This window comes from Limnobacter sp. UBA3528, assembly GCF_002377005.1.
GTDB lineage: Bacteria > Pseudomonadota > Gammaproteobacteria > Burkholderiales > Burkholderiaceae_B > Limnobacter.
Window position 1 is genome coordinate 1 of sequence record NZ_DFOZ01000022.1, and the last position, 57,671, is coordinate 57,671.

A 57,671-nucleotide genomic window follows, 5' to 3' on the forward strand; every position below is an offset into this window, starting at 1 on the left:
GACGATTTGGACCAGAATACGCAATCATGCGACAACTCCTTTTAAAACGAGGAGCTTGAAGTTTATTCGGAGGAGGTTTGGGTTTTCTTGTACAAAACGGACATTTTCAGAAAGCTGGCCGGTGTGGCCCCCGCGAAGTTCTTGAACTCTCGAATGAAATGCGATTGATCGTAATAAAACTGCGGCCATACCGGCCATGGAGAGCAAGTGCTCAACTGTTGAAGCGTGGCCTGAAACCGGGTAACCCGAGCAAACTCTTTGGGCGACAAGCCCAGATGAAGTTGACTGATTCGTCGCAATTGGCGTGGAGAAACACCAAGATCACCGAAATTCGGATCCAACGCGGAGTGAATGAAACGAAGCAAGCGGGGATCTAGTTTGGGGTGCTTCAAATAAACAAGCAATGCTGCAGCAACACCTTCAGTTCGCGCCAGAAAATTGTTTCCTTGACTCAGGGTCTTTTGAAGATGCTCAATCACCAAGGGTTGAAGCATTTCATGGGCGTTGACATGGCAATCTGGATTCAACCATTCACCCAGGGGTGCCTTGATCAAGCCCTGATAACCCAGGGCCGAAAATCGAATTCCAAAATATTTTACGGGTCCAGAAATCGGGAATTCAATCGGCGAAAGAAAGGGTGTCACGATAAAAGCATCTGACAACTCATCGAGATTGAAAATCAGATCGACACAGTTGTCGGGCACGCTTCGATACACATATTCACCCCAACCCACTGTCAGTTGCCAAAAGCTGTCGACCCAACAATTGACTGGTGAACTTGCCGGGCAAACCTGATACTTTCCATTTTCCGTGACTTGCCCCTGCAAGGCCGGGTGAGTGTGATCAATCGACACCGCGACTCCAGTTCGAAATAACTTTCCACGCCCACTATAGCGCGAAAGAACTGCATGTAAAAACGGTCAATCCTGTACCTTGCCACGCAGCGCCTTGACCTGCCCTCGAATGTTTTTACTTGCCAGTCTGCGACGCTTTGAGCCCAAAGTTGGGCGGGTCTCACGGCGGACCTTGACGGGCTTGGCCACCTCGGCAATCAATTCGTTCAAGCGCGCAAGGGCGTCTACGCGATTTTGCTCCTGGCTACGCGTGGTTTGCGCTTTGATGACAATAACGCCTTCTTTGGTCAAACGCTGGTCCTGCAGAGCAAGCAATTTTTCTTTGATAAATTCAGGCAAAGACGATGAACGAATGTCAAAACGCAAATGAATGGCACTGGACACTTTGTTGACGTTTTGGCCACCCGCACCTTGGGCACGAATGGCTGTGAATTCAACATCGGATTCGGTCAGGATGGGTGGTGAATATGACATGGTACTAAACGCTTTTACCCAAGCGCCAAACAGTTGATCTGCTAATTCCCAAACCTTCAGCCACTTTATTGACTTCGCCACCAACCACCTTGAGTGCCTCACGGACAATCTCAGCCCGCCCATGCTTGGGCGCCCTGCTGTATGCCAAGGCCAATGCATTCATCGAGTCTATTGGGCCAGGCAAATCTTTCAACTGCCCGGGTGACAGGGCTGAATTTTGTGAGTCAACCATTAAATCTGGAAACCAGGTAGGCCAGCTCGACAGATCACTTTCTTGCAACATCATGACTGCCGCCCTGCGGCACACATTTTTTAATTGACGAATATTGCCCGGCCAAGGCAATGACTGAAGAATAGGCAGGGCCAGATGAAGAAACTCGTCGAATCTGGATTTGCTGACTCGCACTGGCGTGGTTCTCAAAAAGTATCCCGCCAATTCGGCAATGTCTTCGGTGCGTTCTCGCAAGGGCGGTATATGGATCAACATTTCATTCAGGCGGAAATACAGGTCTTCGCGAAAACGCCCTTCTTCTACCGCTTGCTGCAAGTTCACATTGCTGGCTGCAAGCAGTCGAAAATCAACTTTGCGTGGTGAAGCAGACCCAATGCGGCGCACGGTGCTGTCCTCGAGAATACGCAATAAACGCGTTTGAAAAGCCAAAGGCATGTCGCCAATTTCGTCGAGAAACACGGTGCCGCCTTGCGCGCTCTCAAACATGCCGGCTCGCCCTCCTTTTACGGCCCCTGAAAACGCACCCTCTTCATAGCCAAACAACTCGCTTTCCAAAAGGCTTTCAGTCAAAGATGCGCAATTAATGGCCACAAACGGTTTACCTGCACGTGGACTGGACGTGTGAATGGATTGGGCCACCAGTTCTTTGCCCACGCCAGTTTTACCTTGAATAAGCACTGAAAAATCGATGCTGCCACACAGGCGAATCGTGTTGCGCAGCTTTTCTACGGCCTTGCTGTTGCCGATCAAATCTTGCTCGTTGTGATACGTGTAGGCCTGGCTGTTTCGACGCACTCCGCCCAAGGCCTTGGCACTGGCCAGACGTATGGCTTCCTCAAAGGCCTTGACAACGCCTTGGCGGGAGTAAATCAAAATGGCTTCCAGCCCCATTTCCTGTGCAATTTCAGTGACCAAACCTGAACCAACCACCACCTTGACACCCAACTGGGCTAATTCCCGTACCGCGCGGCGCGCGTCTTCAGGTGTGCGATAAGTTCGGGTGTTCAAAGGCACATCGAACGCCCGTGCAAATTGTTCAAGCTCCTCGAAGGAATGCTCGTAACTGACCAATCCCACCGCTGCGGACGCTTTTCTGGCAGAGGCCAATGCTTGCATCACATCAAAACCATCGGTGCGGATGATCACCAAGGGGGCCTCAAGCTGATTTTGCAAGAATGCGCCATTGGAACCTGCGGCGATGAAGACATCGGCCGTGTCGGTGTAATAGCGGTTGCGTGCGTAAGCCAAGGCATCTTCATAGGCCTTGGGAACCAGCTCAATATTGGCTGAACCGGCATAGTCACGGGCAATTTCCCTTAGGGTACCCGCCAGTGCACTGATGCTGAACACTACGATTCTAGGTTTCATTTAAAACAAGACTTGTTCTTTTAAAACATTGAGAGGTTTTATTTTAAACAACAATGTTTCAATTGAACACAATAATATTATATACATTACCTTAATTATTCTTATAAAAATATTGATTTAAAAAGATTTTATAAACAATTTAATCAACTGGCATGAACCCTGCACTACCAAAAACATACAACAAGGAGAACACCATGACCCAAAATTCCGCAGGCGCCCGTTTCCGCCAGGCAGTGAAAGACGAACAACCTTTGCAAGTAATCGGCGCAATCAACGCCAACCACGCATTGCTGGCCAAGCGCGCTGGATTTAAAGCCATTTACCTGAGCGGCGGCGGTGTAGCGGCTGGTTCGCTGGGCCTGCCCGACTTGGGTATTTCTGGCCTGGACGACGTGTTGACCGATGTGCGTCGCATTACCGATGTGTGCGACACCCCCTTGCTGGTCGACGTTGACACAGGCTTCGGTTCATCAGCGTTCAACATTGCCCGCACCACCAAAGCCATGATGAAAGCCGGTGCTGCTGCCATGCACATTGAAGATCAAGTGGGTGCCAAGCGCTGCGGCCACCGCCCCGGCAAGGCGATTGTGACCCAAGCAGAAATGGTCGACCGCATCAAGGCAGCAGTTGACGCACGCGGTTCAGACGATTTCGTAATCATGGCCCGTACCGACGCGCTGGCCGTGGAAGGTTTGCAATCGGCCATTGACCGGGCTTGCGCCTGCGTGGAAGCTGGTGCTGACATGATTTTCCCGGAAGCCATGACCGAACTGAGCATGTATCAGCAGTTTGTAGATGCGGTGAAGGTGCCTATATTGGCCAACATCACCGAGTTTGGCTCAACGCCCCTGTTCACCACCGAAGAATTGAAAGGCGCAGGCGTGGGTCTGGTGTTGTACCCACTAAGCGCATTCCGTGCCATGAACAAGGCAGCACAGAATGTGTATGAAGCAGTTCGCCGCGACGGTACCCAGAAAAATGTACTGGACACCATGCAAACCCGCATGGAGCTGTATGACAGCATTGGCTACCACGATTTTGAGCAGAAGCTGGATGCCTTGTTTCAGCAGAAATGACTTCAATAAAACAACATAAACAATTGTTATAAAACATTATTTTGACAGGAGACAGAAATGTCTGAGCAACAAACAACAACCCCTGGCTTCAAACCCAAAAAATCAGTCGCCCTTTCAGGTACAGCCGCTGGCAACACTGCCCTGTGTACCGTAGGCCGCACAGGCAACGACTTGGCTTACCGTGGTTACGACATTCTGGACTTGGCAACCACCACCGAGTTTGAAGAAATTGCTTACCTGCTGGTGCACGGCAAGCTGCCCACAGTGGCTGAACTGGCTGGCTACAAACTAAAACTGAAGGCATTGCGCGGTATTCCCGCAGGCGTGAAGCAGGCGCTGGAAGCACTGCCCCCTTCAGCCCACCCCATGGATGTGATGCGCACCGGTGTTTCGGTACTGGGTTGCCTGCAACCTGAAAAAGACGACCACAACCACCCCGGCGCACGCGACATTGCCGACAAGCTGATGGCCAGCCTGGGCAGCATGCTGCTGTACTGGTACCACTACAGCCACAACGGCAAGCGCATTGAAGTGGAAACCGACGATGATTCAATTGGCGGCCACTTCCTGCACTTGCTGCATGGTGAAAAGCCTCGTGACAGCTGGGTTAGCGCCATGCACACCTCGCTGATTCTTTACGCAGAACACGAATTCAATGCATCAACATTCACCAGCCGCGTGGTGGCTGGCACGGGTTCTGACATGTATTCCGCCATTTGTGGCGGTATTGGTGCCCTGCGTGGCCCCAAGCATGGCGGCGCCAATGAAGTGGCCTTCGAAATTCAAAAGCGTTACGACAACCCCGATGAAGCGGAAGCCGATATTCGCGCCCGTGTTGAACGCAAGGAAGTAGTAATCGGCTTTGGCCACCCCGTGTACACCGTGAGCGACCCCCGTAACGTGGTGATCAAGAAAGTGGCGGAAGACTTGTCCAAAGAACAGAACAACATGAAGATGTACAACATTGCTGAACGTCTTGAGAGCACCATGTGGGAAATCAAGAAAATGTTCCCGAACCTGGACTGGTTCAGCGCAGTGAGCTACCACATGATGGGTGTACCCACCGCCATGTTCACCCCCCTGTTCGTGATTGCCCGTACTTCCGGCTGGAGCGCCCACGTGATCGAGCAGCGCATCGACGGCAAGATTATTCGCCCAAGCGCCAACTACACAGGCCCGGAAGATCAGAAATTTGTCCCCATCAAGGATCGCAAATAATCTATGAACACTCAATTTCGTAAAAATCTGCCCGGTACCCAGCTTGATTTCTTCGACGCCCAATCGGCTGTAGATGCAATCGAGCCTGGCGCCTGGGACAAGCTGCCCTACACCAGCAAGGTGTTGGCCGAGCAATTGGTACGCCGCTGCGAACCTGCTGCGCTGACTGACAGCCTGAAGCAATTGGTGTACCGCAAGCGCGACCTGGACTTTCCCTGGTACCCAGCGCGCGTGGTGTGCCACGACATTCTGGGTCAAACCGCTTTGGTGGATTTGGCTGGCCTGCGCAATGCAATCGCAGACGAAGGCGGAGACCCGTCGCTGGTGAACCCGGTGGTGCCAACTCAATTGATCGTAGACCATTCACTGGCGGTGGAATGTGGCGGTTTTGATCCCGACGCATTTCAGAAAAACCGCGACATTGAAGAACGTCGCAATGAAGACCGTTTTCACTTCATCAACTGGACCAAAACCGCATTCAAGAATGTGGATGTAATTCCGGCCGGCAACGGCATCATGCACCAAATCAATTTGGAGAAAATGTCTCCAGTGGTGCAGGTGCGCGATGGTGTAGCTTTTCCCGACACTTGCGTGGGCACAGACAGCCACACACCTCATGTGGATGCGCTGGGCGTGATTTCAATTGGCGTGGGCGGTCTGGAAGCTGAAACCGTGATGCTGGGCCGTGCATCCATGATGCGCCTGCCCGATATTGTGGGCGTGGAGCTGACTGGCAAGCGTCAGCCTGGCATTACTGCAACGGACATCGTGCTGGAATTGACTGCGTTTTTGCGCAAGGAACGCGTGGTGGGTGCCTACATTGAATTTTTCGGTGAAGGTGCCAACAGCCTGACGATTGGTGATCGGGCGACCATCTCGAACATGACCCCGGAATACGGTGCCACCGCCGCGATGTTCTACATCGACGAGCAAACCATCGACTACCTGAAGTTAACTGGCCGTGAAGACGAGCAAGTGAAGCTGGTGGAACACTACGCCAAACACACTGGCTTGTGGGCCGGCAAAATGACAGGTGCTGAATACGAGCGTGTGTTGACATTTGATTTAAGCAAAGTGGTACGCAGCATGGCTGGCCCGTCAAACCCGCATGCCCGAGTGGCCACAAGCGATTTGGCAGCCAAAGGCATTGCAGGCAACCTGGACGCCGCGCGCGCTCAAGAAGCTGAAGGTTTGATGCCCGACGGCGCCGTGATTATTGCTGCCATTACCAGTTGCACCAACACCAGCAACCCACGCAACGTAGTGGCTGCGGCGCTGTTGGCCCGCAAAGCCAATGAACTGGGCCTGGTGCGAAAGCCCTGGGTAAAGTCATCGTTTGCACCAGGCTCGAAAGTGGCCGAGCTGTATTTGAAAGACTCAGGCCTGTTGCCTGAACTGGAAAAGCTGGGCTTTGGCATTGTGGCTTTTGCATGCACCACTTGCAATGGCATGAGTGGCGCGCTTGATCCTAAAATTCAGCAAGAAATTATCGACCGCGATTTGTACGCCACCGCTGTATTGAGCGGCAACCGCAACTTCGATGGCCGCATTCACCCCTATGCGAAGCAGGCGTTCCTCGCCAGCCCGCCGCTGGTGGTGGCCTACGCCATTGCGGGCACCATTCGCTTTGATATTGAGCGCGATGTACTGGGTGTAGTGAACGGCAAAGAAATTCGCCTGAAAGACCTGTGGCCTTCAGATGAAGAAATCGATGCGATCGTGAATGAATTCGTGAAACCTTCACAGTTCCGCGAAATTTATATCCCCATGTTTGACCTGGGTGCCATTGAAGAAGCGAAAAGCCCGCTGTACGACTGGCGCCCTCAGAGCACCTACATTCGTCGCCCACCCTATTGGGACACCGAAGGTCAAGGTGCTTTGGCCGCACGACCACGCACGCTGAAAAATATGCGCCCGCTGGCAGTGCTCGGTGACAACATCACGACTGATCACCTGAGCCCGTCCAACGCAATCATGATGAACAGCGCAGCTGGTGAATACCTGCACAAAATGGGCCTGCCGGAAGAAGACTTCAACAGCTACGCCACGCACCGCGGTGATCATTTGACTGCGCAACGCGCCACCTTTGCCAACCCCACCTTGCTGAATGAAATGGTTCGCGATGCAGATGGCAAGGTGAAAAAAGGTTCGCTGGCTCGCATTGAACCAGAGGGCCAGGTAACACGCATGTGGGAAGCCATTGAAACCTACATGGACCGTGGCCAGCCGCTGATTATTATTGCAGGCGCGGACTACGGGCAGGGCTCTTCACGCGACTGGGCCGCCAAAGGCGTTCGCCTGGCTGGTGTGGAAGCGATTATCGCCGAAGGCTTTGAGCGTATTCACCGCACCAACCTGATTGGCATGGGCACCCTGCCCCTGGAATTCAAGGCTGGCGACGCACGCCACACCTACAACATTGACGGCACAGAGGTGTTCGAAGTGTTGGGTGAACGCAGCCCGCGCGCAACCCTGACTGTGGTCATGACCCGCAAGAATGGCGAGCGTGTCGAGTTTCCAGTGACCTGCCGTTTGGACACGGCTGAGGAAGTGTCAATTTACGAAGCTGGCGGCGTGTTGCAGCGTTTTGCACAAGACTTTCTGGAAGGAAAGGCAGCATGAGCGTTAAACCCAGCCAGCAAATAAAAGTACCCGCCACCTACATGCGTGGCGGCACCAGCAAGGGTGTTTTTTTCAGGCTGCAAGACCTGCCAGAGGCATGCCAAAAGCCTGGCGAGGCACGCGACAAGTTGTTGTTACGTGTAATCGGCAGCCCCGACCCCTATGGCAAGCAAATTGACGGCATGGGTGGTGCAACTTCCAGCACCAGCAAAACCGTGATTTTGAGCAAAAGCAGCAAAGCCGATCACGATGTGGACTACCTGTTTGGGCAGGTTTCCATCGACAAGGCTTTTGTGGACTGGAGCGGCAACTGCGGCAATTTGTCCTCCGCTGTGGGTTCATTCGCAGTGGCCAGTGGTTTGGTCGACCCAGCCCGCGTGCCGCAGAACGGCACTTGTGTGGTGCGTATTTGGCAAGCCAATATTGGCAAAACCATCATCGCTCATGTTCCTATTACCGACGGACTTGTGCAGGAAACCGGCGACTTCGAACTCGACGGTGTTACCTTCCCTGCCGCGGAAGTTCAGCTGGAGTTTCTTGACCCCGCAGATGAAGGCGAAGGCGATGGTGGTGGAAGCATGTTCCCCACCGGCAATTTGATCGACGACCTGGAAGTACCCGGTGTGGGCACACTGAAAGCGACCTTGATCAATGCGGGTATTCCGACCATTTTTGTGAATGCCGACAGCATTGGCTACACGGGCTGCGAGTTGCAAGACGACATCAACAGCGACCCCAAGGTACTTGCGATGTTTGAAACCATCCGCGCTCACGGTGCGGTCAAGATGGGCTTGATCAAACACGTGGACGAAGCAGCCAAACGCCAACACACACCCAAAGTTGCCTTTGTGGCCCCGCCAAAAACCTACAGCAGCTCTAGCGGCAAAGTAGTTGAAGCTGCAGGCATCGACTTGCTGGTGCGGGCCATGAGCATGGGCAAATTGCACCATGCCATGATGGGTACTGCAGCGGTGGCAATTGGTACCGCAGCTGCTGTACCAGGCACTTTGGTGAATCTTGCAGCAGGAGGAACTGAACGTGAAGCCGTTCGTTTTGGTCACCCCAGCGGCACACTGCGTGTGGGTGCGCAGGCTGTACTTGAAAACGGTCAGTGGGCCGTGAAAAAAGCCATCATGAGCCGCAGTGCGCGCGTATTGATGGAAGGCTGGGTTCGCGTACCCAGCGATACTTTTTAAATAATGGAACCAAGCTGATCAAGCTTGCCACTACATGCACTTCAGTTTTTTTCGGTGCAATGCCGAGAACTGAAGTGCAGCTCCAGAATTTCAAAAACAATATCGACTAGCAACAGAGTGAGCAAATACTCACATCCCCCTACCCCTCTTTCTGATTACGTCACTCCTCCCTAATTATCCTCATGGCTCCAAAAATTAAAATGGGAGTCCTCACCATGTTTCGCGCAATTACAAGCCACAGTAGCGCCCAAGTCGCCATGTCTGCAGCCAACAATGCCTTGCGAAGAAGCGGCTCAGGCTCCGCATCGCCCAAGATTGTTGGTCCATTGGCCAGTAAGCTCAAAGACATTCGACAAAATACACATACGAACTTAAAACTACAGTTACAGAAAAGCTTGCCCCCGATGAAGTTTGAGCAGGCTGGTGAACTGGCTGAGCAGATTGAAGCGGATGAACCAGATTTCGAGCACCTTCACGCACGTGTAGAGGAATTTGTTCAGAGCAATAAGAATGATCCGGAAATAATTGTTAGTGCTCTGAAATATTTGAACAGCCAATTGATGATATTGAGTGCAGCAGAGAGGCATTTAAAAGCCAACGATTCACCTGCCAACCAATCGTTGATGCACGGGCTAAAAACATTGATCGATCACGCGACTAGCGGTGGAGAATCCATCATTCAAAAACTGTCGAACACCACAATTTCCCCTGTGTTTACTGCTCACCCTACAAACTTCAACAAACCTCAGGCCAGTGCGGTTGTGCTATCTCAACTTGACGACATTGCAACTCCCCATGGCAATGCGAAAGTGTGTCAGGAACTTTGGCAAACTCAAGGTGTACGAGAACTAAAACCCAGTGTGCAAGACGAGGCGAATCAGTTCTCGTCCAATATCAGACATCTGCACAGCTCGGGTCGCAACATTCACAAACAGATCAACCAACAACTTTCTGGTTTACCCAACAATTTGAAATTGTCGAAACCTTTGGTTGAAGCGGGCAACTGGGTGGGCGGTGATCGGGACGGTAATCCAAATATTGATGCAGCCGTATTGAAGGACGTGGTCAAAACCCTGAGCACAGCTGCATTTGATTACTTCGAACAAAAAATAGGCAAAGAGAAAACAACTCAACCAGGCAGCCTAGGTAACCTGCTTAGTAAGGCTGGGCATTCGGAATCTCTTGGTTTAATTCGGGAGAAACTTGCACGAACCCGAGCGCATTTGGTGGGCGAAGGCCCTCTACCTATTCAAGGCGATTTATACCTGAATGCGAACGAATTGCTGCACGATCTGGAATCATTGAATATTGGCAATTTGGATACTGACGACAAAAGAATTGTTCAAGAGAAACTGGATTTGCTGAAACTGGACGCGGACAGCATTGGCTTTCACGGCGCCAGCACCGACATACGCCAAAACAGCGCCATGAATGAGAAAACCGTCGGTGAGTTGTTGAGAAGATCGGGTGGCCCCCGCAATTATGAAAGCCTGGGAGAACTTGAAAAACAAACACTGCTAACCCACTTGCTGCTTGATACCAGCAAAACTGTGCTGAACGATGCGCCAATCGATGGTCAAATCGACAATCCTGAATTTGATCGTGAAATCGCATTGATCAAAAGTTACAAAACCATTCATGACAGCTACGGGCCACAGGCACTGAAAAACTGCATCACAGCCAACACTGAAACCTTGAGTGACATGCTTGAGGTGATGTTACTACTCAAGCATGCGGGCCTGGCCGATGGTGATGGGGTCAAGATGAATGTAGTGCCCCTGATAGAAACAGTGGATGATTTACACAATGGCCCAACCATTCTGAACAGCATGCTGAATCACCCTTGGTACCTACAAGCACTTCAAGCCAGCGGGAATCAACAACAAATCATGGTGGGCTATTCCGACAGCAACCGCTTGGACGGACCGCTCGCCTCCAGTTGGGCGGTGTACGAAGGTACAGCCAAAATGCTTGAAGTAGCAAAACAGAATGGTGTGAAATTGCATGTATTTCATGGTCGAGGCGGCACTGAGGCCAGGGGATCGGGCGATTCATATGCACAGGAAATTAAATCAGGCAACGGCGCCAGCTTGCTGACTGGCATGCGGCAAACCGAGCAAGGTGAAGAAGTACCTGCCAAATTCGGCACCAAAATAATCTCACAATCCAACCTTGCAGACATGGTGGGATCCACGCTTGAAACCATGGCAACAGGCTCAGACCAACAGCTTGCAAAATATGCCAACACCATGGAATTACTAGCCCAACACGCTCGCGACAGCTATCAAAGCCTTTACACCAATCCCGAGCTTCCTCAATTTTTTCAACGCAGCACACCCATTGAATTTGTGGGCAAATCCAATGCAGGCAGCCGCCCGGCCTCACGTGCAAATTCAGCAGAAGGCAGCCTTGTTCTTGACAAGCTTCGAGCCATTCCGTGGGTGGGCGCCTGGTATCAATCAGGAAGCGCTATGCCTGCATTCTTTGGTACTGGCAGTGCACTAAAAAACTTTGTCGATCAATCAACAGATACAAACACCACACCCGCACAACGAACCGAGCAACTTCAAACCATGTACAGGGAATGGCCTTTCTTCAAAAGCTTTGTCGACAGAACCGCCACGGCCCTGCAAAAAGCTGACATGCAAATTGCGCAACAATATGCCAAATTGGCACCTGCTAAATCGCAAGGCGTATTTGAGAAAATCAAGAATGAGTACGAACTGACCAAAGAAATGATCTTGAACATCAAACAAACCAACGATTTGATGGATCACAATCCCGTCGATGCGGAAATACTGACTGTAAAGAAACCATTGACCCAAGCTGCACATGCCATGCAAATTGGATTACTCAAGGCCCACCAGCAGGCGGGCCCCGAGATTCAAAACAAGCTGGTTGAACCCATTGTCATGTCCATGCAGGCAATCTCCAGTTCCAACCGATTTGGTTAACTGGCATTACCGGCATGAATGGGTGGGCGTTTGCCTGCCCAAGGCTTGGCTTGTTCTAACTGAGCTGCCAGGTTGAATAAAACATGCTCTTCACCAAAACGCCCAGTGAACATCATACCCACTGGAAGGCCTTGCGCATTCCAGTGCAAAGGCACACTCATGGACGGTTGTCCCGTGACGTTTGCAGGCATGGTTTGAGAACAATATTGATACACGCGCCGCCCTGCCTTCAGTACGAAATCCTTCTGCTTGGCGATGAAACCAATGGGCAAGTAGCTAAGTGCCTTCAATTCAATCATTTCTTGCGAAGTCGGGCGAAGTCCGCCCACTGCGATCGGCAACTCACCCAACGTACTGGTCAGTAGTGCATCGTAGGGCTCAAAAAATGTCATCCACTGGCGAGAGAACTGGGCCATGGTCCATACTGCATTGGCTACATCGCCTCCGTTAAAACTACGGCCCAATTTCATCAAGGCCCAAGTGCGCGCTTCAAAATCCGACGCCTTGCCTTTTCTTCCCAATATGCGCTCCCCTTCTTTCAGCGTGGCGGCCATTTCTGAACACACCAATACGGTGTAAGCGTATATAAATTCTTCCTTGTTGATGGGCAAACGTACTTCCTCACAGGTGTGGCCCAAACTTTCAAGCAACTTCACTGTTTCAAGCACGCCTTCCTGACAATCCGCATGCAGGGAATCGCCCAAAGCGGGGTCGAGTGAATATGCAATTTTCAGCTTTTTTGGTTTTGCCTCAACAGCCGCCGCGTAAGTTTTTGCAGGCGGCGCAATGCGCAGTAACTGACCTGGGTAATTGCCATGCAAACAATCCAGCATGTGTGCGGAATCCCGCACAGTGCGAGACACCACATGCTCAGCAATGAATCCGAACCAGCCGTCAGCCTGATCCGGACCCGATGGTACGCGCCCACGAGTGGGCTTCAAGCCAAACAAACCTGTACACGACGCAGGCACCCGAATTGAACCACCACCATCGCTTGCACTCGCCATGGGCACAATACCCGCAGCCACGGCTGATGAGGCACCGCCACTGGAACCGCCAGGGCTGCGCAGAGGATCCCACGGGTTGCGGCATGGTCCGGTCAATTCCGGTTCGGTGGATGGCGTAATGCCAAACTCTGGTGTGGCGGTTTTGCCAAAAATGTTCAGCCCCGCCCGCTTGAAACGCTTTACATATTCAGAGTCTTCGGAGGGCACAAAGCCTTTGTAAAAACGACTCCCGCAACTCATCTCAACTCCGGCATAACTGGCAATCAAGTCTTTCAACAAGAATGGCACACCTGCAAAGGGTCCCTCTACTGACTCTTTGGCGCGAGCACGGGCAATGTCGTACATGGGACGAATCACCGCATTAATTCGCGGGTTGACCTTTTCCGTGCGTGAGATGCTCTCCTCAAGCAATTCGGCTGCACTCACCTCGCCTTTGTTGATCAACTCGGCAAGACCAAGGGCGTCGAACTGGTCATATTCTTTGAAACCTGCCATTTTTATTGTGTCTCCGAAAAACTGGGGGGTCATGAATGTAAGTGAATATCTTACCCCACTCAGGTAATACCCACCCTGATTAGAAACAGGAAGAATAAGGCATCCGAAACTTTAATTGCTTTGGCTGCACGACATGAAACCTCCGCTTATCGCTTGTGTAGTATTTAGCGACTACCCTATAAAAACAATGGCTTACCAACGTTTTCTCAGTGGCTTGGGTGAGAAATCTGTTCATTCATTTCGCAGCATCGATCTGGATTTCACAGAACTTTCACGCGCCAAGCTCGTGATTTGTGACATGAACATCATGGAAGACTTTGAAGAAGGCGCATTGAGCAAGCTGGAGAAAAACTTTCCCGCTGCCAATATTCTGTTTCTTGAAGAAGACCACAGCGACATGCGTGTGAAATTTTCAAATCACAGGGACATTTGCCGCTTGGGCAAACTGGCTGAAATCAACGTGATCCACTCAACCTTGAAAGAACTGCTTTTGCAAGTCAGCCGAAAACCGAAGAAAAACCAGCGTCCTCGAAAAGAACGGATCGAGCAAACATAAAAAAGCCACCCGAAGGTGGCTTTTTTTATGACACTGTTGTGACAATCTGGCAACTTAGACTGTCAATTCAGCCTTGTTTGCAATGTCCACAAACTCCTGAATTTGGTCGAAGTTCATGTAGCGGTAAACTTCCGCGGACACATTGCCCAGCATTTTTACCTGCTCCATGTACTCTTCCACTGTCGGGATCTTGCCCATCAGCGCGCACACTGCTGACAATTCCGCTGAGGCCAAATAGACACGGGTGTCTATACCCAAGCGGTTCGGAAAGTTACGCGTGGATGTGGACACACCCGTTGAGCCCTTACGGATTTGTGCCTGGTTACCCATGCACAAGGAACAGCCTGGCAATTCCATGCGTGCGCCAGTGCGGCCCAAAATACCGTAGTAACCTTCCTCGGTCAAAATGTGCTGATCCATTTTGGTGGGTGGTGCAATCCACAAGCGGGTTGGAATATCGCTTTTACCTTCCAGCACTTTGCCAGCTGCACGGAAATGGCCGATGTTGGTCATGCAAGAACCGATGAACACTTCGTCGATCTTGTCGCCAGCTACTTCGCTCAGGAATTTGGCATCATCGGGATCGTTCGGGCAGCAAAGAATCGGCTCTTTGATGTCAGTCAGGTCGATTTCAATCACGGCTGCGTATTCTGCATCGGCGTCGGCCTTCAGCAGTTCAGGCTTGGCAATCCATTCTTCCATGGCTTTGATTCGGCGGGTCAGCGTGCGCACGTCTTGGTAACCCTGCGCAATCATCCACTTCATCAAAGTGATGTTGGAAGTCATGTATTCAATGATGGGTTCTTTGTCCAGATGAATTGTGCAACCTGCGGCTGAACGCTCTGCCGAGGCGTCAGACAATTCAAAGGCCTGCTCCACTTTCAGTTTGGGCAAGCCTTCAATTTCCAGAATACGGCCGGAGAAGATATTCTTCTTGCCTTTCTTTTCAACGGTCAGCAAACCTGCCTTGATGGCGTACAACGGAATGGCATGCACCAGGTCGCGCAGCGTTACACCCGGTTGCATTTCGCCTTTGAAGCGCACCAACACGGATTCAGGCATGTCCAAAGGCATCACGCCCGTGGCCGCGGCAAACGCAACCAAACCTGAACCTGCGGGGAATGAAATACCGATTGGGAAACGAGTGTGTGAATCGCCGCCAGTACCCACAGTGTCAGGCATCAACAAACGGTTCAACCAGCTGTGAATAATGCCGTCGCCAGGACGCAAGGCCACGCCACCGCGGTTTTCGATGAAGTCGGGCAGCTCGTGGTGCATTTTTACATCCACGGGCTTGGGGTATGCGGCTGTGTGGCAGAACGACTGCATCACCAAATCAGCAGAGAAGCCCAAACAGGCCAGGTCTTTCAATTCATCACGGGTCATGGGGCCAGTGGTGTCTTGCGAACCGACCGTGGTCATGTGAGGCTCACAGTAAATGCCGGGGCGAACACCCTGACCTGCGGGCAAGCCACAGGCCTTACCCACCATTTTTTGCGCCAAAGTGAAGCCTTTGGTGGAATCAACCTGAGCGGATGGACGACGGAACACAGGGCTTGGACCTTGGCCCAAAGCAGCACGTGCGCGGTCTGTTAAGCCACGGCCGATGATCAAGGGAATACGGCCACCAGCACGTACTTCGTCGAACAACACATCGGTTTTCAGGCTGAACTCAGCAACCACTGCACCGTTTTTCAGGGCTTTGCCTTCGAATGGGCGCAACTCGATTTCATCGCCCATGTCCATTTGGCTGACATCAAGTTCGATTGGCAGTGCGCCTGCATCTTCCATGGTGTTGAAGAAGATGGGGGCAATTTTGTTACCCAGGCAATATCCGCCAAAACGCTTGTTGGGGATGAAAGGAATGTCATCACCAGTGAACCACAACACGCTGTTGGTGGCTGACTTGCGTGAGGAACCGGTACCCACCACGTCGCCCACGTAGGCGATCGGGTTGCCTTTGGCGATCAAGGCTTGCAGTTGCTTGATAGGGCCAACCTTGCCGGGCTCGTCTGCTTCAATGCCGGGGCGTGGGTTTTTCAACATGGCCAAGGCGTGCAAAGGAATGTCAGGGCGGCTCCAGGCATCAGGCGCAGGCGACAAATCGTCGGTGTTGGTTTCACCGGTTACCTTGAACACGGTCAGCTTGATGCTTTGTGGCACTTCGGGGCGGCTTGTGAACCATTCAGCGTCGGCCCAGCTTTGCATTACTTTCTTGGCGGTTGCACTGCCCTTGTCGGCCAGGTCTTTCACGTCGTGGAAGTAATCGAACATCAACAGGGTTTTGGACAAGGCTTCAGCAGCAATATCGCCCACTTCAGCGTCGTTCAAGGCATCAATCAGTGGCTTGATGTTGAAACCACCCAGCATGGTGCCCAGCAGGAAAGTCGCTTTCTTGCGGTCAATCAGCTTGCAGGTGTCTGAGCCGTTTACGATTGCGGCCAGGAAGGCAGATTTTACTTTGGCGGCATCATCTACACCGGCAGGTACGCGGTTGGTGATCAGGTCCAGCAAAAATTCTTCTTCGCCAGCGGGTGGGTTCTTCAGCAGCTGAACCAGATCAGCGGTTTGCTGGGCAGACAAAGGCAGTGGAGGAATGCCCAACGCTGCGCGCTCGGCAACGTGTTGGCGATAGGACTCAAGCATGAGATCTCCCTAGATTGGGTGGGGTCAATAGAAACTGTGTAATTTTGAGGCAGTTCGCACGCGCACACAAGTGTTGCGATGCAAAAGTGGCGGGGTTTCGATGCCTCTCAAGTCTTATATATGATATAGGACTTTCCCTTGTATTTGAAGGGGGTCTGGCTGATTCCCCCTGCTTTTAGAGCCTATTGTCGCTTTGCACGCTGATATTTCGCAGGACTTAAGCCAGTGACCCTTTTAAAGGCATGGGTAAAAGCACTTTGGTCGTTGTAAGCGAGAAAATTGGCAATGTCAGCCAGGCTTAGCTCACCCGCCTGAAGGCAATTCTTTGCCATCTCAACCCGCACTTTCTCCAGTTCCTCGCGAAAACTGCTGTTTTGCTCTTGCAAGCGTCGTTGCAGGGTGCGCGTGCTGACACACAAACGGCGTGCCACTTCATTCAAGGTGGGCACGCCCGCGGTTACCGACTCCTGCAAGGCTTTTTGCAAACCAGCAATCGACTCCTCACCTGCCTTCACTTGCTTTAACAACAACCTGGCTTGTTGATCCAACATGCTGCGCATGACCTGGTCTGGCGATTTCAACGGCATTTCAAGCAAACTGGCAGGCCACACCACTTCGGTGTAATCGCCGTCAAATCCAACCTGGCATTGAAAAAAGGCGTCGAAATCAGCTGAATTCACAGGCTTGGCATTAATAAACTGAACGCGGTGTGGGTACACCGGTATTGCAATTAAATGCTGGGTGAAAGCAACCAACACCCCAATGGCCACTGAATCAACCCAATGCCCGGGGCGCCCACGCTCGGCCCCCCAACGCAAAATAATTTGATCATTTTGCAGCGCCACTTCAAGCGCGTTCACGCTGTACACCAAATTCTCGAATTGTTGCAAACGGGCAAACGCCTCGCCCAAGTTGGAACAACAACTGGCGACATAACCCAACAGCCCCATATTGGCCGGCCGCACGTGGGCTGCAATTTTTAAAGGCATCGCGGGGTCTTCAAGAGCTTGGTAGGTCCAGTCCAGCATGGACTTCCATTGTGGCACTTCGATTCGGTTCAACTCACCGGCCACTGGCCGTGTAAAAGGCATGCGCGCAGCTACCTCGGGGTGAGTATGGGCCAACCAGTCAAAAAGCAGGTTCACATAACTGGCAGAAACGTGACCAAGATTAGAATGAAGAGTCATTATTTGACAACAAGTATTGTCAGAAGAGTTTTACCTGTTCTATGCTAGCGCGTATTCATCATATCGACTTCCCGAGAAAGACACCTGCCATGAAAAAACACGCTTCCGCGATCAAACGCTTAACAGCCCTTTTTGCAATCACTGCCACGGTCAGCCTGACTGCTTGCAGTTTCGAGCAACCCGAAGGTGAAATTCAGGGCGCTGCCGGCATGGCGATTGCCGCCGAGCGTGCCATTTCGGGACTTGAGCGCAAAGTGCTTCAAATCGATGGCTTTGTGGTGCCCTATTTGCAGGGCGGTCAAGGCGAACCCTTGGTGCTGATTCACGGCTTTGGCGGCTCGAAAGACAACTTCAATCGAGTGGCCTATTACCTGACCAATCAATACACCGTTTACTCCATCGATGTACCGGGCTTTGGCGCCTCCACACGCGACATGAACGCCGACTATGTGATCAACACCCAAATCGACCGGGTCCATGAAATTATTGAGAAACTTGGTCTCCAAAAACCCCACATTGGCGGCAATTCCATGGGTGGCTGGATCAGCGGTGCTTATGCGGCCAAGTACCCAGACAATGTGGCCTCTGTCTGGTTCTTGGCCCCCGCTGGTTTGGTAGAGTCCAGAAAATCGGAAGTCATCCAGAAATTTGAGCAAACTGGTGAAATTGTTTTGACGGCGAGCAACCGGGAAGAATTTGAAAAAATTGTGGATGTAGTCATGTACGAGCGCCCTGCCTTTGCACCAGGATTTGTAGTCGACGCCATGGCAGCACGCGCTGCTGCCGACCAACCTTTGCACAAACGCATTTACAAAGACTTCAAAACCGTTCCCTCTGACCTGGCCACTGCGTTAAATGCATCGACTTACAAAGGTCCAGGCCTCATCGTTTGGGGCAAGGAAGATCGTGTTTTGCATGTGGACGGCGCCGCAGAATTGAAAACTGCAATGCCCGGCTTCGATGTGATTTTGATGGACAAGGTTGGGCATGTTCCGATGATGGAGCAGCCTGAGCAAGTGGCGGCGGATTATGTGAAGTGGCGCGAATCGATTGCCCGATAACACTGGCGCAATTTCACAAAAACAAGGCTTGATCCCACAATATTTCTTGCCAAAATCCGCGCAAAATTCAAAGCATCAAAAAACCAAAACGCGGAGACACACGCATGGAACAGTTGATCAACCAGGCAATGGCAATGCCCACTTTCAACTTGCTGTTTGGGCCCAACCCGGACTGGAAGCAGGTATTTCTTACCCTGCTCACCCCGCTGTTTCTGGGTGCAACGTTGGTGGAATATCTGTACTTGAAAAAAGTGGGCAAGTCGTTTTTCTTCAAGAAAAAGGAAGTAGTCACCAACATGCTGCTGGGCGGAAGCTACCAGGCCATGGAGCTGGTGTGGTTTGCGCTGTTTGTGTCCGCTTTCATGGAGTGGATTTACACCTTCAGGATCGCAACCATTGAAGTGACCCCGCTGAGTTTTGTTGCCTTGCTGTTCGGCATCGAGTTTTGTTATTACTGGTTTCACCGTGGCAGCCACCGTGTGCGTTGGTTCTGGTGTGCGCACGTGGTCCACCACAGCGGCGAGAACATGACCACCACCACAGCCATGCGGCAAAGCCTGTTTTATGCGGTGAACCTGCATCAAATATTCTGGGCACCCATGTTGATTATTGGCTTCCCTGTTTGGGCCGTGCTGCTGGCTTATGGTGTGAACCTTGGCTACCAATACTTTGTCCACACCCAAGCTGTGAACAAGCTTCCAAAATGGTTTGAGTATATTTTCAATACGCCAAGCCACCACCGCGTACACCATGGGCGAAACGATGAATACATCGACAAAAACTATGGCGGAGTATTGATTGTCTGGGATCGAATTTTCGGTACCTTCGAGCCCGAGGTTGCACCGGTGGAGTACGGCATTGTTCGTCAACCGAAAACAAACAACATCTGGACGCTGAACACCCATGAATGGCGCGACATGTTTGCCGATGCACTCAAGCCAGGCCCCTTTTGGCAGCGTATAAAGCACATTTGGGCACCGCCCGAGTGGGTGCGCCCGGGCTTGAGCGATCAATCCAACCTGCGCGACAAATCAATTTAAGCAATCTTCTCGTACTACAATGGGTGGAACCTCAGAAGGACCACCCATGCGCAGAAAACCACTTAATACAGCCTCCCGATCCAAATTGTCCAAGTATGCCAAACCCTTGGCCAACCTGGCCATTCTGCTCGCGGACGCTGGCAGTCGGCTTGAGCGCCGTTTCTGGAAAAAGAAGCTGTTTGCAGCGCTTGCCCCAATGCTGGAAGGCCGCAGCGACACCACGCTGATGCAAACCCTTGACCACCTTTACAGCACCAATTACCGCGCTTACGACGAGTTGGCATTCGCGATTGAAAACACCGTAGAAAGCCCTGAACTAGGCCAGGAAGAAGACATTTTGTTGTTGGCTGCACCGGTGCTGGCTTGGTCAACCTACAACATTCCCTCAGGCAAAATTGAAGAAGCCACAGTGGCTGAATTCACCAACTTGCTCCAAAAAAACGTGTTGTCAGATCACGCTCACTTGGTGCTCACCAACATGTTGTTCAGCCCTGACCAGTTGCCTGAAAGTTACACTGCGGCCGCTGAACTGGCTCGGCAGCTGGGGCAAGCGGCCATTGACCGCGTGAAGGTACGAATCGACACAGAAAATCTGCCTGCCACGCAAAGTTTTTTGAGCGATGTTCGTTATTTGATTGGCGCGATTTCCGTGCCCGCAGGCCAACCCGCATTCAAGTGGCAAGTAGAGGCGCACAGCAACGGCACCCTTCTGAGCAAAGAAGAGGTACTTGCCAACTGGCGGCTAACGGGTGGCCAGGCCCTGCAAAAAATAATGCCGGGTTGTTTGCTTGAACTGATGCTGCCAAATGGTTTGTACAACGCATGCCGCGAAGCGGAAAAAGAAGCCCGTGCCTATTCCGTGCGCGCATCTGCTGCCTTTCTTGAAAGCGCCCTGGATGTTCCCACCCAGAAAATTCATGCCAGCGTTGGCGCATTTGTGGATCGCGGAGAAATTGAAGAATACCGAATCGGTTTTTCAGTGGAAGGCAACAGCGACATTGTGCATGGCGTGGTGTGGCCACTGATTGGCGAAGAATATGGCAATGAACCCGACCCGGTGTACGAAAAAGACATTGAGAGCGAACCCGACAATCCCGTGATTCGCTCAAAAATTGAAGCCCTTCTGAAAGAAGTGGGTATTCGGCAAATCAAGGTGCTGGAAGAGCGCTTCCCGCTCGAATACTGTGAAGATTGCGGATCGCCTTTGTACCCCAACCCGGAGGGTGAGCTGTTGCATGCCGAACTTCCGGAAGATTCAGAATTACCCAACAGCATGCATTTGCACTAAGAAAGTCAAAAACCGCTCGATTTTGTAATACGGTGCCGAAATTCTTCGGCACCCCAAACGTAAGGGAGAAACAGGTATGTCAACCCTGAAGCATTCAACACTCAGCACCTTCACCTCCAAAACAGGCCAGAAAGGCCAGTTTTATAGCCTTCCCAAACTGGCTGAATCGGGTTTTCCCAACCTGCACCGCTTACCGGTATCGATTCGCATTGTGCTTGAATCGGTGCTGCGAAATTGCGATGGCAAAAAGGTGGCTGAAGAACATATTCAGCAACTCGCCAACTGGCAACCACAAGCCAAGCGCACCGATGAAATTCCCTTCATCGTGGCGCGCGTAGTACTTCAAGACTTCACCGGCGTTCCGTTGTTGGCCGACCTCGCAGCCATGCGCAATGTGGCACAAGCCATGGGCCAGAACCCAAAGAAGATCGAACCGCTTGTTCCGGTGGATTTGGTCGTTGACCATTCTGTGATGATTGACCATTTTGGCACGGCTGACTCGCTGCGTAAAAACATGGAAATTGAGTTTGAACGCAATGGCGAACGCTACCAGTTCATGAAATGGGGCATGCAGGCTTTTGACACTTTCAAGGTGGTGCCACCGGGCATTGGCATTGTTCACCAGGTGAACCTGGAATACCTGTTCCGTGGCATTCGCAGTGCAACAAAAGCAGGTGAAGAAAACGACAACACGGTGTACTACCCTGACACCCTGGTAGGTACCGACAGCCACACTACCATGATCAACGGTGTGGGCGTTGTAGGTTGGGGCGTGGGCGGCATTGAAGCTGAAGCTGGCATGCTGGGCCAACCCGTTTACTTTTTAACACCCGACGTGGTGGGCGTGGAACTGACCAACGCGCTGCGGGAAGGCATTACCGCCACAGACCTGGTATTGGCCATTACAGAGCTGCTGCGCAAGAAAAAAGTGGTGGGCAAATTCGTTGAATTCTATGGCCCGGGTGCCGCCAGTTTGTCAGTAACCGACCGCGCGACACTGGCCAATATGGCACCAGAGTACGGCGCCACCATGGGCTTCTTTCCGCCGGATTCAAAAACAGTTGAATTCATGCGAAAGACCGGCCGAACAACAGCTGAAGCAGATCGGTTCGAGGCGTACTTTGAAGCCCAAGGCTTGCTTGGAATGCCTGCACCCGGCGCAATCGATTATTCGGAAGTGGTCACCCTCGACCTCGACACGGTTGAACCATCATTGGCTGGGCCAAAACGACCACAAGACCGCGTGTTGCTGAAAAACATGAAGCAGCAATTCAACGCACTTTTTTCTGAACCCATGGCTGCGAACGGTTTCGGAAAAGACGCCGCCACATTGAACACACGTTACCCCACCGGGCTGGACAAACTCAGCATTGGGCATGGCGATGTGTTGCTGGCAGCCATCACAAGCTGCACCAATACATCCAACCCCGGCGTAATGCTAGCCGCAGGCTTGTTGGCCAAGAAGGCAGTTGAAAAAGGGTTGAAAGTACAGCCGCACATTAAAACCTCGCTGGGCCCGGGTTCTCGCGTGGTGAGCGACTACCTGGAAAAAACAGGCCTGCAACCTTACCTCGACCAACTTGGATTTAACGTGGCCGCTTATGGCTGCACAACCTGTATTGGCAATGCAGGCGACTTGTTGCCTGCAATCAATGACACCATTTTGAAAAATGATGTCATCGGATGTGCAGTGTTGTCGGGCAACCGCAACTTTGAAGCACGCATTCACCCCAATTTAAAAGCCAACTTTTTGGCTTCACCACCGCTGGTCGTCGCTTACGCATTGAGTGGTAAAGCCAATATGGACATGACAACTGAACCCCTGGGTACAGGCAGCGACGGCCAACCGGTTTACCTGCGCGACATTTGGCCCAGCAATGCCGAAGTGGATGAATTGCTGCCCACTGCGCTGGACGCACCCACATTTGTACGCCTGTACAGCAACTTCACCGAGGGCCACGACCTTTGGAACAACGTACCCGCTCCAGAAGGCCAGGTTTACCCATGGCCACAGTCCACCTACATTGCCAAGCCACCCTTCTTTGATGACTTTTCAATGCAGCCTTCCAAGGTGGAAATCATTTGCGGTGCAAAACCCTTGCTGATTCTTGGCGATTCGGTCACCACAGACCACATTTCACCGGCAGGCTCATTCAAACCCACAACACCCGCTGGAAAATATCTACAGCAGCATGGTGTAGAACAAGCAGATTTCAACAGCTACGGCTCACGGCGTGGCAATCACGATGTGATGATTCGCGGCACCTTTGCGAATGTTCGCGTGAAAAACCTGATGATTCCTCCCGATGCAAATGGCAATCGCATTGAAGGCGGCTTCACCATCAAAGACGGAAAACAGACCACTGTGTACGACGCGGCCATGGAATACATGGCACAAGGCACACCCACCATTGTGCTGGCGGGTGAAGAATACGGCACAGGATCATCCCGTGACTGGGCAGCCAAGGGCACGCAGCTACTGGGTGTAAAAGTGGTTGTGGCCCGTAGCTACGAGCGAATTCACCGCAGTAACCTGGTGGGCATGGGTGTGCTGCCGCTTCAGTTTTTGGGCGGTGATTCCATACAAAGCCTGAAGCTGGACGGCAGTGAAACCTTCGACGTCATTGGTTTGACGGAGGACACTGCTCCGCAAGCCGAACTGGTGTTGAGAATTACACGCGCCAACAGCGAAGTTCAGGATGTGAAAGTGCTCAGCCGCATCGATACACCGATTGAGGTGGAGTATTACAAGCACCGGGGAATTCTGCCGTTTGTGCTGCGGGAGTTGCTGGGGGCAAGTCAGTGAAGTTGAGCGGGTCTCTCGAACTGGCACGGCCCGAAGCAGTTGGCCTTACCCCTTGCTGCTTCTCGCCTGCTTCGCCCCTTGCCTGATCAACAACAAAATCGGCACCAGAGCAATCATCACGATCATGAGCGCAGGCACTGCTGCTTCGGTCAATCGCTCATCCGAGGCAAACTGATAAGAAACAACAGCCAAGGTATCGAAATCAAAAGGCCGCAACACCAAGGTGGCGGGTAACTCCTTGATCACATCCACGATCACCAACAACATGCCGGTGGCCACAGATCCTCTTAACACCGGCAAATGCACATGCCACAACACTTGTCGTGGTGTACGGCCTAGAATTCTGGCCGACTCGTCAATATGCCGTGTAATTTGCTGCAGACCCGAGTCCACGGATTGCAAGGCCGCCGATGTAAAGCGAACGTTGTAGGCATACACTAGGGCCAACACACTGCCTGTCAGGGCGGGCACTTGCCAGCCCATGTCATAAGTGAAGCGATCAACTGTAGCCAGTGGCAACAAAATGGCAATTGCCAAAATTGCGCCAGGCACACCGTAGCCCAGCGAAATCAAACGATAAATTGCGGTAACCCACCACACATGCGCCTGTCGTTTTACGTACGCCAGGAACACTGCCAGAACAACCGCAACTAGAGCCGCCATGCCACCCAGCAGTGCCGAGTGGTAAGCCCACTGAAAACTGCGCGCCCAATTGATCGAGGTGTCTACGTCTACCACCAAAGCCAACAAAATAAACACCGGCAGCACGAATCCCAATACAAAAGGCATGGCCGACAAAAACACCACCCATGCGGCCTGAAAACCTTTCAAGCGTTTTCTTTCAATGGTGCTGCCTTTACCCGATTGCGTGTAAAACTGGGCACGCCCTCGCGCCTTGGATTCAAAAACAATCAAGGCCAGCATGACAACCAGCAACATCACTGCGAGCAAGGCTGCACTTTCCCTGTCACCCAAATTCAGCCAGGTGTTGAATATTGCGGTGGTGAAGGTGCGCACCCCAAAATAAGACAAAGCACCGTACTCCGCCAGGGTCTCCATGAGCACCAACGTAAGCCCCACAACCCATGCAGGGCGAGCCACGGGCAAACCCACCTTGAGGAAAGCACTGGTCGCGCTGTGCCCCAAAGAACGTGCGGCATCCAGCATGGAAGGGCTACGCCCTAAAAATGCGGTTCTCGCCATAATGTAAACATAGGGATACAACACAAAGCTGAGTACAAGAATGGCGCCCGAGGTAGAACGAATTTCTGGAATGCGGAAATCATTGCCCAGAATTTCCCGCAAGCTGCTGGCCAACCAACCAGAATACTGAAGTGCATCGGTGTAAGCGTAGGCAATGACATACGACGGCATGGCCATGGGCAGCAACAACAGCCATTCAAGCCATTTCCGCCCGGGAAATTCGTGTGCTGAAACCCACCAGGCAGGCAACACACCCATGGTACTGGTCAGCACCACCACACCAATACACAGATAAACCGTTTGCCAAACCAGATCGGGAAGAATGGTGCTAGCCAAATGGATTAGAACCTGGGGAGCCTGTACCAAGCTAAAGCCAGCAAGGCCGAACAAATAGACGAACGGCAGCAACAGCAGCAACGCCAGCAGTGCAACAGAAATGCGACTTCTTAACCCCAAAGTAAACAAACAAACCGCCCAGACATGGCAAAATAGAAGTGAGAACGATTTTACTTTAAGTTCATGAGACTCACCTGACCCAAAGGTGAACTGCGTAGTAAACAGACCACGGTACCACCGAAAAAATGAAACAAGCCCCTGCCCTGAGCATCAATGAACTGAGCATTCTGTACCCAGGTAGCAGCACACCTGCTGTTCGCAATGTCAGTTTTGAACTTGCGCAGGGTGAAATTGCCTGTTTGCTAGGTCCCTCTGGCTGCGGCAAAACAACCTTGTTGCGCGCAATTGCCGGCTTTCTCATGCCTACACAGGGCAATATTATGCTGAAGGGTGAAAAAGCAAGTGAACCTGGCAAGGTACGCAGTCCGGAGAAGCGGAATGTGGGCGTCGTTTTTCAAGACTATGCCCTGTTCCCCCACCTCACTGTTCGCAAAAACATTGAGTTTGGTTTACACAAACGCAGTGAACATGAAAAGCGCAATCGCAGTGGTGAATTGCTGGCCTTGATTGGGCTTGAAGCGCTGGCGGACCGTTACCCCCATGAATTGTCGGGTGGCCAGCAACAACGCGTCGCGCTTGCGCGCGCACTGGCTCCCAAACCCACGCTGATTTTGCTCGACGAGCCGTTTTCAAATCTGGATGTTGAACTCAAAGAGAGACTTACTTTTGAAGTTCGGGAAATTTTAAAGGCAGAGAACATGAGTGCCATTTTGGTCACCCATGATCAGCATGAGGCATTCAGTATGGCCGACCGAATCGGGGTAATGCACGCCGGGGAGCTGCAACAATGGGGATCCTCCTACAGCCTTTACCACCAACCAAATTCACGCATGGTGGCCGACTTCATAGGGCAAGGTGTGTTCCTCCCGGGTCAAAAAACCGAGCAAGGCTTGCAAATTGAGTTGGCTCACCTGCGGCTAACTGAAGACCAATTGCCTAAAAGCAATGAATTTGATGTTCTGATTCGCCCTGACGACATTATTCACGACGACGCCAGCCCCATGCAGGCCAAGGTGGTGCGAAAGTCTTTTCGTGGTGCTGATTTCTTGTACACACTTGAACTTGAAAGCGGCGTTCATGTGCTGGCATTGGTGCCAAGCCACCACAATCACGCGATAGGTGAACCAATCGGGATCAAACTGGAACTTGACCACGTCATCACATTCGATCGGGTTTAATTAGAGCCCCACTCTTCAGCGAAAATCAGCCCAGTTCGTTTGAACCAGTTGCACCAGAAGGCAAGCCGCTGTCTGAATCAGGGTTGGAAGCTGTAGAACTGATGGATGAAGTACCGCCAGCAGAGGCAAAAAGCTCGGAAGCTTCCTGAATACTGTTAGGGTTGGAGAAATCCAGCGTTAGCGGGAAGGCCTCAGGAGAGGTAAACAAACCATCCAGTGTTGCCTCGTATGCCAAAGAGTGAAGGTTGCCAGCCAATTCTGGTTGTGCGAACAAACCTGAATCAATTTGCATCGAAGCCAACAATGAATCGGTGTCAAACTCAGCCACCTCATGAACAGCGTTGTTGACTTCACCGGAAAGTTCGCCAAACATATCTTGGCTTAATGCGTTCAAGTCGAGCACTTGGGCCTGGATGTCTGCAATCAGTTGGGTCAACTCAGAGTAGCTGAGCTCACCACTCAAAGCGTGCTTCACGCGGGGCATGGCACTCAAAAGCTCTGAGTTCAACGCTTCAAACGAGGCTTGTTCGTTCATGATGTTCAGCATTCCTGCAGTGTCTGCATTGGCAAGCAATGCCGGATCAATGCTGGCAAGGCTTGAAGAACTCTCGAAAACGCTGACGTCACTGACGCAGGCCTGAGAAATGCATCGCAATTCACCAAACCCAAGGGACGGTGCACTCGAAAATTCTTTGGGATCAAGACCGTCGGATGACGAAAAAGCAATTTTTGTTGAACCGGGCGATGGCTCAAAACTGTCAAAAAACTCAATCGTTGCCTTGCTAACAGGATCGCGCAACTCTCCAGCGGAGTAGCTGTGATCGGTCTGCACTGACAACTGAATGACGGAATTTGACATAAACCCAATTTTTTTCGTGACGTACTACCAGTTTATACGATAGGCCACTCAAATTGGATTCAAAACACCCCCCTATCAAAAAAGGGGGTGAGTTTTATTTATTTTGGTCCAAAGAACCCAACAAGCCATCCAACGCGCCACCCTCAGAGCCAGCAGTGGAAGAAATCCCGCTGCTAAGTGAATCCAGCAAACCAGAATCGGAGTCGCTTGAGGAGGTACTCAAACCCGACAACAAACCTCCACCTCCAGTAATGGGATCAAGAATTGGGTCCAGCAGCGGATCGGTGATGTCCGTCACAGGATCAAGAATCGGATCCACAATCGGATCCACTACCGGGTCGGTGATGTCGGTAATCACATCTACTATTGGATCTACAATCGGGTCGGTGATGTCGGTAATCACATCTACTATTGGATCCACCACCGGATCGGTGATGTCGGTGATCACATCCACGATTGGATCTACGATCGGATCCACTATCGGGTCAGTGATGTCGGTGATCGTGTCGATAATCGGATCCACCACTGGTGCGGTGATATCGGTAATCGTGTCGATCACCCCACTTACCGGGTCGGTTACAGGAGTCAAATCCAGATCGGGCAAGGAGCCCACCAAAGACGCGATGTCATCAAATGTTGAATCCAGATTCAGCAAGCTGTCCAATTGTGGATTGGCACCCACATCAATGGTGCCCAAAAGGTCAGTCAATACCGAAGACACCTCGCCAGCATCTTCAAAAATACTCAAACCCAAATCGCCTGAGGGCAAGCCGGTTTGCGCTGCAAACTGGTTCTGGACATCGCCACTCAAATTGTCAAACACAGGTTCAAAAGTAGTGTTCAACAAATTGATCTGACCCAGCACTGCATCAATGGCAGTTTGCAGACTCTCGGGGCTTGGGTTCTGGCCCAAACCGCCGATCAAGTTGCTCAACGCATCATCCGGGTTAATTCCTCCACCGCCTTCCAGCATTGCCATCAACTGTGCGAATTCAGCAGACACTGGCACCATGGAACCATCGGGATTTGCCACGGGCTTTAACAAGGGTAAATCCGAAATTTTAGATAGATCGGCAGGCTGTACCAAAGCCTTGTTGCCCAAACCCGCCAAAGTTGCAGACTCGCCCACTGCTGTTTTACCAAAAGTGACAGGCGCTGCGCTGGCCACTTGGGCTGCCATGCCCATGGCACTGGATGCACCACTTAAATCGGCTGCCGCCACCGCACCCAAAAGGCCTGCGCCTGAATACGCTGGAGACAATCCTGAGAAACCGCCACCTGACTGGTTGGATGAATGCAACTGGCTTTTTACCGCGCTGCCTGGGAAACCGGAGTTAGCGCTCAAACCTTCAAATTCGGATGTATTCAGGGTTGATTGCAGAAACTGCATATTCAAGGCTGAAGGATCGGCGAGTTGCTGCTCCGCACGCTCCACAGCCAAATCTTCAGCCGTGCTCTTGATGTTTTGAATATCGTCACCCATTTTTGTCATTCCTCTGGGAATCGCCCCGTTCATGCCAGTTTCTCAGGGTTCCTGCCCAGCGAATGGATGAAATAAGGCAGTAAAGTACCCCTGTTTGGACAGTGTGAGCACTTTACTGACAAAAATCAAGACTTTACCGATAAAACCGAGGATCCAGAACCGGTGCCGGTTTCAGGGTGGGGCGCAGCTCTTTTTCAGTTGCACTGCCCTGTACGCGGCTGCGTTCGGAGCTTTTTTCAACTTCAAGACGCTGCGCCGGGGTCAGCACAAACCCAGCTGCTTTTTCAACTTCAGTCTGGCTCACATCCAAACCAAGCTTTTCGGCAATTTTCTGGTCTGCCGGGCTGCTGGCAATATCGGCTGTGTCCTTCAGACTACTCTCCAAGCGCTCGCGTTCAGGAGTTTTCGAGAAAAACAGTTCAAACCAATCGCCCTCAGCACCGGGAGTAGGCATCATCAAGCCCATGGCATGCATCAGGCGGAAACTTGCGTCGCGAGCATCGAAGACTGCGTTGATATAGGCGATCAATACGTTGAAGTACTCAACTTGGGCATCCAACATCACGATCACCGTTTCACGGCCAAAATCACGAAGCCTTTTGCGGTTTTTAAACACCTGCAACGAGTCAGCGTACGCGCCACGTAAAGTCACTGCCCGAGACTGTCCTGCCGACCATTTACCCCATTGAAAACGAACACTCTCCTCAACGCGCAACCTGGCCGCAGCCAACTGAGCACGCCGGGTATCAATGGTGGCAGCCGCCTGATTCACGCGTGCCACCTGCTCGCCGCCCGAAAAAGCGCTGTACTGCAAACGCAGGTTCACCGAGCTGTCGGTTCTGTCACCCGTAAACGGGTCGGGTTCACCAAAAAATTGCTGAATACCCACCAGGTTTAAAGATGGGTATAGGCTTGCATCCTCAGCCGTGTAGTTGTGCCGCGCTTTCACAATCTGGCTTTCAGCCACTCGAATTTCAGGATTGGAAAACAGTGCTTTTGTGACCGCCTCATCCACCAGCTGGGGCAGCATATTGCGCTGAATCTCCAGCTCAGGAACGTTGTATCCCTCTGGATAAACGCCAAAGTAACGGAAATAAGTGGCCCTCGCCTCCTCAAATTGCCCCTCAAAATTCACCAAGCGGTCGCGGGTGACCGCCAACCGGGCTTTGGCAAACTGCGCGTCTGTCACGCCACTTCCGCCCAGCTCAACCCGGCGCTCTTCCAGAGCCAGTAACTGAGCCACTGCGGCCTCGGCCGCGCGCGAGGCTTCTACCAACAGCGCATTGCGCGACAAGGTACTACTGGCCAAAAAGCCTTCGAGCACCACGTCTTGAATTGTTTTTACGAATTGCCCGTCGGCAATGGTGCCATCGGTTTCAGCAGCCTTCACGCGCGCGGTAATTCGGCCGGCTGTGTACAACGGTTGGGTCACGGTAATGTCGGTTGATTGCCGGTTGGTTACCGTAGAACTTGAACTGGCATTTGCACCCACAGTAATTCGTGGGTAATACGCAGCACGGGCACCATCTTCAATAAATTGCGACGCATTCACATTGATACGTGAGGTCACAATTTCAGGATTGGTTCGCAACATATTCAAAAAGCGAATCTTGGTGAGCTCTTCCTTGCTCATTTTTGCAGCTTCAGCCGGAGCGATGCGCCTGGCACGAAACTCGTTATTGTCATTACCCACATTCGCAGATGGTTCAACGTTCTCGGGCAAGTCTTGCGCACCTACTGGAAATGCAAGAAGGCCCGCAATCAGCACACACAGTGCTTTGCGAGCCCATACGCCCCCCTGGGTCATGTCCAATTGTTTTGTCATGTGTTGCTTTATGGTTCTCTGAAGGCTTCTTGCTTCAGCTTCAATACAGGTTTTAACAAATAATAAATAAAGGGCTGCGAACCCACATTAATATCCACTTCAGCAGTCATACCCGGCGAAATGCGCAACGGCGCGTCAGGCGTACCAAAAAACGCCTTGTCGGTACTCACAATCAACCGGTAATAAGGCCCGGTTTCTTCTGTGCCTGGGTCGGTGTCGGCTGCAATTTGAGTCACTTTTCCGGGCAAAGTGCCATAACGCAAAAAGTCGTAGGCTGACACTTTCACTTCGGAAGGCTGATCCATGCTCACATAACCGCGATCTGCGGGTGAAAGCCGGGTTTCAACAACCAACACCTCATCAACAGGTACCACTTCCATGATTGGTTCGCCCTGGCGAACCACGTTACCAACAGCCTGCAACTTCAGGTTCTTCACAACCCCATCAATGGGTGACCGAATCACTGCACGATCTCGCTGATCACTGGCTCGATCAATTTCGTCCTTTAGACTGGCCAGCTGCCGTTCAAGTGTCGTTAATTCATCAGCAGCCCGGCGGCGAAACTTTCCTTCTTCTTCAATGCGGCGCGCACGGCTTTGCCCAACCGAGGCTTGGGCTGATGCTATGGTTTGACGCATCGAGGCAATTTCAGCAGTCAAGCTATCGTAATCACGCTTCTTGGTCAGGTATTCCAACTGCGACACGAGCCTTTCCCGCACCAACTCTCGCGTAATTTCCAGTTCACGCAAGGTTGTTACAGCGCGATTCTCCAAGCCTTCAAGCTTGGCCTGTAACTCACCCACCTTGCCTTGGTTGCCCAGCATTTGGCTGTCGTTTACACCCAAAATACCGTCCAGTTCAGTCACACGCGCAATGTAAGTGGCCTGCTCGGTACGGTACAAATCAGGGTAATTCGCAATAATTTCAGCAGGATAATCGGGTGCCTTGCCCGAAGCTTCACCCAGCAAACGCGCACGGCTCATCTCAAGTGCGGCACGCCGGCTTTTCAATTCTTCAATGTTGATACCCGAGGTGGCCAGATTCAGTTGAACCAACATGGCCCCTTCCTTCACGACATCACCCTCTTTCACAGCCAGGTCCTGAACAATACCGCCTTCCAGGTGCTGAATACTTTTAACTCGCGTCGAAGGGATTACCTTACCGGGTGCAGTTACCACCTGGTCAACGCGGATAAACAAGGAGGCGAACAGAGACAGCGCGATCAAGCCAAGAGCGAACCTGCTTTTGGTATCGAATCCGCCACCGTTCGGTTTGTAAAGGGCGGGGACTTCATAGGGCTTCAAATCATTCTTGCCGACTTCGGCCAATGCATTATTAGACTTCATGATTTCTCGACCTTCGCTCATCAGGCTTGAGCGGCCTTACCGCCCGCATCCGTATTTGCTTGCCCCTCAGTACCGTTGGCTCCCAGCGCTTGCTTCGCAGCCTCGGAGGTCACTTGCGACGCTGCTTTGGGCGCGGCTGGCACAGGCTTCGGCACCGAAATGCCGTACAACAGTTTCAGCATCTCCGGTGTGGCACCTACATGCAACTTTGAGGCCTTGTCCAGATAAATAATCTTGTCGCAAATCGACATTAAACGCACAGAATGCGTCACCATGATGATGGTTTTTACAGTGGCAAGGCTCTTGAATACAGCCATCAAATGGGTCTCTGCCGCAAAATCCAGATCGTTTGTTGGTTCATCCAGCAACAACACGGGTGCGTCCGACAAAAACGCCTGAGTAATCGCAACCCTGCGACGCTGGCCTCCCGACAAGCGGTTACCGCCCTCGCCCACTTGAGTCATGTAACCGTCGGGCATTTTCGCAATGAATTCATGCGCGCCCGAGCGCTTGGCAGCCAACAGAATTTGCTCATCGCTGGCATCCGGGTTAGACCGGCGCAAATTCTCGACAATCGTACCTTCAAACAATTGTGAGGTCTGGGGCAAAAAGCCGATCCACTTGGCAAGTTCTTGGCGAGAAAACTGTGACAGATCATACTCATCAAGCAACACACGGCCGCTTTGTGGCTCATAAAGACCACGCAACAGTTTCAGCAAAGTTGACTTGCCCGCACCGTTGTCACCTGCCAAACCGTAGATACCGCGCGGGCCAATTTGCGCCGAAACCGACTTCACGACTTCTTTTTGGGCACCCACGTGCTGATAACTTACGTTTTCAAGTCGCAAGGCGCCCGAAGGCATGGGCAGACTTAAACCGGTGTGTTGCTTCTCTTCATCGGCAGCAAACACCTTGTTCAATCGATCGGTGGCCTCACGGGAATGGGCAATTGACCGCCAGTGACCGGTCAACGCAGCCAATGGGCCAATCGCCTTGGCAGCCAGCATGTTCGAAGCAATCAAACCACCCACGGTCATCCATTGGTTGATCACCGCATAGGCGCCAACGGCTGTGATCGCCACGTTCACACACAACATAATAGAGACCGACAACTCGCGCTGATCTTCCATTTCGCCGTTCTTCTGGAACGATTCCTGAACCCAAGAGTTGTAGCTTGACACCCAGGCCCGCTTGGCGGAATCGTCTTGAACCAAGCTTTTGATCGCTTCGCGGCCCCGACAAACCTCGGCCAGTACTTCGTCCCGGCGGCGGGCACGAGAAAATTCTTCTACACGGCGCTTTCGGAACTCTCCCGAGCTATACCATGACAAAGCCGCCAAACACACCAAACCAATCAACACCACCGGCAATACAGGCAAAGCAATTGTGGCGATCAATCCGATGGCCAGAATGGCAAACGGCAAGTCAAGAATGGTCATGGCAACAGCGCCACTCCAAACCACGCGCACGGTGTCTACGTCTTTAAACAGGGAATACCAAGCGGCAGTTGAACGCGCTTCGAGCTGTCGCAACGGAATCGACAGAATTTTATTCATCAACTTACTGGCGATTTGTCCGTCAATTTTCACAGCGGCTACGCGCAGAACGCGAGCCCGGAAAGATCGCAAAATCAAATCGGCTGCAAGCAAAATACCCATGCCGATCAACAAAGCAGTCAGCGTGTTCAAGCCTGAACGATAAATGACGCGGTCATACACCTGCAACGAAAACACGGCAGGAAACAAAGCCACCAAGTTCACGAAAATAGACAGCAAAGCTGCGCGCTTTAACAGGGGTAAGGCGCTGCGAATGACACCCTCAACTGTTTTAGAACTGGATGCATCTGCTGCACCGCCACTATCGGCAGCGGTTTCCCCAGACTTTTCTGGTTTTAAACCGAAGTTCCAGAGTGCTTCGAGTCTTTCTTTGAACAAATATTTAACCGACATTGCGAGTCCCTTGGTTACACAGCGCCTGCCGAACCAGCCATGCGCAGCTGTTGCGCCTTGAGTCGTTCAAGCAATACAAGGTACGAAGCGATCAAACGAACCACAGCAGGGCGCATGCCGGCCAACTGTTCACGAGTCAATTTGGCCAGCGGGTTTTCCAATCGGGGTTTGGCGTCGGGCTGCGCATCAATCGCTCGACACACTCGCTCAAATACATTGCTCAAGGCTGCATCCACCTCCGCTTCACTCATGGCGCTATACAACACTTGCGGCTTGGCATCAATCAAACTAAGTCGCTCTTGCCAGCTCAGCACCGACCTGGCCAACACCGGGTCCAGTCTCAACTGGCCTTCAAATGCGACGCGCTCTGCTCCACGCATCACACCCAGTACGTAGTCGGCAGCCAACCAGTTTTTGTCGTCATCAGTCATGCGGCCCCCTTATGCCATGTATCCGGATTGCTCGGCATCCTGGCGTCGCGAATTGCTCGCGGCCATAGAGGCCAAACCTTCGGATTGAAATTCGTCGTATACGGTTTTCAATTCAATCAAACCCCTGCGAACCCAAGTTTTAACAGTTCCCAATGGCACATCCAGATGCTCAGATATTTCTGCATGGCTCATGCCATGGGTGTAAGCCAATGTGAGAACCTGACGGTATTTTCCATCAAGGCGCTGCACGCAGGCTTGCATCACCCGACTGGTTTCCTTGTCATCACTGCTGGTTGAGTGGGCCTCGAACACCAATTCATTGGGTTCATCGTCCTGGTCAGAAAACTGATCCAGGGAAATCGAATTCACGGTATGGCTTTGCTGGGCGATCAAATCAAGAGCCCTGTTTCTCACCACTTGGTGCAACCAGGTTTCAGGCGCGGAAAGCTTGTTGTTGAAGGTATGGGCGTATCGCCAAAGGCGTATGTAGGCGTCCTGTAGCACGTCTTGGGCCAGACCGGGTTCCCGAACTATGCGCAACGCGACCGCAAACATCTTTCGAGACGTGAGCTGATATAACTCCTCAAACGCCTTTCGATCGCGATTTGCAATTCGTTCAATTAAAGAAGCAAGCTCTTCTCTCAACCTGGCTGTCCCCGAGATGAAGTCATCTGTGTGTGTTTGATACGTCCTGATACTGTTAATTTACAGTCGAGCTGGACTTTGGTTTCGTCAAAAAGGCCAAGTTTTACTGCTCAAACCACTGAATAGGGCCACCCAACCAAGGGGGATGTAACTCTTAAGTATCCCCTAGCTAAGGGATACTAGCAAAAGTTCCGATTCCAGAACAGTACTTGTACTGTCTATTTGCTTACATAGTCAGTCGAAATGCAATCCCCCCAAAAGTAATTAACCCGCTTGAAATTACCTACACAACCATTGAATCCAAAATTTATCGCCTGAAGTACAAATCGAATAAGGATTACACCGAACTACTTAATCGCGGGGCAAACAATGACCTTAATACCGAGCTGGCCAAGCCAGCCACACATGGGTGGGACTATGAAGAATGAAAAGGGCTTGGCAGGTCGACCATTAACGCCCCGCGAAACGGGCATTCAAAGCACGCCCCCGGGCAGAACAATCAGCCTTCAGCCCATGTTCGTCACCAACCGGACAACCCTTGAGGAAATAGACAATCACCTGGCCAGCGCAGAGACCCGAATCGTGGTGATCACCATTGAAAAGGGCAACAGGCACGGAGAAGTGGTGGTTCAACACATAGGCGCTAGTTATTCCGATGTTCGAGTAGTGCTGGTGTGCGAAGGCAGTGCGCAAGACATTCTGGCTATGGCGTTCAAACCGGGCGTGTGGGCCTGCGTGGGTCGTCAGTCGTCGGTGGAAACGCTTCGCGAGGCTATCGATACGGTTGCTGCGGGCGCGCGATATGTAGCCCCTGAACTGGTCAATAACAAATCAACCTCTTCCTACGGTTCTCCTGAGCAGCAGAACCTGGGCAATCAGATTAATCCGCTCGCCGACCAAGACGAAGGTGCGCAATTGACACGTCGTGAACGTCAGGTGCTCACCTTGATCGCTCAAGGCCGCCCTCGCCGCGAAATCGCTGAATTGTTGAAGGTTTCACCACGCACCATCGACGCCTATCGCGCAAGGTTGCTGCAAAAGCTTAACCTGGACTCAAGTGTTCAACTGGTGAAGTATGCAATTTCTGCAGGCATGGCCAGCTAAAAGTTAGTGCAGCAAACCGAAACAACGGCCGATTAAAACTCCGCAGCATTGCGGGGTTTTTTGTTTGTGCGGCTAAAATAGCGGTTTAGTGCAACTCACCCTCCATCAAACATGAATAAAAAAGCTCTAGTGCTGTTTTCCGGCGGGCAAGACAGCACAGTTTGTCTGGCTTGGGCACTTTCCAAATTTGAGCACGTCGAAACAATTGGTTTTGACTACGGGCAACGTCATCGCATCGAACTCGAATGCAGACTGACCGTACTGGACCGGGTGCGCGAACAATTTCCAGAATGGGCATACAAGCTTGGCGAAGACCGAGTGATTGACCTCAGCTGGCTGGGGCAGATATCTGATTGTGCGCTGACCGAAGAGCGCGAAATCGAGTTGAACGAAAACGGCTTGCCGAACACATTTGTGCCGGGCCGCAATCTGGTTTTCTTTTTGATTTCATCGGCTGTGGCTTACCGCAGGGGTCTATCGACGCTAGTGGGTGGCATGTGCCAAACCGATTTTTCAGGTTACCCCGATTGTCGGGAAGACACGCTGAAAGCGCTGCAAGTAGCCACCAACCTGGGTATGGCCAGCACCTTTCGTTTTGAAACCCCACTCATGTGGATCGACAAAACGGAAACGTTTCAGCTGGGCGAGCAACTGGGCGGCAAAAAATTACTCGAAATTATTGTTCGCGACACTCACACCTGCTACACCGGCGACCGAAGCCACGAACACGACTGGGGTTTTGGGTGTGGTGAATGCCCAGCCTGCGATTTGCGCAAACGTGGCTGGAAAAACTACATTTCGCAACAGAATCAATAGCTTGAAACAGAAAAGGGCAACACCGCCGAAAGCCGCAACAGGCTTGGGTTTGCACAACTTTTAAGCAAGCTGAAAATAAATGAAATTATTTTGCAAAAACGTTTGACACAAAAATTTTTCTTGCTATAATTTCGTTCTCTCAACGACGTCAAGTTGTTGAAATGCGGGAATAGCTCAGTTGGTAGAGCGATACCTTGCCAAGGTATAGGTCGCGAGTTCGAGTCTCGTTTCCCGCTCCAAATTCCTAAGGGGAAGTGATACACTTCCCCTTTTCTTTGCCCGCCATATTTTGGTGGAACACCCTTGGCGGGGTGGCAGAGTGGTCATGCAGCGGACTGCAACTCCGTGTACGCCGGTTCGATTCCGACCCCCGCCTCCAAGTTTTCAAGCCATCAGCCCGGGTGGTGAAATTGGTAGACACAACGGACTTAAAATCCGTCGCTTACCGTAAAAGGGGCGTACCGGTTCGATTCCGGTCCCGGGCACCACAGGCAACACTCTTCACACAAACAATCGCGCGTACAATAGCGCATTGCGTCTAGAACTACCTCAAAGAACAACACCGTGACTCGCCGAATTCTTGTTACCTCTGCCTTGCCGTATGCCAACGGTGCCATTCACTTGGGCCACTTGGTCGAATACATTCAGACCGATATCTGGGTTCGGTTCCAGAAAATGCAAAGCAACGAGGTGTACTACGTGTGTGCCGATGACACCCACGGCACTCCAGTCATGTTGCGTGCGCAAGCCGAGGGCATCAGCCCCGAAGAATTGATTGCACGGGTCAGCACAGAACACCAACGTGACTTTGCCAGCTTCCATGTGGGCTTTGACAACTACTATTCCACCAACGCACCCGAGAACAAAGCCCATTGCGAGACCATTTACACGCGCTTGCGTGATGCGGGTTTGATCCAAACCCGTTCGGTTGAACAGTTCTATGATCCGGTCAAGGAAATGTTTTTGCCCGATCGCTTTATCAAGGGCGAGTGTCCAAAGTGCGGTGCGAAAGACCAATACGGTGATTCATGCGAGGTGTGCGGTGCCACCTATCAGCCCACTGAGCTGAAAAACGCCTACTCCACAGTGTCTGGTGCTGCCCCTGTGCGCAAAAGCTCCGACCATTACTTCTTCAAGCTTTCAGACCCGCGCTGCGAAAACTTCCTTCGCCAATGGACTCAAAGCGAAGGCCGCCTGCAGGTGGAAGCCAGCCGCAAAATGCAGGAATGGTTGGGTGAAGAAGGCAGCGGCAAACTGGCCGACTGGGACATTTCCCGCGACGCACCCTACTTCGGTTTCGAAATTCCAGATGCGCCCGGCAAATATTTCTACGTGTGGCTGGATGCACCTGTAGGCTATTTCGCCAGCTTCCAGAACCTGTGTGAACGAATCGGCGTGGACTATCAGGAATTTCTGAAAGCAGACACCAACACCGAGATGATTCACTTCATCGGCAAAGACATTCTGTATTTCCACGCCCTGTTTTGGCCAGCGATGCTTCAGTTTGCCGGTTTGCGCACGCCCACCAAGGTGAATGCACACGGCTTTTTGACAGTCGATGGCGCAAAAATGAGCAAGAGCCGCGGTACCTTCATTACCGCCGAAAGCTTCATTCAACAGGGCTTGAACCCCGAATGGCTGCGCTACTACTTTGCGGCCAAACTCAATTCCACCATGGAAGACCTGGACCTGAGTTTTTCAGATTTCACCGCCCGCGTGAACAGTGACCTGGTCGGCAAATACATCAATATCGCAAGCCGAAGCGCGGGTTTTCTGGTGAAAAACTTCGAAGGCCGCGTACTTGATTCCGCCATGCAACACCCGCTGCTTGCAGACATTCGCGCACAGGCTGCCGCAATTGCTACACATTACGACGAACGTGAATATGGCAAAGCCATTCGCGAAGTCATGGCTTGCGCCGACAAAGTGAATGCCTACGTGGATCAGGAAAAGCCGTGGGAATTGGCCAAGAACCCGGACAAGCAAGCCGAATTGCAAACCGCTTGTTCCATTTGTCTTGAAGCGTTCCGCTTGCTGACACTTTATTTGAAACCAGTGCTGCCAGTACTGGCCGGCAACGCCGAGAATATTTTGGGTGTCGCGCCAATGACCTGGGCCGATGTGAATACTCCGTTGAGCAGCGCGACACCTGTGCAGGCATTCAAGCACCTGATGCAGCGCGTGGATCAAAAGCAAATCGACGCTTTGATAGACGCCAACAAACAATCTTTGGCGCCTACTTCAGCATCCCCTGTGAAAACCGACGCCAAAAAATCTGCCACGTCAGTTGCAAGCACCGCGTCAGGCGAATACATCAGTATTGATGACTTCACCAAGATTGACCTACGAATTGGTTTGGTGAAAGAGTGTAAGGCAGTTGAAGGCTCCACGAAATTACTTCAACTCACGGTCGATCTGGGCGAAGAAAAACCACGCAATATTTTTTCGGGTATCGCCGCGCACTATCAGGCAGAGCAACTGACAGGGCAGTACGTTGTGGTGGTGGCCAACCTGGCACCACGCAAAATGAAATTTGGACTTTCTGAAGGCATGGTGTTGTGTGCGGCATCGGATGACGACACCGCATTAAGCACCCTGACAGCGTTGGGCAAACTTACGCCAGGAATGAAAATCAGCTAAAAGGAAAACATGGCCACCCCCCAGTTTCTGAAAACGCTCAAGCCATTCAAACCACGTATTGTGGACAGCTTGCAGGGATACAACTCCCAGCGTTTTTTGAAAGACCTGGGGGCAGGCATTACCGTAGGGGTAGTTGCGCTGCCGTTGGCCATGGCCTTTGCAATTGCCAGCGGGCTTGAGCCACAAACCGGCCTTTTCACCGCCATTGTGGCGGGCTTCATCATCTCCGCCTTTGGCGGATCCAGCGTTCAAATTGGCGGCCCTGCCGGTGCATTTATCGTGGTGGTGCTCGGCATCGTCAACCAATATGGCGTGGCCAACCTGATCGTTTGCACACTGATGGCTGGGGGGCTACTGTTCCTCATGGGCTTGACTGGCCTAGGAAGCCTGGTGCGACTCATACCGGTCAGCATTGTGATCGGCTTTACCAACGGCATCGCGGTATTAATTGCACTGTCTCAAATCAAAGATTTCTTTGGTTTGAACATTGATGTGACCCAAGGCAATTTTTTTGAAAAGAACTGGGCCTTGCTGCAGGCTATTCCTGGCCTCAATTGGTCTGCATTCGCGCTTGCCAGTATAAGCCTCGCGTTCCTTTTTCTATGGCCCAAATTGTTTGCTGTGCTCAGCAAAGAACACTCTGAAGGCACGTTTCCGAAAATTCTTCAAAGTGTTCCCGGCTCTGTGATATTGCTGGTTGCTGGCACCCTGGCTGCCTACATTCTTGGGCTTGACATTGAAACCATCGGCAGCAAATTTGGCGAAATTCCACGCAGCCTTCCAACTTTGACCCTGCCGTCCATCGAGTTGGCCAGCGTTCAAACGCTAATTGGCCCCACCTTGACCATTGCATTTCTGTGCGCCATCGAATCGCTGTTGTGCGCGCGCGTGGCCGACGGCATTACCCATGAGAAACACGACCCCAATCAGGAATTGATGGCCCAAGGTTTGGCCAATATCGCCTCGCCCCTGTTCGGCGGCATGCCGGCCACGGGCACCATCGCCCGCACAGTCACCAATATCCGTTCAGGTGGAAACTCCCCTGTGGCCGGAATCATTCACGCATTGGTGTTGTTGATCATCATGCTGGTCGCCGCACCACTGGCGTTTCACATTCCATTGGCAGTGCTCTCGGCCGTTTTGATGTTCGTGGCCTACAACATGGGTGAATGGCGTGAATTCCCAAAATTAAAGCAGTACACCACCGTGTACAGGGTCATCATGTTGGCCACTTTCCTTCTCACAGTGATTGTCGACCTTACGGTTGCAGTTCAGGTGGGCTTGGTATTGGCAGGCGTATTTTTTATCTACCGGGTTTCAACTCTCACAGAATTCATTCCGGTTTACCTGAAAGACGAAGACAGGGCACGAGGAATTGCGGCCTATAAAATTTATGGCTCCCTGTTTTTTGCAGTGGTGGGGAAAATTGAAAACCTGATTCTGAACACCGGAAAATCGACCAAAATATTGATTCTCGACCTTCACCAAACCATTTCAATTGACACCACCGCGCTGGAATGCCTAGAGGAATTGAATTCGGAACTGCAGCGTGCGGGCCATACACTGATATTTTGCGGCCTGAACAGTCAAGCCTTGTCCCTGTTCAAACGCAGTGGTTTTGCGGCCCAGCTCCAAACTTGGCAAATACAGGATGACTTTTCCGCGGCAATGGCACACGCCCAAGCAATTTCCGTCGAGGATCAGGCTGGCGCCTGATAAAATAGAAAATATCCTTTTAAACCATTTATTTGGCACGACACCATGCAATACGAATCTGAAGCAACCCAGTTTCTGGCCCAACTCAAGAATGAACGCCCCCACCTTGAAAATGAGCAGCAAAAAGGCCGGGCCCTGCTGTGGGACAAGCAACTGGACAAGAAACTTCAAGAGGGCTTCAAAGAAGCCAAAGTTGCACAAAAACCTTATGTGTATCAAAGCAAATAAAGTGCGGCTACTTTGAGCAGCGAACTCGACGACATCAGCGTACTGAACCCAAACGACAGCACCCCCGACACGGTGGATGGTGTTGGTTTGGCACGGCTGTATGGCGCCCCCTTGTTCAACATGCCCAAAGACCTTTACATACCACCCGACGCATTGGAGGTATTTTTAGAGGCGTTTGAAGGCCCACTGGACCTGCTGCTCTACCTGATTCGCAAACAAAACTTCAATATTCTCGACATACCCATGGCGGAACTGACCCGCCAGTACCTCACCTACATTGAAGAAATTCGCACCCGCAACCTTGAGCTGGCCGCTGAATACCTGCTCATGGCCGCCATGCTGATAGAGATCAAATCACGCATGCTGTTGCCGGTGATACCCAAGGATGGCGAGGAAGAAGCGGAAGACCCGCGAGCCGAACTCGCCCGCCGATTGATTGAATACGAACAAATGAAGCTGGCGGCCCAAGAGCTCGACAAGGTGCCACTGGTGGGCCGGGACTTCTGGATTGCTCACGCCTTTCACGACCCGAACACCGTTGAACGCTTCCCTGATGTGAATCCGGAAGAACTGCGCGACGCCTGGCAGGCCATTTTGCGCCGCGCGTCACTGGTCAAGGCGCACACCATTTCTCGAGAAGAGTTGTCGGTGCGTGAACACATGACCATGATTTTACGCCGCCTTCAAACCCAAAAGTTTGTTGAGTTTTTTGAGATGTTCGACATTGAACGTGGTGTGCCGGTAGTCGTAGTAAACTTTATCGCCATGCTGGAACTGACCCGCGAAGGCCTGGTGAAAGTAACCCAGGCCGAGCCATTTGCGCCCATCTATGTGCGCTTGGGGTATGAAGCCACGGGCGGCAACGGCGCCGACAGCATCGTTCCAGTCTAACCAATTTCTGAGGGCTCGGGCGCTCAGTTAGCTCAGGGCCAATTACGTAGCCTCTCAGCAAGCTCAGATTCATACCCTCTAGCGCCAGAAAGCCTGATAACCCCCTTGGTATTGAATTAACCACCCTAAGCGCCCCCGCTAAACAGCGGGCGGGCTGCGCTTTCGGCTTTGCCGAACGGGCGGTGAATTCAACCCCAAGGGCAGGCTTTCTTGACCGGCGCTGCGAGGGCATTGCAACCTGAGCATGCTGAGCGACCGAACTTGCGACTTGCGACTGAGGTGGCTAAGAGACAGGTGGCGAGCAACTAGCCAAATCAAACAGCACTGCTTAGCCAAAGAAGTCCTTGACCTTGTCCATCCAGCCCTTCGCCCGTGGCGAATGCTTGTCGCCATCGGCCGTACAAGACTGCTCAAACTCTTTCAGCAGTTCTTTTTGACGCTCAGACAAACGTACCGGTGTTTCCACCACAATGTGGCAGAACAAATCACCTGGGTAGGATGAACGCACTCCCTTGATACCCTTGCCACGCAAGCGGAATGTTTTACCGGTTTGTGTGCCTTCGGGAATATCAAACGATGCTTTGCCACCCAAGGTGGGCACCTCGATTGTTCCACCCAGTGCAGCGGCCGCAAATGAAACCGGCATTTCGCAATGCAGGTCATCACCGTCACGCTGGAAAACCGCGTGTTCTTTCAAGTGCACCTCGACATACAAATCGCCAGCAGGGCCACCATTGACACCCGGCTCGCCCTTGCCGCTCAAGCGGATACGCATGCCGTCGTCAATCCCGGCAGGCACCTTCACTTCAAGTGTTTTGTTGGTTTTCTTGCGACCCAAACCTTCACAGTCGTGGCACGGGTGCGGAATCATCTTGCCGGTGCCATGGCACTTCGGACAGGTTTGCTGCACGCTGAAAAACCCCTGGGTCATGCGCACCGCACCCGATCCACCACAGGTTGAACAGGTTTCAGGCTTGGTACCTGGCTTGGCACCACTGCCGGAGCATGTACCGCAGTTGTCCCACACCGGTACGCGAATTTGGGTATCAAAACCTTTGGCCGCTTGTTCGAGGGTGATTTCCATGTTGTACTTCAGGTCGGAACCACGGTACATCTGCGACTGGCGAGAACCACCGCCGCCGGCACGTCCACCAAAAATGTCCCCGAAAATATCGCCAAAAGCGTCCGAGAAATCGGAGAAACCACCGGCACCGCCACCACCCATATTCGGATCCACACCCGCATGGCCGTGCCTGTCGTAGGCCGCACGCTTCTTGGGGTCGGTCAGCATCTCGTAGGCTTCTTTGGCCTCTTTGAATTTGGCCTCCGCATCCTTGCTGTCTGGATTGCGATCGGGGTGATACTTCATGGCCATTTTTCGATAGGCTTTTTTCAGCTCATCGTCTGTGGCATTTTTTTGTACACCCAAAATCTCGTAGAAGTCCCGTTTTGCCATGTCAGTCTCAATTCATGCAGCTGTTCGCGAAACACTGCTTTTATTCGTACAAAAAGGGCTTCACTGAAAAACTGCAAAACATGCAGCCAACCAGTGTGCCCTTGGTTTTTGGCGAAACGCCCGTAGGGGCGCCTCGCTGCCAACATTACTTGTCTTTCACTTCCTTGAAGTCTGCATCCACTACGTCGTCTGCATCGTCTTTCTTGGAAGAAGACTGCTGCTCGGCGCCGCCCGGGTTTGCACCTGCTGCGGCACCTTCTGCAGCCTGTTGTGCTTGCATGTCGGCGTACATCTTCTCACCCAACTTCTGGGCTGACTCGGCCAACTCCTTGGTGCGGGCATCAATGGCGTCTTTGTCTTCGCCCTTGGCTGCCTCTTCCAAAGCCTTGCAAGCTGCTTCAATTTTTTCCTTCTCACCAGCTTCCAGCTTGTCGCCATACTCACCCAGCGATTTGCGGGTGCTGTGCACCAATGCATCAGCCTGGTTCTTGGCTTCAGCCAGTTCACGGCGCTTGGCGTCATCTGCCGCATTGGCTTCAGCGTCTTTCACCATTTTCTGGATCTCGTCCTCACTCAAACCAGAGTTGGCCTTGATCACAATCTTGTTCTCTTTGCCAGTGCCTTTGTCTTTTGCAGACACATGCAAAATGCCGTTCGCGTCAATGTCAAAGGTCACTTCAATCTGTGGCACGCCACGTGGCGCGGGTGGAATACCTTCCAGGTTGAATTCACCAAGGCTCTTGTTGTCGTTGGCCATCTGACGTTCACCCTGATACACCTTGATGGTCACAGCAGGTTGATTGTCATCGGCAGTTGAAAACACTTGGCTGAACTTGGTCGGGATGGTCGTGTTCTTTTCGATCATCTTGGTCATCACGCCACCCATGGTTTCAATACCCAAGGACAACGGTGACACGTCCAGCAGCAACACGTCTTTGCGGTCGCCACTCAATACGGAACCCTGAATTGCTGCGCCAGCGGCCACTGCTTCGTCGGGGTTCACGTCTTTACGCGGCTCTTTGCCAAAGAAGTTCTTGACGGCTTCCTGTACTTTGGGCATGCGGGTCATACCGCCCACCAAAATAATGTCGTCAATTTGTGACGTAGATACACCTGCGTCTTTCAAGGCCATTTTCATGGGCTCTACAGTGCGGCTGATCAAGTCTTCAACCAACGCTTCCAGCTTGGAACGGCTCAACTTGGTGGTCAAGTGCACAGGTGCGCCGTTGGCCATCGCAATGTAGGGCTCGTTGATTTCGGTTTGCTGTGAAGAAGACAATTCAATTTTCGCGCGCTCGGCAGCAGCCTTGATACGCTGCAAAGCGATTGGGTCTTTTGACAAATCAACGCCATTGTTCTTTTTGAACTCGTCGATGATGTGGTCGATGATGCGCTGGTCAAAGTCTTCACCACCCAGGAAAGTGTCGCCGTTGGTGGACAGCACTTCAAACTGCTTCTCGCCGTCAATGTCAGCGATTTCGATAATCGACACGTCGAAGGTGCCGCCGCCCAAGTCGTATACGGCAATTTTGCGGTCGCCCTTTTCGGCCTTGTCCATACCAAACGCCAATGCGGCAGCAGTAGGCTCGTTGATAATGCGCTTTACATCCAGACCGGCAATGCGGCCTGCATCTTTCGTGGCCTGACGCTGGCTGTCGTTGAAGTAAGCAGGCACGGTAATCACGGCCTCGGTTACTTCTTCACCCAGGTAGTCCTCTGCGGTTTTCTTCATCTTGCGCAGCACTTCGGCTGACACTTGTGGTGGTGCCAATTTCTGGTCGCGCACGCCAACCCATGCATCGCCATTGTCAGCCTTCATGATAGTGAAGGGCATCATGTCGATGTCTTTCTGCACTTCAGCGTCTTCAAACTTGCGGCCGATCAAACGCTTCACTGCATACAAGGTGTTCTTGGGGTTGGTCACAGCCTGGCGCTTGGCAGGCGCACCCACCAGAATTTCGCCATCTTCCATGTAAGCGATGATGGAAGGGGTAGTACGCGCACCTTCCGAGTTCTCGATCACTTTGTAGCCACCGCCTTCAAACACAGCAACGCAAGAATTGGTGGTACCCAAGTCAATGCCAATAATCTTTCCCATGAATTTCTCCGTGATTTCTAAATTCAGTAATATTCGGTTAGGTCTGATATGGGGCTAAAGCCCTTCAGTTCAAGGGGTCTTTCAACCCATTTGCCAAAATTTATTGCACCAATTACTGCGCAACCGACACCAAAGCAGGTCGAAGCACGCGGTCATTGATCAAATAACCTTTTTGCAGCACTGCCACTACATGGTTGGATGCCACAGCAGGATCAACTGAATCGCCTGGCACCATGGCCACCGCCTGGTGCTGGTTGGGATTAAACTTTTCGCCCACAGGGTTCAGCACTACGACCTTGCCTCGCTCAAATGCGGCTTCCAGCTGACGCAGGGTTGCAGCAACGCCATCTTTCAATGCTTCCGGAGTCTGGTTTTCAACGGCCAGTGCCATTTCAAGACTGTCCCGAACAGGCACCAAGGATTCAGCAAAGGATTCAATTGCGTACTTGTGCGCCTTGGCAACATCTTCTTGCGTTCGGCGACGAAGGTTTTCCATGTCAGCGGCCAGGCGCAAGTACACCTCCTTGGATTTCTCAACTTCATGGTGTGCATTTTCCAATGCCGCCTTCAGTACGGAAATTTCATCTTGGGGCGCTTCTTGCTGAACAGCCTGCTCGGTTTCGTTTTGGGTCTGCGCGCCTTGCTGCTGACCTTCTGGTGCCTGGGCAGACGTTTGTTCGTCTGTAGCCGGCTTTCCAGTGGGTTCTGACATGTCTTTTCCTCCATTAAAATTCAAAAGAGGCGACAGGCCTTTACCCGTCGCCCCTACTCTTGGCGGTAAATTGGGGCATGAACGGAAAATTCAAGCCCCAAAAATAGAATTACGCAGAATTGTTGGCAGAAACTTATTGCGCGCCCATTTCAAGCGCCAATTTTCGACTCTCGGCCAGTTCCTGTGCCATGGACTCTTCGTAACCCATGTCGACTGGCCAGCCCTGCATGTGCTGCGCAGTAATTTCAGACAGCATGGCTGCCGCCAGTTCACTGTCATTCAGGCAAGCAATGTAATGAAACTCGCCGCCACCCGCATGCTGAAAGTCTTCGCGGCCTTCCTGATTAATTTCCTCAAGGGTTTCAAGGCAGTCGGCCATAAAACCCGGGCACATCACATCAATGCGCTTGGTGCCGGCCTGCCCCAAGGCTTCCAGGGTTTTATCCGTGTAAGGTTCCAGCCATTTGGCCTTGCCGAACCGACTTTGGAACGTAACCCGGTAATTGCCTTTTTGCAGCCCCAATTCCTCGCCCAACAGGCGCGCAGTCTTGTGACACTCGCAATGGTAGGGATCGCCTTTGAGCAATGTCATTTCAGGCACACCATGGAAACTGAACAACAACACATCGCCCTGATCAAAATTGGGCTTGCCATGGGCTTGCCAGTGCTTGCGCACGCTTTCAGCCAAGGCGTGAATATAGGCCGGGTGATCATGGTAATGCTTCACCAAACGAAGTTCAGGAATGTTTCGTACGGGCTTGGCCCAGTCAAAAACAGCATCAAACACTGAGGCAGTCGTCGCGGCAGCGTATTGCGGGTAAAGCGGAAATACCAAGACCCGGTCGTATCCGTCTTTGCGAAGCTGATCCATTCGGCTGGCCACCGAGGGGTTGCCGTAACGCATGGCCAACTCGACACGAACATCCCAGCGACGGACCTTGAATGCTTCCGACAAAACCCGAACCTGCCGCTTGCCGATTGCCATCAAGGGTGAACCTTCATCGGTCCATACAGTGGCGTATTTGGCCGCTGACTTCTTGGGGCGAATCTGCAAAATAATGCAGTTCAAAATAATCCACCAAACCAGCTTGGGAATTTCAACTACACGTGGGTCTGACAAAAACTCCTTCAGATAACGTCTCAATGACGGAGTATCTGCATTGTCAGGTGTGCCAAGGTTAACAAGTAAGACCGCCGTTTTCTGCGGCGTGCCGTGACGAAATGGGGCTTCCGTGCGCATGGATACTACCTAGTGAACATCAAGCCTGAAAGTATACCCAAAGCTGGCCGCCGGGGTGGCTTACCCTACTCCGGATCCGACAAAGCCGAAGAAACCAGCTTCGATGTAATGTCAACAATTGGAATCAGTCGCTCGTAAGCCATGCGTGTGGGACCAATCACACCCAAAGTACCTACCACCTCGCCGTTCACATGGTAGGGCGCCGAAATCACGCTCATCTCTTCCATGGGTACCAGGCTGGAGTCACCACCAATAAAAATTTGCACACCTTCGGCCCTGTTGGAGCTTTCAAGCAGGCGCAGCAACGCGGTGCGTTGCTCAAACACACCGAACATTTTTTTCAGTCGCTCCATGTCAGTCGATAAATCTGACACATCCAGCAGTTTTCGCTCGCCCGACAACAGTACCCCATCGGCCTGACTTTCCTCGGCCTCTGTGCCCGCATTGACCGCAGCCTGCATCAACTTACTAATATCCTGGCTGATTTGGTGCAACTCCTCCGACAACCTTTGCTTGGCCTGCTGAAAACTCAAACCCGCAAAATGCTGGTTGAAAAAATTCGCAGCCATGGTCAATTCACTTTGCGTGTAAGGCTTCTCGACAATCAGGATCCGGTTTTGCACATCACCATCGGGCGTCACAATAATCAACAATACTTTTCGGTCTGAGAGGCTCAAAAACTCCACATGTCGAAACAGAGCCGCCTTTTTCGGCGCAGTGATCACCCCTGCGAACGACGACAAACTCGAAAGCAGGTTCACCGCCTTGTTCAACACACGATTAGGGTCCTCACGTTGAATACCACCACTCAATGCCGTTTGAACATCGATTGCCAAAGGCTTCACAGTGAGCAGCGAGTCCACAAACATACGGTATCCCTGCGGCGTGGGAACACGGCCTGCCGAGGTGTGTGGGGAAACCACCAGCCGCAACTCTTCGAGATCGGCCATCACGTTTCGAATAGTGGCCGGACTCAAATCCAGAGTCGAATACCTGGACAAAGCCCTGGAACCCACCGGGTTGCCCTCTGTGATGTACCTTTCAACCAATGTTTTCAATATGGAACGGGCGCGTTCGTCTATCATCAATGTCACTTCAAATGCGTGTTGCGATACGATTGGGCTTAGGATTGAAACCAAGGCTTCACTTTACGACAAAAACAGGGAATCAAGAATGCCGAAACAGAAAGGGATGTGCATTGCTGTGTTTGCCAAACATGGCGCCTCCCCAAAACAGGCCATTTGGCGAAGTGTGGTTGACCTGCTGGCCGCCAACGCCTTTCATGTACTGGTGTGCGATTCCATGTTGAGCAGCGGTTCTTCCAAACAATCAAAACCAGAATGTGATCAAGCCAACTTTGAGTTTGCGAATTTGGCCCTGATCAAGAAAAAAGCAAAAATCGCAGTGATCATCGGCGGTGACGGTACTTTTTTGGGTACAGCCCGTGAATTGGCCGATTCCAACATTCCCTTGATTGGCATTAACCAAGGCCGCTTGGGTTTTCTCACCGACATTCGCCTGGACGACATCAACCCCACCCTGATAGACACCATCAACGGTCAATCGGTCTCGGAAAACCGGGCTTACCTTGAAGGTCAAATTTTGCGACAGGGCAAAGTGGTAGAAAATCACATTGCCCTGAACGACATTGTGATCAGCCGTGGCATTGTGGGCGGTATGGTTGAACTGCGCGTGGAGGTAGACGGCACATTCATGTATGACCTGCGCGCAGACGGTCTGATTATTTCCACGCCCACTGGTTCAACGGCCTACGCCTTGTCGGCCGATGGCCCAATTTTGCACCCCAGTCTGGCTGGCTTGCTGATTGTGCCAGTGGCCCCGCATGCGCTTACAAACCGGCCAATTGCGTTGCCCCAACACAGCACCATCGATATTCATGTCACCGGCGGCAAGCAAACCGGCGTGCACTTTGACATGCAGTTCAATGGCCGCGCCAAAGTGGGTGACCAAATACGGATTAAGGTGTCACCACACCCAATCCAGCTTTTGCATCCGGAACGCTATGATTACTTCGCCATGCTGAGGCAAAAACTGCACTGGAGTGCAAGCCCCACAGAAGCTCCCCATAAAACTCGAGGACTCAGAGACAGCGGCCATGCTAAGTAGTTTGACCATTCAAGATTTTGTTATTGTCGACAAGCTCGACTTGCATTTCGCACCCGGTATGTCAGTGCTGTCCGGCGAAACCGGCGCTGGCAAATCCATTTTGATTGACGCGCTGTCGCTGTGCCTGGGTGCGCGTGCCGACGCCTCGCAAGTTCGGGAAGGTTGCGAACGCGCTAACATTACTGCAGTGTTCGAACTGAACCCAGCTGCCAAAGCCATACTCGATGAGCAATCGATTGATTGCAGCGAGGGCGAGATGCACTTGCGACGCGCCATCGAATCGAATGGCCGGTCAAAAGCCTACATCAACGGCACACCTGTACCTGCCAGCACCCTGAAAGAATTGTCTGAAACCCTGATCGACATTCATGGGCAACATGCTTTTCAAACGCTGGCAAAGCCTGGAGAACAACTGCGCTTATTGGACGACTTCGGTCAACACAACGCCCTGATTCAGGCCACAACCCAAACTTATTCCCGATTGAGGAATTCTGAAAAAGCCCTGAAACAGGCCCAAAGCAGCCAAGAGGACCGGGCCGCGCGGCTTGAAAACTTGCAGTGGAAACTGGACTCGCTGAGCAAAGTAGCCCCCAAGGCGGGCGAATGGGAAACTTTGAGCAATGACTTCGACCGTTTAAGCCATGGCGCAGAATTGATCGAAGGCACACAGCATGCAAGTGATGTGTTGTCGCAAAATGAAAATGCCCTGCTTGATCAATTGACCCAAGTGATCGAGAAGCTCAGTCACCTCAGTACCCGCGACCCTGCACTCGAAGGTGTTGTGAAAACATTGTCTGAGGGCGAAATATTAATTCGGGAGGCCAGCTACGATTTGGGCAACTACCTGAAACACAACGACCTTGACCCCGACACACTGGCTGAAGTGGAAGCGCGCATGTCGCTTTGGCATGAAACTGCTCGCAAACTGCGCATTCAGCCCGAAACACTGCACACAGAAATGGAGAGTGTACAAGCCGAAATCAAAGGGCTTGAGGAAGGTTTTGATGTTGAAAAGCTTCAGAAAGAACTGACCAGCGCGCGGCAAGCCTATGAAACACAAGCCGAACTGCTCACAACGGCTCGCAAGAAAGCTGCCCAGGCCTTGTCAAAACGAGTCACAGAATCTATGCAAACACTCAGCATGCAGGGTGGTGTGTTTGTCGTGGATGTGTCTGGGGGCGAACCATCAGCCAAGGGCAGCGACACCATTGAATTCCGCGTGGCAGGGCACCCTGGGGTTACACCTCAAGCCATTCAAAAAGTGGCCTCGGGTGGCGAACTTGCACGCATCAGCCTGGCTATTACAGTTAATACCGTTGAAAGCACACCGGTACCTACCCTGATTTTCGACGAGGTTGATAGCGGCATTGGCGGCGCAGTTGCTGAAACCGTGGGGCGTTACCTTCGCCTGTTGGCCGCGAATAAACAGGTGCTGTGCGTAACCCACCTGCCTCAAGTAGCGGCCCAAGGCCACAACCATTTTCAGGTCAGCAAAGACATTTCAGCGCAAACAACACGCTCAAAAATTGTGCAATTGGAGTCAAAGGCGCGAGTAGAAGAAATTGCAAGAATGCTGGGCGGGCAGGTGATCACCGAGGCCACACGCACTGCGGCGCATGAAATGATTGCCTCGGCAAACAGTTAAATTTATTTTCGTTTGTTTTCGCAGTCTTTTTTGGTGCAGGAGCCATAAAGAGAAAGTGCATGATCGTGGAGTTCAAACCCTCGGTCTTTGGCAATCATTTTTTGGCGACGCTCAATTTCTTCGTCAAAAAACTCCACTACTTTGCCGCACTGCACGCACACCAAATGGTCATGGTGAGCCCCTTCATTCAGCTCAAACACAGACTTTCCGGTCTCAAAGTGTTGGCGTGCCAGTAAACCAGCTTGTTCAAACTGCGTTAAAACCCGGTAAACAGTGGCCAAGCCAATGTCTAGGTCTTCTTGAAGCAACAGTTTGTAAACGTCTTCAGCACTGAGGTGACGGTGTTGCCCGCTCTGGAACAACTCCAGAATTTTCATTCGTGGCAGCGTTGCCTTTAAACCAATGCTTTTGAGATCCGTTGCTGTAGTCATGAGTTTGGTACCATTCTGAGGCTTAATCGAGTTCAAGTAGCTTATGATAACGCCTTTGCAGGACATGTTAGCGCACCGAATAAGTTACTCTGTTCCCACTTCACATGCGAATTCACAAAACAATGCGTATTTTACGACTGAATTTGATTCTTTGCTCGGCCTTGGCTCTAGGGCTTTCCGCGTGTTCCATTATCCCGGACAACTACGTACCCTCTTTCGTCAAACCCTACAAGTTTGATATTCAACAGGGTAACTTCATCACCCAGCAAGATGTTGCCAGGCTGCAGGTGGGCATGTCCAAAGAACAGGTGCGCTTTATCCTGGGCACTCCCTTGCTGAACGACGCCTTTCACGCCAACCGCTGGGATTACGTTTACCGCTTATTACGAGCCGACGGTCAAACTACACAATCGCGCTACACCGTGATTTTTGAGAACGAACGCGTGGCCCGCCATGGCGGTGAAAACCTTCCGGCAAGTCCTACCGATTTGTTGGGCCCGGACAGCACAACCAAAGTGCCGACTGAGCCATTGCCCTCGGAAAAACCAGCCGAAGACATCAAGGACGCCGAATCTGCCGTAGGCGGCACAGAACGCGCACCCGTACTTAAATAAAAAGCCATGACCAAGCCACTTCAAATTGCAATAGCCGGCGCCAGTGGGCGCATGGGCAAAACATTGATCGAAGCCATTTTGAACCACCCCGACTGCGAACTTGCTGGCGCTTTTGATCAGGCTGGCTCACCCAGCATTGGTCGTGATGCCGGCGACTTCATGGGTATCTCATCGGGTGTGCTGGTGACTGACAACACAGACGCTGCATTGAGCAATGCCGATGTCTTAATCGACTTCACCCGTCCGGAAGGTACTTTGCATCACTTGGCCCTGTGCGAGAAGCACGGCGTAAAGGCTGTGATCGGCACCACCGGGTTTGAACCCAAGCAACTGGAAGCACTGAAAAAAGCAGCCGAGAAAGTAGCCATGGTGTGGTCGCCCAATATGGCGGTCGGCGTGAATGCCACGTTCAAGTTGCTAGAAGTGGCCGCAAAAATTTTGTCCCAAGATTATGACATTGAAGTCATCGAAGCCCACCACAGCAAGAAAGTGGATGCACCATCCGGCACTGCGTTGCGCATGGGTGAGGTGATTGCCAAAGGCTTGGGGGTTGATCTTCAAGACGTAGGCGTGTTTGCCCGAGAAGGAATTACCGGCGAGCGCAAGGCTGGCACCATTGGTTTTTCGACCATCCGCGGAGGCGACATTGTCGGCGACCACACCGTACTTTTTGCCGGTATTGGTGAACGAATTGAAATTACACACAAGTCATCAAGCCGTATGACTTATGCACAAGGCTCAATTCGCGCAGCCCAGTTTTTGATTGGCCATGAAAAAGGTTTGTTTGACATGCAAGACGTGTTGGGCTTGAAAACTTTGTTTTAACCTAAAGCGAAACTGTAGTAGATTGCCGTAAGCAACTGTATAGTCTAGTTAAAATACCAACAACAGCAACCCTCGGGAATTATTACCCGAAGATGGAGCCAGCCAATGACGCAATCACTGCTTGCGAAACTCGACGAACTTCAAGTCAAAGTGTCCAGCCTGGCCAAGGCCCTTGAGCAAAGCCGGTTTGACGCCAAGTCGGCCAAGGAACAAGTTGAAGCCCTGCGCCGGGAGAATGAATTACTTCACAAGAAAGTGAATCATGCACAAGGTCAAATCAACCAAATGCTGAATCAATGGTTCCCTGAACTTGAATTGAACTCGGAGGAATAATTGGAAGCACTTGACGTGAAAATTATGGGGCGGGAGTTCCGTATCGCCTGCAAGCCCGAGGAACGTGCCGCCTTGCAGCAGGCCGTAAACATAGTAGAAACAAAAATGTCCAGCATTCGCAACACGGGCAAGGTTGTTGGACTCGATAAAATTGCTGTCATGGCAGCCTTGCAGATTGCCCATGAATCGCTCGTTGGTAGTAACCCTTCCAACCCTGTTTTAGGACTGGACATTGAGACGATTGAGCGTAAAATCGAGGCTATCGAGCAAATGGTAGATGGCAGCCTAAATAACCCGGGCGCAAGTAAACCCAAAAACGCCGACTTGTTCGAGTAAAGAATTTTGTTTTATCTCTGCCGTGTCTGTATTGGTCAGTATTCCGTGAACCAATATCTGTGATCCCGGTTGCGGATTTTTCAGGGTCGGTGTGATTCCCTCTTAGTCAGGGAAACCTAAAGACCCTAACACTGCGACCCACTTGAACCTTAGGTTCAGGGATCGGGCCAGTATGGCATCGGCAGAGACCCCATACCGGGGCGATTGAACCCATGTTCAATCGCCTCTTTTTTTATTCAAATCAACTTAAACCCAATAATTCAATCACCATGTTCGATCCGGTTTTCATTGTTTCTCTGCTTGTTTTGGGCGTAGTCAGCGGCGTATTGGCTGGCTTGTTGGGTATTGGTGGTGGCATGCTGCTGGTGCCCTTTCTCACCTTCCTGATGGTAAGCCAAGGCGTGCCGGTAGAGCATGTGGTGCACTCCTCGATTGCAACCTCCCTGGCCATTATCATGTTCACCAGCATTTCGAGCATGCGTGCACACCACAAGGCAGGCGCAGTGCGGTGGGACATCGTGAAATTCCTGACCCCCGGTATTCTCATCGGCGGGTTTGCCGGGTCAAAAGTGGTCTCGTATTTACCGACCAAAGAACTGGCTCTGGTATTTGGTGCGTTCGTCATTTTTTCCGCCTACCAAATGTATGCCGACAAAAAACCCAAACCCACCCGCACTTTGCCCGGAAAAACAGGGCTGGCAGCCGTGGGCAGCTTGATTGGTGCGGCCTCTGCAATTGTAGGCGCCGGTGGCGGATTCTTGTCGGTGCCCTTTATGGTGTGGAGCAACATCAATCTGCGCAATGCGGTCGCCACCTCAGCGGCACTGGGCTTTCCGATTGCAGTGTTTTCAAGTGTCGCTTATGTGATCAACGGCCAACATTTGCAAGGCATGCCAACCGGATCATTGGGCTACGTGTATTTACCCGCCGTGGGGTGCGTCGCGGCGATGAGTGTGCTGTTTGCCCCATACGGAGCAAGGCTGGCGCACACCCTGCCCGTCAAAAAGATCAAACGCATTTTCGCTCTGTTACTTTCTTTTATTGCACTGTCGATGATTTACAAGGCGGTTACGGGTTTCTGAGTTCGCGTTACTTGCTACGCTTGCTGCCCTTGCCAGCTTTGGCTTGGGCGGCTTCCAGCGCTGTCATGGTTTCAAGTCCAGTAGGCTTGTTTTTTGACCAAGCCAACAAGGCAAATCCACCCAGAATCATGGGCACGCACAACCATTGCCCCATCGACAATCCCAGAGAAAGCGTGCCCAAAAACCGGTCCGGTTCCCGCGCATACTCCACTACAAAACGAGCTGCGCCGTAGCCAATCAAAAACCAGGCAGATACTGCTGCACGCGGACGGGGTTTGCTTGCAAACCACCACAGACCGATGAACAAGGCGATGCCTTCCAGGCTCATTTGATACAACTGCGATGGGTGGCGCGCAATGGCGTCACCGGCCTGTGGAAACACAACACCCCACCAACCATCGGTTGGGCGCCCCCACAACTCGCCGTTGATAAAGTTGCCCAAGCGCCCCAAGGCCAAACCAATGGGCACTGCTGGCGCGACAAAATCCATCACATCAAAAAACTTCCAGCCTTTGTAGCTGCCGTACACAAAACACACCAGCAACACGCCCAAAAAGCCGCCATGAAAAGACATACCGCCTTCCCAAATTGCGAGAATCTCGCCCGGGTTGGCCATGTAATAGTCGGGTTTGTAGAAAAACACATAGCCCAAGCGCCCCCCCAGAATGACCCCCAAGACGGCCCAGGTCAGCATATTGTCCACATCAGACATTTTGATGGCCGGGAACAAATGCAAACGACGTTTGGCCAGCATGATGAAAGCCACAAAGGCGAGCAAATACATCAAGCCATACCAGCGAATGGCCACAGGACCGATCGAGATGGCAATCGGATCAAATTCAGGATGAACAAACATGGAGCGCCCGGGTAATTAAAACTGCTCAATTGTACTGCCCTAGGGACTACCCTTTGATGAATGAGTGCCTTCAAGCGCCCAGCGGTGCACCATAAAATGGTAAATTCTCGTTTTGAATCAAAATCCACCAGCGAGCTTTTGCAATGAGCATCAATCGACGTTCCAAGAACATTACCCAGGGCGTGGCCCGTTCGCCCAACCGCGCGATGTATTTCGCCATGGGTTACAAAGACGAAGACTTCAATAACCCCATGATTGGCATTGCCAATGGCCATTCCACCATCACGCCTTGCAACAGCGGCTTGCAGCCTTTGGCAGATGCGGCTGTGAAAGCAGTGAAAGAGGCTGGTGGCAATCCACAAATTTTCGGCACCCCCACCATCTCCGATGGCATGAGCATGGGCACCGAAGGCATGAAGTATTCACTGGTCAGCCGCGAGGTCATCGCGGACTGCATCGAAACTGCGGTACAGGGCCAGTGGATGGACGGCGTGTTGGTGATCGGCGGCTGCGACAAGAACATGCCCGGCGGCATGATCGGCATGGCCCGCATGAACGTGCCAGGCATTTACGTTTATGGCGGCACTATCAAGCCGGGGCGTTACAAGGGCAAAGACCTGACCATTGTGTCTGCCTTCGAAGCCGTGGGCGAATTCACGGCTGGCCGCATGAGCGAGGAAGACTTCAAGGGTATCGAGAAGAACGCCTGCCCGAGTTCCGGTTCCTGTGGTGGCATGTACACCGCCAACACCATGAGCTCGGCATTCGAAGCTTTGGGCATGAGCCTGCCCTACTCCAGCACCATGTCGAACATTGACGCAGAGAAAGTCACTTCAACTGAAGAGTCCGCTCGCGTCTTGATCGAAGCGGTTCGCAACGACTTGAAGCCCCGCGACATCATCACCAAGAAGTCGATTGAAAATGCTGTGGCCGTGCTGATGGCCACCGGTGGTTCCACCAACGCGGTACTGCACTTCCTGGCCATTGCAAAAGCAGCAGATGTGGCCTGGAGCTACGAAGACTTTGAACGCGTGCGCTTGCGCACACCAGTCATTTGCAACCTGAA

46 protein-coding genes, 3 tRNA genes and 1 other RNA gene (1 of these 50 running past the window's edge) are annotated in these 57,671 nt (G+C 52.1%); 29 read left to right on the forward strand and 21 right to left on the reverse strand.

What is annotated here, in order from left to right:
- Positions 1-62: 62 nt before the first annotated feature.
- From B4N58_RS06140 to prpR, 3 genes are all read right to left on the reverse strand, one after another.
- Entirely contained in the window at positions 63-854 is a 792-nt protein-coding gene (locus B4N58_RS06140; RefSeq protein WP_291747044.1) for a helix-turn-helix domain-containing protein, read from the reverse strand.
- Between the two features lie 66 nt (positions 855-920).
- Complete coding sequence (arfB, locus tag B4N58_RS06145; RefSeq protein WP_291747047.1) at positions 921-1,328, reverse strand: alternative ribosome rescue aminoacyl-tRNA hydrolase ArfB; 408 nt, start codon at positions 1,326-1,328, stop codon at positions 921-923.
- Between the two features lie 4 nt (positions 1,329-1,332).
- A complete protein-coding gene (gene prpR, locus B4N58_RS06150; RefSeq protein ID WP_291747049.1) occupies positions 1,333-2,928 on the reverse strand; it encodes a propionate catabolism operon regulatory protein PrpR in 1,596 nt (531 codons plus the stop codon).
- A 194-nt stretch (positions 2,929-3,122) separates the two neighbouring features.
- Between prpR and prpB the strand changes: the two genes are divergently transcribed.
- The 5 genes from prpB to B4N58_RS06175 all read left to right on the forward strand — a co-directional run bounded on the left by prpB (position 3,123) and on the right by B4N58_RS06175 (position 11,994).
- The gene (gene prpB, locus B4N58_RS06155) at positions 3,123-4,004 is read left to right on the forward strand and encodes a methylisocitrate lyase (protein ID WP_291747051.1); all 882 of its coding nucleotides are present in this window, start codon (positions 3,123-3,125) and stop codon (positions 4,002-4,004) included.
- Positions 4,005-4,061: 57 nt separating this feature from the next.
- The gene (gene prpC, locus B4N58_RS06160) at positions 4,062-5,222 is read left to right on the forward strand and encodes a bifunctional 2-methylcitrate synthase/citrate synthase (RefSeq protein ID WP_008248527.1); all 1,161 of its coding nucleotides are present in this window, start codon (positions 4,062-4,064) and stop codon (positions 5,220-5,222) included.
- Positions 5,223-5,225: 3 nt separating this feature from the next.
- Entirely contained in the window at positions 5,226-7,844 is a 2,619-nt protein-coding gene (acnD, locus tag B4N58_RS06165) for a Fe/S-dependent 2-methylisocitrate dehydratase AcnD (RefSeq protein WP_291747054.1), read from the forward strand.
- Positions 7,841-9,040: a 2-methylaconitate cis-trans isomerase PrpF gene (prpF, locus tag B4N58_RS06170; protein WP_291747057.1), complete on the forward strand. Its 1,200-nt coding sequence runs from the start codon at positions 7,841-7,843 to the stop codon at positions 9,038-9,040. The genes acnD and prpF overlap by 4 nt, the downstream gene beginning before the upstream one ends.
- Before the next feature lie 215 nt (positions 9,041-9,255).
- Positions 9,256-11,994: a phosphoenolpyruvate carboxylase gene (locus tag B4N58_RS06175; RefSeq protein WP_291747059.1), complete on the forward strand. Its 2,739-nt coding sequence runs from the start codon at positions 9,256-9,258 to the stop codon at positions 11,992-11,994.
- Here B4N58_RS06175 and B4N58_RS06180 read toward each other — a convergent pair.
- On the reverse strand, positions 11,991-13,496 hold the full coding sequence (locus tag B4N58_RS06180; protein ID WP_008248537.1) for an amidase: 1,506 nt from the start codon (positions 13,494-13,496) through the stop codon (positions 11,991-11,993). The genes B4N58_RS06175 and B4N58_RS06180 overlap by 4 nt on opposite strands.
- A 133-nt stretch (positions 13,497-13,629) precedes the next feature.
- On the opposite strand from B4N58_RS06180, the gene B4N58_RS06185 reads away from it, so the two are divergent.
- On the forward strand, positions 13,630-14,052 hold the full coding sequence (locus B4N58_RS06185) for a hypothetical protein (protein ID WP_291747063.1): 423 nt from the start codon (positions 13,630-13,632) through the stop codon (positions 14,050-14,052).
- Positions 14,053-14,106: 54 nt separating this feature from the next.
- Here B4N58_RS06185 and acnB read toward each other — a convergent pair whose 3' ends face one another.
- Positions 14,107-16,698 (reverse strand): bifunctional aconitate hydratase 2/2-methylisocitrate dehydratase, encoded by a 2,592-nt coding sequence (gene acnB, locus B4N58_RS06190; RefSeq protein WP_291747065.1) that lies wholly within the window; start codon positions 16,696-16,698, stop codon positions 14,107-14,109.
- 182 nt (positions 16,699-16,880) lie between these two features.
- On the reverse strand, positions 16,881-17,885 hold the full coding sequence (locus B4N58_RS06195) for a helix-turn-helix domain-containing protein (RefSeq protein WP_291747068.1): 1,005 nt from the start codon (positions 17,883-17,885) through the stop codon (positions 16,881-16,883).
- Positions 17,886-17,974: 89 nt separating this feature from the next.
- Between B4N58_RS06195 and B4N58_RS06200 the strand changes: the two genes are divergently transcribed.
- From B4N58_RS06200 to acnA, 4 genes are all read left to right on the forward strand, one after another.
- Positions 17,975-18,946 carry an alpha/beta fold hydrolase gene (locus B4N58_RS06200; RefSeq protein WP_008248543.1) on the forward strand — a complete coding sequence of 324 codons (972 nt, stop codon included), beginning with the start codon at positions 17,975-17,977 and terminating at the stop codon, positions 18,944-18,946.
- A 104-nt stretch (positions 18,947-19,050) separates the two neighbouring features.
- The gene (locus B4N58_RS06205) at positions 19,051-19,986 is read left to right on the forward strand and encodes a sterol desaturase family protein (RefSeq protein ID WP_291747071.1); all 936 of its coding nucleotides are present in this window, start codon (positions 19,051-19,053) and stop codon (positions 19,984-19,986) included.
- A gap of 46 nt (positions 19,987-20,032) precedes the next feature.
- Complete coding sequence (locus B4N58_RS06210) at positions 20,033-21,274, forward strand: DUF2863 family protein (protein WP_040512374.1); 1,242 nt, start codon at positions 20,033-20,035, stop codon at positions 21,272-21,274.
- Between the two features lie 76 nt (positions 21,275-21,350).
- Complete coding sequence (acnA, locus tag B4N58_RS06215) at positions 21,351-24,080, forward strand: aconitate hydratase AcnA (protein ID WP_291747076.1); 2,730 nt, start codon at positions 21,351-21,353, stop codon at positions 24,078-24,080.
- A gap of 45 nt (positions 24,081-24,125) precedes the next feature.
- Here acnA and B4N58_RS06220 read toward each other — a convergent pair whose 3' ends face one another.
- Positions 24,126-25,739, reverse strand: coding sequence for an ABC transporter permease (locus tag B4N58_RS06220; protein WP_291747078.1), 1,614 nt, complete (start codon positions 25,737-25,739; stop codon positions 24,126-24,128).
- Positions 25,740-25,864: 125 nt separating this feature from the next.
- On the opposite strand from B4N58_RS06220, the gene B4N58_RS06225 reads away from it, so the two are divergent.
- Positions 25,865-26,917, forward strand: a complete 1,053-nt coding sequence (locus tag B4N58_RS06225) for an ABC transporter ATP-binding protein (protein WP_291747081.1) — start codon at positions 25,865-25,867, stop codon at positions 26,915-26,917.
- A 25-nt stretch (positions 26,918-26,942) separates the two neighbouring features.
- On the opposite strand, the gene B4N58_RS06230 is transcribed toward B4N58_RS06225, so the two are convergent.
- From B4N58_RS06230 to B4N58_RS06260, 7 genes are all read right to left on the reverse strand, one after another.
- Positions 26,943-27,776: a hypothetical protein gene (locus B4N58_RS06230; RefSeq protein ID WP_291747084.1), complete on the reverse strand. Its 834-nt coding sequence runs from the start codon at positions 27,774-27,776 to the stop codon at positions 26,943-26,945.
- A gap of 94 nt (positions 27,777-27,870) precedes the next feature.
- A complete protein-coding gene (locus tag B4N58_RS06235) occupies positions 27,871-29,259 on the reverse strand; it encodes a hypothetical protein (RefSeq protein ID WP_291747086.1) in 1,389 nt (462 codons plus the stop codon).
- 133 nt (positions 29,260-29,392) lie between these two features.
- Positions 29,393-31,084, reverse strand: a complete 1,692-nt coding sequence (locus tag B4N58_RS06240; RefSeq protein ID WP_008248568.1) for a TolC family protein — start codon at positions 31,082-31,084, stop codon at positions 29,393-29,395.
- 8 nt (positions 31,085-31,092) lie between these two features.
- Complete coding sequence (locus tag B4N58_RS06245; protein ID WP_291747090.1) at positions 31,093-32,430, reverse strand: HlyD family type I secretion periplasmic adaptor subunit; 1,338 nt, start codon at positions 32,428-32,430, stop codon at positions 31,093-31,095.
- Positions 32,431-32,450: 20 nt separating this feature from the next.
- Positions 32,451-34,379, reverse strand: coding sequence for a peptidase domain-containing ABC transporter (locus B4N58_RS06250; RefSeq protein ID WP_008248572.1), 1,929 nt, complete (start codon positions 34,377-34,379; stop codon positions 32,451-32,453).
- A gap of 14 nt (positions 34,380-34,393) precedes the next feature.
- Positions 34,394-34,810, reverse strand: a complete 417-nt coding sequence (locus B4N58_RS06255) for a hypothetical protein (protein ID WP_008248574.1) — start codon at positions 34,808-34,810, stop codon at positions 34,394-34,396.
- A 9-nt stretch (positions 34,811-34,819) separates the two neighbouring features.
- Complete coding sequence (locus B4N58_RS06260; RefSeq protein ID WP_255348726.1) at positions 34,820-35,455, reverse strand: RNA polymerase sigma factor; 636 nt, start codon at positions 35,453-35,455, stop codon at positions 34,820-34,822.
- A gap of 417 nt (positions 35,456-35,872) precedes the next feature.
- Between B4N58_RS06260 and B4N58_RS06265 the strand changes: the two genes are divergently transcribed.
- From B4N58_RS06265 to B4N58_RS06305, 9 genes are all read left to right on the forward strand, one after another.
- Positions 35,873-36,559 (forward strand): response regulator transcription factor, encoded by a 687-nt coding sequence (locus tag B4N58_RS06265; RefSeq protein WP_008248578.1) that lies wholly within the window; start codon positions 35,873-35,875, stop codon positions 36,557-36,559.
- A gap of 111 nt (positions 36,560-36,670) precedes the next feature.
- Positions 36,671-37,375, forward strand: coding sequence for a 7-cyano-7-deazaguanine synthase QueC (gene queC, locus B4N58_RS06270; RefSeq protein ID WP_291747099.1), 705 nt, complete (start codon positions 36,671-36,673; stop codon positions 37,373-37,375).
- A gap of 163 nt (positions 37,376-37,538) precedes the next feature.
- Positions 37,539-37,614, forward strand: a tRNA-Gly gene (locus B4N58_RS06275).
- Between the two features lie 66 nt (positions 37,615-37,680).
- Positions 37,681-37,754 (forward strand) — tRNA-Cys (locus B4N58_RS06280).
- Positions 37,755-37,770: 16 nt separating this feature from the next.
- A tRNA-Leu gene (locus B4N58_RS06285) sits at positions 37,771-37,863 on the forward strand.
- A gap of 76 nt (positions 37,864-37,939) precedes the next feature.
- Positions 37,940-40,015: a methionine--tRNA ligase gene (gene metG, locus B4N58_RS06290; RefSeq protein WP_291747102.1), complete on the forward strand. Its 2,076-nt coding sequence runs from the start codon at positions 37,940-37,942 to the stop codon at positions 40,013-40,015.
- Positions 40,016-40,024: 9 nt separating this feature from the next.
- Entirely contained in the window at positions 40,025-41,731 is a 1,707-nt protein-coding gene (locus tag B4N58_RS06295) for a SulP family inorganic anion transporter (protein WP_171099592.1), read from the forward strand.
- Between the two features lie 45 nt (positions 41,732-41,776).
- Positions 41,777-41,959: a DUF3460 family protein gene (locus tag B4N58_RS06300; RefSeq protein WP_291747105.1), complete on the forward strand. Its 183-nt coding sequence runs from the start codon at positions 41,777-41,779 to the stop codon at positions 41,957-41,959.
- Positions 41,960-41,971: 12 nt separating this feature from the next.
- Entirely contained in the window at positions 41,972-42,850 is an 879-nt protein-coding gene (locus B4N58_RS06305; RefSeq protein WP_291747108.1) for a segregation and condensation protein A, read from the forward strand.
- A 328-nt stretch (positions 42,851-43,178) separates the two neighbouring features.
- Here the strand turns inward: B4N58_RS06305 and dnaJ are convergent, their stop codons facing one another.
- The 5 genes from dnaJ to hrcA form a co-directional block, all read right to left on the reverse strand.
- Positions 43,179-44,306, reverse strand: coding sequence for a molecular chaperone DnaJ (gene dnaJ, locus B4N58_RS06310; protein WP_008248596.1), 1,128 nt, complete (start codon positions 44,304-44,306; stop codon positions 43,179-43,181).
- 145 nt (positions 44,307-44,451) lie between these two features.
- A complete protein-coding gene (gene dnaK / locus B4N58_RS06315; RefSeq protein WP_008248598.1) occupies positions 44,452-46,404 on the reverse strand; it encodes a molecular chaperone DnaK in 1,953 nt (650 codons plus the stop codon).
- Between the two features lie 112 nt (positions 46,405-46,516).
- Complete coding sequence (gene grpE, locus B4N58_RS06320; RefSeq protein ID WP_008248599.1) at positions 46,517-47,116, reverse strand: nucleotide exchange factor GrpE; 600 nt, start codon at positions 47,114-47,116, stop codon at positions 46,517-46,519.
- A 133-nt stretch (positions 47,117-47,249) separates the two neighbouring features.
- Entirely contained in the window at positions 47,250-48,356 is a 1,107-nt protein-coding gene (hemH, locus tag B4N58_RS06325; RefSeq protein ID WP_008248608.1) for a ferrochelatase, read from the reverse strand.
- 65 nt (positions 48,357-48,421) lie between these two features.
- Positions 48,422-49,438, reverse strand: coding sequence for a heat-inducible transcriptional repressor HrcA (gene hrcA / locus B4N58_RS06330; RefSeq protein WP_040512382.1), 1,017 nt, complete (start codon positions 49,436-49,438; stop codon positions 48,422-48,424).
- 91 nt (positions 49,439-49,529) lie between these two features.
- On the opposite strand from hrcA, the gene B4N58_RS06335 reads away from it, so the two are divergent.
- Positions 49,530-50,483 carry an NAD(+)/NADH kinase gene (locus B4N58_RS06335; protein WP_291747116.1) on the forward strand — a complete coding sequence of 318 codons (954 nt, stop codon included), beginning with the start codon at positions 49,530-49,532 and terminating at the stop codon, positions 50,481-50,483.
- Positions 50,473-52,128, forward strand: coding sequence for a DNA repair protein RecN (gene recN, locus B4N58_RS06340; RefSeq protein WP_291747118.1), 1,656 nt, complete (start codon positions 50,473-50,475; stop codon positions 52,126-52,128). Before B4N58_RS06335 ends, recN begins: the two co-directional genes overlap by 11 nt.
- A 2-nt stretch (positions 52,129-52,130) precedes the next feature.
- Here the strand turns inward: recN and fur are convergent, their stop codons facing one another.
- Complete coding sequence (gene fur / locus B4N58_RS06345) at positions 52,131-52,559, reverse strand: ferric iron uptake transcriptional regulator (RefSeq protein WP_008248616.1); 429 nt, start codon at positions 52,557-52,559, stop codon at positions 52,131-52,133.
- Between the two features lie 122 nt (positions 52,560-52,681).
- Between fur and B4N58_RS06350 the strand changes: the two genes are divergently transcribed.
- From B4N58_RS06350 to B4N58_RS06375, 6 genes are all read left to right on the forward strand, one after another.
- The gene (locus B4N58_RS06350) at positions 52,682-53,173 is read left to right on the forward strand and encodes an outer membrane protein assembly factor BamE (protein WP_050771155.1); all 492 of its coding nucleotides are present in this window, start codon (positions 52,682-52,684) and stop codon (positions 53,171-53,173) included.
- 6 nt (positions 53,174-53,179) lie between these two features.
- Complete coding sequence (gene dapB / locus B4N58_RS06355) at positions 53,180-53,998, forward strand: 4-hydroxy-tetrahydrodipicolinate reductase (RefSeq protein ID WP_291747123.1); 819 nt, start codon at positions 53,180-53,182, stop codon at positions 53,996-53,998.
- Positions 53,999-54,103: 105 nt separating this feature from the next.
- Positions 54,104-54,331 carry a hypothetical protein gene (locus B4N58_RS06360; RefSeq protein WP_008248620.1) on the forward strand — a complete coding sequence of 76 codons (228 nt, stop codon included), beginning with the start codon at positions 54,104-54,106 and terminating at the stop codon, positions 54,329-54,331.
- On the forward strand, positions 54,332-54,667 hold the full coding sequence (locus B4N58_RS06365; protein WP_008248622.1) for a cell division protein ZapA: 336 nt from the start codon (positions 54,332-54,334) through the stop codon (positions 54,665-54,667).
- An 11-nt stretch (positions 54,668-54,678) separates the two neighbouring features.
- A non-coding RNA gene (gene ssrS / locus B4N58_RS06370) (6S RNA) lies at positions 54,679-54,859 on the forward strand.
- Positions 54,860-54,879: 20 nt separating this feature from the next.
- Positions 54,880-55,749, forward strand: coding sequence for a sulfite exporter TauE/SafE family protein (locus B4N58_RS06375; RefSeq protein WP_008248624.1), 870 nt, complete (start codon positions 54,880-54,882; stop codon positions 55,747-55,749).
- Between the two features lie 7 nt (positions 55,750-55,756).
- On the opposite strand, the gene lgt is transcribed toward B4N58_RS06375, so the two are convergent.
- Positions 55,757-56,605, reverse strand: coding sequence for a prolipoprotein diacylglyceryl transferase (gene lgt, locus B4N58_RS06380; protein ID WP_008248626.1), 849 nt, complete (start codon positions 56,603-56,605; stop codon positions 55,757-55,759).
- A 143-nt stretch (positions 56,606-56,748) separates the two neighbouring features.
- Here lgt and ilvD point away from each other — a divergent pair, with 143 nt between their 5' ends.
- A protein-coding gene (gene ilvD / locus B4N58_RS06385; protein ID WP_291747133.1) for a dihydroxy-acid dehydratase crosses the window boundary here: on the forward strand, positions 56,749-57,671 show its 5' portion. It continues 766 nt past the right edge of the window; the window shows 923 of its 1,689 coding nt (coding positions 1-923); the start codon lies at positions 56,749-56,751; its stop codon lies off the right edge, out of view.

What these genes read in the sequence shown, in the direction of transcription:
- arfB (WP_291747047.1), bottom strand. Translation starts at nt 1,328, where the DNA reads ATGTCATATTCACCACCCATCCTGACCGAATCCGATGTTGAATTCACA.
- prpR (WP_291747049.1), bottom strand. Translation starts at nt 2,928, where the DNA reads ATGAAACCTAGAATCGTAGTGTTCAGCATCAGTGCACTGGCGGGTACC.
- prpB (WP_291747051.1), top strand. Translation starts at nt 3,123, where the DNA reads ATGACCCAAAATTCCGCAGGCGCCCGTTTCCGCCAGGCAGTGAAAGAC.
- prpC (WP_008248527.1), top strand. Translation starts at nt 4,062, where the DNA reads ATGTCTGAGCAACAAACAACAACCCCTGGCTTCAAACCCAAAAAATCA.
- acnD (WP_291747054.1), top strand. Translation starts at nt 5,226, where the DNA reads ATGAACACTCAATTTCGTAAAAATCTGCCCGGTACCCAGCTTGATTTC.
- prpF (WP_291747057.1), top strand. Translation starts at nt 7,841, where the DNA reads ATGAGCGTTAAACCCAGCCAGCAAATAAAAGTACCCGCCACCTACATG.
- B4N58_RS06175 (WP_291747059.1), top strand. Translation starts at nt 9,256, where the DNA reads ATGTTTCGCGCAATTACAAGCCACAGTAGCGCCCAAGTCGCCATGTCT.
- B4N58_RS06180 (WP_008248537.1), bottom strand. Translation starts at nt 13,496, where the DNA reads ATGGCAGGTTTCAAAGAATATGACCAGTTCGACGCCCTTGGTCTTGCC.
- B4N58_RS06185 (WP_291747063.1), top strand. Translation starts at nt 13,630, where the DNA reads ATGAAACCTCCGCTTATCGCTTGTGTAGTATTTAGCGACTACCCTATA.
- acnB (WP_291747065.1), bottom strand. Translation starts at nt 16,698, where the DNA reads ATGCTTGAGTCCTATCGCCAACACGTTGCCGAGCGCGCAGCGTTGGGC.
- B4N58_RS06195 (WP_291747068.1), bottom strand. Translation starts at nt 17,885, where the DNA reads ATGACTCTTCATTCTAATCTTGGTCACGTTTCTGCCAGTTATGTGAAC.
- B4N58_RS06200 (WP_008248543.1), top strand. Translation starts at nt 17,975, where the DNA reads ATGAAAAAACACGCTTCCGCGATCAAACGCTTAACAGCCCTTTTTGCA.
- B4N58_RS06205 (WP_291747071.1), top strand. Translation starts at nt 19,051, where the DNA reads ATGGAACAGTTGATCAACCAGGCAATGGCAATGCCCACTTTCAACTTG.
- B4N58_RS06210 (WP_040512374.1), top strand. Translation starts at nt 20,033, where the DNA reads ATGCGCAGAAAACCACTTAATACAGCCTCCCGATCCAAATTGTCCAAG.
- acnA (WP_291747076.1), top strand. Translation starts at nt 21,351, where the DNA reads ATGTCAACCCTGAAGCATTCAACACTCAGCACCTTCACCTCCAAAACA.
- B4N58_RS06225 (WP_291747081.1), top strand. Translation starts at nt 25,865, where the DNA reads ATGAAACAAGCCCCTGCCCTGAGCATCAATGAACTGAGCATTCTGTAC.
- B4N58_RS06230 (WP_291747084.1), bottom strand. Translation starts at nt 27,776, where the DNA reads ATGTCAAATTCCGTCATTCAGTTGTCAGTGCAGACCGATCACAGCTAC.
- B4N58_RS06235 (WP_291747086.1), bottom strand. Translation starts at nt 29,259, where the DNA reads ATGGGTGACGATATTCAAAACATCAAGAGCACGGCTGAAGATTTGGCT.
- B4N58_RS06240 (WP_008248568.1), bottom strand. Translation starts at nt 31,084, where the DNA reads ATGACAAAACAATTGGACATGACCCAGGGGGGCGTATGGGCTCGCAAA.
- B4N58_RS06245 (WP_291747090.1), bottom strand. Translation starts at nt 32,430, where the DNA reads ATGAAGTCTAATAATGCATTGGCCGAAGTCGGCAAGAATGATTTGAAG.
- B4N58_RS06250 (WP_008248572.1), bottom strand. Translation starts at nt 34,379, where the DNA reads ATGTCGGTTAAATATTTGTTCAAAGAAAGACTCGAAGCACTCTGGAAC.
- B4N58_RS06255 (WP_008248574.1), bottom strand. Translation starts at nt 34,810, where the DNA reads ATGACTGATGACGACAAAAACTGGTTGGCTGCCGACTACGTACTGGGT.
- B4N58_RS06265 (WP_008248578.1), top strand. Translation starts at nt 35,873, where the DNA reads ATGAAGAATGAAAAGGGCTTGGCAGGTCGACCATTAACGCCCCGCGAA.
- queC (WP_291747099.1), top strand. Translation starts at nt 36,671, where the DNA reads ATGAATAAAAAAGCTCTAGTGCTGTTTTCCGGCGGGCAAGACAGCACA.
- B4N58_RS06295 (WP_171099592.1), top strand. Translation starts at nt 40,025, where the DNA reads ATGGCCACCCCCCAGTTTCTGAAAACGCTCAAGCCATTCAAACCACGT.
- B4N58_RS06300 (WP_291747105.1), top strand. Translation starts at nt 41,777, where the DNA reads ATGCAATACGAATCTGAAGCAACCCAGTTTCTGGCCCAACTCAAGAAT.
- dnaJ (WP_008248596.1), bottom strand. Translation starts at nt 44,306, where the DNA reads ATGGCAAAACGGGACTTCTACGAGATTTTGGGTGTACAAAAAAATGCC.
- dnaK (WP_008248598.1), bottom strand. Translation starts at nt 46,404, where the DNA reads ATGGGAAAGATTATTGGCATTGACTTGGGTACCACCAATTCTTGCGTT.
- grpE (WP_008248599.1), bottom strand. Translation starts at nt 47,116, where the DNA reads ATGTCAGAACCCACTGGAAAGCCGGCTACAGACGAACAAACGTCTGCC.
- hemH (WP_008248608.1), bottom strand. Translation starts at nt 48,356, where the DNA reads ATGCGCACGGAAGCCCCATTTCGTCACGGCACGCCGCAGAAAACGGCG.
- B4N58_RS06335 (WP_291747116.1), top strand. Translation starts at nt 49,530, where the DNA reads ATGCCGAAACAGAAAGGGATGTGCATTGCTGTGTTTGCCAAACATGGC.
- recN (WP_291747118.1), top strand. Translation starts at nt 50,473, where the DNA reads ATGCTAAGTAGTTTGACCATTCAAGATTTTGTTATTGTCGACAAGCTC.
- fur (WP_008248616.1), bottom strand. Translation starts at nt 52,559, where the DNA reads ATGACTACAGCAACGGATCTCAAAAGCATTGGTTTAAAGGCAACGCTG.
- B4N58_RS06350 (WP_050771155.1), top strand. Translation starts at nt 52,682, where the DNA reads ATGCGTATTTTACGACTGAATTTGATTCTTTGCTCGGCCTTGGCTCTA.
- dapB (WP_291747123.1), top strand. Translation starts at nt 53,180, where the DNA reads ATGACCAAGCCACTTCAAATTGCAATAGCCGGCGCCAGTGGGCGCATG.
- B4N58_RS06360 (WP_008248620.1), top strand. Translation starts at nt 54,104, where the DNA reads ATGACGCAATCACTGCTTGCGAAACTCGACGAACTTCAAGTCAAAGTG.
- B4N58_RS06375 (WP_008248624.1), top strand. Translation starts at nt 54,880, where the DNA reads ATGTTCAATCGCCTCTTTTTTTATTCAAATCAACTTAAACCCAATAAT.
- lgt (WP_008248626.1), bottom strand. Translation starts at nt 56,605, where the DNA reads ATGTTTGTTCATCCTGAATTTGATCCGATTGCCATCTCGATCGGTCCT.